A 54369-nucleotide genomic window follows, 5' to 3' on the forward strand; every position below is an offset into this window, starting at 1 on the left:
CGCTGATGATGAGCGTGTTGTTCCGGCGCGTGATGTCGACGTCTTCGACGTTCTCCGGGAGATCCGGGTCGTCGAAGAAGTCGTACACGTCCTCCAGGGGCAGTTCCAGTGTCGAGTGGAGTCTGTATACGCGGCTCATGTTTATGGGATCGCCGGCCGTCCGCTGACGACGGTGCTACACACCTGTAGAACGCCCACCCATATAGGGCCTACCCTTCCGACCCGGACCGTTCCGCCCTCGTCTCGTCCGTCGAGAAGCGCTCCGCCGCGGGGGTATCGCGTGGGTTTTTGACCGTAGAGGTCGGAGACGGATCCGTGAAAGAGTACGAGCGCAAACAGCTCCTGGAGCGCATCGGCCGGGAGGGGGCGACCGTGGGCGCCGACATCCCCGACCGCATCGAGGTCCAGGGGGAGCCGGTCGAGTTGCGCGAGTTCGTCTTCGAGATCAAGCGGCGGGACACGATCCCGGCCGGCGAGCGCGAACGCGTCGACCAGGCGAAGACGAACCTCCGGCGCGAGCGGATCCGACGCAAGGACCTGATAGAGGACAGCGACATCTCCCGCGAAGAGGGCGAGCGCCAGGCACAGGCGATCATCGGCATCGACCGCGCGCTCAACGCGCTCGAGAACCTCGGCCCGACGAACCTCGAAGCGGAGATCGAAGCCCAGGAGACCGCCGACAAGAAGCGCTGGATGAGCTTTCTCAAGCAGGCGCTGGGCCACGACCAGGACAGTCAGGGCTCGCACCGCTCGTCGAGGTCGCGATGAGCGTCAACGACGACATCGCGGCCCGGCTGGAGGAGTTCGCCGACCTGCTGGAGGCCCAGGACGTCGAGTACAAGCCGCGGGCCTACCGGCGGGCCGCCGAGAACGTCCGCGGCCACCCCGACGACGTCGCCCGGCTGGCCCACGCCGGGGAAGACGCGCTCGACGAGATCGAGGGGGTCGGCGACGCCATCGCCTCGAAGATCATCGAGTACGTCGAGACCGGCGAGATCGCCGAGCTGGAGGAACTGCGCGGGCAGCTGCCGGTCGAGATGGCGGAACTCACTCGCGTCGAGGGCGTCGGCCCGAAGACCGTCGGGACGCTCTACGAGGCGCTGGGGATCACGACGCTCGACGACCTGGAAGCCGCCGCGGAGGCCGGCGAGATTCAGGACGTGAGTGGGTTCGGCGCCAAGACCGAGCAGAACATCCTGGAAAACATCGAGTTCGCTCGCGAGGCGACAGAACGCGAGCTGCTCGGGGAGGCCCGCCCGCGCGGGGAGCGGGTCGTCGACTACCTAGCGGGGCGCCCGGCGATCGACCGGATCGACCTGGCGGGGTCGCTCCGCCGCTGGAAGGCGACGATCGGCGACGTGGACGTGCTGGTGGGCAGCGAGGAGGGCGAGGCCGTCGTCGACGCGTTCACCGACTGGCCGGGCGCCGACGCGGTCATCGAGGCGGGCGAGCAGAAGGCGAGCGTCCGCTCGGGCGAGGTGCGCGTCGACCTGCGGGTCGTCGATCCGTCCGAGTTCGGGAGCGCGCTCCAGTACTTCACCGGCAGCAAGGACCACAACGTCACGCTCCGGAACGTCGCCATCGACCGCGATCTGAAGATGAACGAGTACGGCGTCTTCGACGTCTCCGAGGTCGACGACCCCGACGCCGACCAGCGAGCGGGCGAGCGCGTCGCCGGCGAGACCGAGGAGGGGATGTACGAGGCGCTGGACATGCCGTGGATGGCGCCCGAGATCCGGGAGAACCGGGGCGAAATCGAGGCCGCGCAGGACGGCGACCTCCCGGATCTGGTCGACGAAGGCGACGTGCGGGGCGACCTGCACGTCCACACCGACTGGTCGGACGGCGGCCACACGGTCGCGGAGATGGTCGAGGGCGCCGCGTCGTTCGGCCACGAGTACGTCGCGATCACCGACCACGCGACCGGGCCGGGGATGGTCGGCGGCGTCGGCGTCCCCGACGACGAACTCCGCGAACAGATCGACGAGGTCCGCGCGGTCGCCGAGGAAACCGACTTCCCCGTGTTCACTGGCGTCGAGGCCAACATCTCGACGGAGGGGGAGATCTCCGTCGCCGACGACGTGCTGGCGGAACTGGACGTCGTCGTCGCCTCGCCACACGCCGGTCTCGACGGCGACGGGACCGACCGGCTCGTCGCCGCCGTCGAACATCCCGAGGTCGACATCATCGGTCACCCGACGGGCCGGTACATCAATCAGCGGTCGGGACTGGACGTCGACGTCGAGCGCCTCGCCGCGGCTGCGGCCGAGCACGACACCGCGCTGGAGGTCAACGCCAACCCGGCTCGACTGGATCTGGGCGGCGGGGCGGTCAAGACTGCGGTCGAAGCGGGCGCGACAGTCGCGATCAATACGGACGCTCACCGGCCGGCTCGCTACGCTCACGTCCGCTACGGCGTGCACACGGCGCGTCGGGGCTGGGCCGAAGAGACCGACGTACTCAATACGCGAGGCGTCGAAGGCCTGCGCGAGTTCCTCGAATGACCGGCGACGAGCCAGACATCGACGAGCGCGCGCGACCGGCGACAGCGAGCACCGCGACGACCGAGGACGACATCCCGCAGCGACCGTCGGCGGAGTCGGCACTGCTGCTCGACACGATGCTCGGGAAGCTCGCCACGTATCTCCGAATGTGCGGGTACGACGCCGCCTACGCGGTCGAGCGCGGGGCCGAGGACGACGACGACGTGCTCGCACTGGCGCACACCGAAGGTCGCGTCCTCGTCACGCGCGACCGCGAACTGGCCGCGCGCGGCGAGCGGACGCAACTGCTCTCGACCCGCGACGTGACCGAGCAGCTACAGGAGCTGCGCCGGTCGGGGTTCGACCTCGACCTGGCCGAAGAGCCGTCGCGCTGTAGCGCCTGCAACGGTCCGCTCGAACGAGTGGATCGGACCGAGCCGACGCCCGACTACGCGCCGGAGACCCACGAGGAGACCGTCTGGCGCTGTCGCAACTGCGGCCAGCACTTCTGGAAGGGCAGCCACTGGAACGACGTCGCCGCGACGCTCGACGGCCTCTGACCGGACGGCTCCAGACACCGGCGACCGGCCGGTCGTCGTCGGCCGGCCGCCACCGGCAAGCAACACGGCTTAATAGCACATGTCCCTACCGGCGGACGAATGACGTTATCGGACGAGGCCCGCGAGCGACTCGCGGACGTGGTGGCGCTCCAGCCGACGAAGAACGCCGAGCTCCAGGCCCAGTGGGAGATGGACAGCGGGAGCGACGTCCACCAGTACCTCGAATCCGAGTTGAAAGACTACTACTACCGCAACGAGGACAGCCTCATCTGCGCCACGCCGGAGGCCAACGAACTCGTCGGCGACGAGGTCGAGGGCGAGGTGAACGAACAGGTCGTCAAAGCCCCGCCGCTCCAGGCGGCGGTCATCGACGCCCTCCCCGACCACGACGAGGAGCCCCAGAGCGTCGTCGCCACGCTTCACGACGTCCAGGACGCCGGGATGGACGCCGAGGTAGACGACGTGCGCTCGGCGCTCCGCTCGCTCACCGAGAAGGGCGTCGTCGAGCGGGTCCAGAAGACGGTCCCGACGTACCGGCTGGCCGTCGAACGCGACGCGCTGGACGTCGAACGAGTCGACGGCGACGACGGGTAATCGGTCTCGGCGCACGCGACTACCTGTCAGCCGTCCCTGTCGAGTCCCGGCCGCTGCCGCCGCCGTCGCCGGTCGAGCAGGCGCTTGATCCCCTTCCCCGGCCCGCCCGTTATCGGCCAGTCGCCCGAGCGCCAGACCGGCGGTTCCGGTTCGAAATCGGGGCACGAGCCCGAGCACTGCCCGGCGGTCTGGTGGCACTCCTTGGCTGCGCAGTACGGCAGGAAGCCGGGGCGTTCGTCGGTGAGCCGGAAGTGCCGGCAGTCGGGACGCATGGTGTCGGCGTAGGAGCGCCAGCCGCGACCGTAGGCCCGTTCAGCGAGTTCGAGGCGCTTGTCGCGCTTCCACTCGGGGTCGGCGTACTCGAAGCGCGCGGCCGAGGCGTCCCGGGCGCCGCCCGAGGGGCGTTCGAGAATCCGCGTCCCGGGGTCGGCGGCGGCCAGCGTCCGCGGGTGCCAGGAGACGCTGGCGTCGCCGTCGACGTCAACGGTGAGGACGCCCGCTTCGACCGGCACGTCCTCGATCAGCGCCGGTTCGACCGTCTCGCCGGTCTCGGTGGTCGCGACCCACACCTCGTCGGCCAGCGACAGGGCCACGTCGCGTTCGAGTTGCGGGGCGAGCGCGCGAGCGGCGCTGGCGTCGAGGTCGGGCTTGTTCTCGATGGCGACGATCCGCCGGACCCAGTCGGGATACGCCCACTTGCGCCGGAGTTCGATCCGGCCGTTCGAGCCCGTCCGGGTCTCGACGACGCCGCGGTCGCCGGCGCGGTGGACCGCCTCGCGGACGTACCGCCAGGGGTAGCCCGGGTCCGGGAGCGCGTCGCGGTACCACGCCCACTCGGCGGGCGCGTTCCGGACGACGTGCAGGAGGTCCGAGTCGAGTTCTTCCAGGCCGAAGTTCGCCCGCTGGCGCAGGCCCTCGGGGTCGCACTCGACGACGACCGTGTCCCAGCGGCGGTCCCTCGTCCCGATCTGCCGGGCGACGATGGCGGCCGAATCGCCGGTCGAGACGCCGTCGGGCGGCCACTCGCGTTCGGCCCACTGGCAGACGCAGAGCTCGAAGACGAACTCCGACCCGCCGAGGGCGCCGTCGTCCCCGGGTGACACGACCCGAGATAGGCGGTGGCGACCGCTTATATGTTTCGCGAACGGGAATCAGGCCGACCCACACGGGCGCCGGACCCGCAACGACCCGCCCGCAGCGGCGGGGTGTATCCGCACGCTGACGTGCGACCCGGATCGGACCGGTCGAGAGCCGGCGACGCTGTCGGCCGTTTCCCGACGTTCACAGGAGCCCGACGGGCACCGCGGCCGAACGATATTGGGAACTGACCTGTTTCTGCGAAGATAGGATTTATATACTATGCGGGGAGAGTGTGGCACATGGCTGGGAACCTGTTCGGAAGTGGAATCGCGGCGACAGTGCTGCAGACGAGCAACGGAGCAGGCGGCGCGCTGGCGGGGGCGTTCCTCGTCATCTTCGCCGTGTCGATGGTGATATCGCTCATCACTCTCGCCGGGTGGTGGAAAGTGTTCACGAAGGCGGGCCAGCCCGGCTGGGCAGCCATCATCCCGATATACAACACCTACATCCTCGTCTGCGAGATCGCCGACCGGGACGTCGTGTGGCTGCTGTTGAGCCTCTTCATCCCCTTCGCGGTCATCATCCCGTTCATGGACGTCGCGAAGGCGTTCGGGAAAGGCGCGGGATACGGCCTCGGCCTGTTCTTCCTCGGGTTCATCTTCTTCCCGCTGCTGGGCTTCGGCGACGCCCAGTACCGCGGCGCGACCGGCATCTGAACGGCGATCGCGCGGCGAAACGGCGGTTTTACTCGGCGTTGAGGACGCTCCCCAGCGCTCCGCCCAGGATGTAGCCGACCGGCGACATGAAGAGGAGACCGAAGACGTTCATCAGGGCGCCGAAACCGCGGGCGAACATCATCAGGCCCACGTCAGCGCCGGTCGCCGCGCCCATGACCCCGCCGAGGACGAACGACGCGGGGATGTAGACGACGTTGAACGCCACGGCGGCTAGCATGCCGGTGACGAGAGCGAACTTGATCGCGGATTCCGCGTCGGTGATCGACGTGAAGGCGACTACGACGAGTGCGCCCAGCAAAACCTCTTTGAACAGCGGGACGTACCGGACGAGGTTGACGACCGGGACGAACCCCGTGACCAACAACGCGACGAAGATCGTCGCGACCGATTTCTTGAACGCTTCGTCGTCGAATCCGAGTACCATAACGGATCGCCCGTATCGGGCCGACCGTGATTAACCTACTGAATTGACACGTGTGCCGTCGAGTTGCGGACCGGGGGCTCGACGCCGGACGAGTCGCCAGTGGTACACTCGTCGGGAGACATCTGCGGGCCTGGCAGACGGCCGCACGGCGAGCGGACTAAGAAGCGACTCGCTCGGCGCGGATCCGGTGGTCGGAGTGGCGGGTCGCAGCCCGTCCCTACTCCTCGTCGTCTTCGTCCTCGTCTTCCTCCGCGAGTTTCTCGTCGAGGAACTCGTGGGCCTCTTCGAGTATCTCGCGGGGACCGTCCTGGGTGACGGTGTTGATGGCCTGTTCGTAGTCGCGCCACTGCAGGTCGCGGTGCTCGTGGGAGAGCTCCGCCGACGCCTCGAACGAGCGGGCGATGAACAGGTGGACTGTCTTATGGATCGTGTTGCCGTTGGCTTCGAACACGTAGTCGTAGTCTTCTCGGAAGCCGTCTAAGAGCCGGAAATCGCCGATTCCGGCCTCCTCTTTCACTTCGCGGATGGCGGTCTGCTGGAGCTCCTCGTCGCCCTCGACGCCCCCTTTGGGGAACTCCCAGTCGCCGGGGCGACTCTTGAGGAGCAGGTACTCCCGCCGGCCACGCGTGTCGCGAAAGAGGATGGCTCCCGCGCTCGTGGCCTCTATCATTGCCGATACGTACTCTATCACACCTTAAGTGAATATCGGAGCGTCGCCAGGCCGATACCACATCCGTCCGACCCCCTCCGCTGGCGGACAAACGCATCGCTTATCCGCGCGCCCGGCGACCGGACGCATATGCCGTTCGTCACGAAGCTCACGTTCACGAGCGGGGATCGGCGCCTCCTCGACGACATCGTCGACGGCGTCAAGTCCGCCGCCGAGCGCAAGGGCGTGGAGCTGAAAGGCCCTCACCCCCGGCCCCCGACCGACCACCGGGTGCCCCAGACCAAGCGGCTCTCGGCCGAGGGCGGTCGGTTCGAGCCCTGGCAGTACACCGCCTACACCCGGACCGTCGAGATCCACGGCCACGACGAGTTCGCTCGCGACGTCGCCGGCGACGACTACCCCAATCGCATCCACGTCGAAGCCGCGATCGAACAGGTCTGAGCGCGCGAATCCGTCGCATTTGACCGTCCGCGAGACCTCACTCAACAACACGTCTAAGCACCCGCGCGTCCCGCCCGTGTTCCACCCGAAACCGTCTACACCCTCGCCGTCGTCTCCCCCGCCATGAGTCAGCCGAGTCGCGACCGCCTGGTCGAGTTGCGCCGCGCCTTTCACCGCCGACCCGAGCCCGCCTGGCGGGAGTTCTGGACGACCGCCCGCGTCGTCGAGGAACTCCGGGCGCTCGACGTCGACGAGATACGCGTCGGCCCCGAGGTGGTCGACGCCGACGAGCGCATCGCCGTCCCCGACGACGCGGAACTGGACCGATGGTTCCAGCGGGCGCTCGACGCCGGCGCCGACCCCGAAATCCTGGAGCGACTCCGGGGTGGGTACACGGGCGCGATGGCGACCGTCGAGGGCGGCGACGGCCCGACGGTCGGACTCCGGGTCGACATCGACGGGCTCCCTCGCGAGGAGTCGACAGCCGAGGACCACGTCCCCGCTCGCGAAGGATTTCGATCCGAGAACGACGACGCGATGCACGCCTGTGGGCACGACGCCCACGCGGCGATCGGACTGGGCGTCCTCGAAGCGGTCGCGGACGGCGACTTCGCCGGCACCCTCAAGGTGTTCTTCCAGCCCGCCGAGGAGGCTATCGGCGGCGGCAAGCCGATGGCGGAGAGCGGTCTGCTCGACGACGTCGACTACCTCCTCGCCGTCCACGTCGGTCTCGATCACCCGACGGGCGAGGTGGTCGCGGGGATCGAGGGGTTCCTCGCGGTCCATCAGTTCCGCGCCGACTTCTCGGGCGAGTCCGCCCACGCCGGCGCGCGGCCGTCGGAGGGACGCAACGCCGTCCAGGCGATGGCCGCGGCCGTGCAGAACCTCTCCGCCATCCCTCGCCACGAGGACGGCAAGACGCGGGTCAACGCCGGCGAGGTCGGCGGCGGCAGCGCGACGAACGTCGTCCCCGAGGAAGCATACATCGAGGGTGAAGTCCGCGGCGAGACGACGGAACTGATGCGGTACATGCGCGACCGCGCCCGGTCGGTCGTCGAGGGCGCGGCGGCGATGCACGAGTGCGACGTCGAACTGGTCTCCCAGGGGGAAGCGCCGGGGGCCGAGAGCGACGACGCGGTGGTCGACGTGGTCGAGGCGGTCGCCGGGTTGACCGACGGCGTCGACTCGGTCGTCCGCAACGCCGACCTTGGCGGGAGCGAGGACGCCACCTTCCTCATGCGCCGCGTGCAGGAGAACGGCGGGAAAGCCGCCTACGTGGGCATCGGGACCGACCACCCCGGCGGCCATCACACGGCCACCTTCGACGTCGACGAGGACTCGCTCGTCGTCGGCGTCGACGTCCTGACCGAGACGGTCCGGGCGCTAGCGAGAGACCGACCGTGAACTGACGGTCGGCTATCGGCTTCGGTGGTGTATTCGCGGGGCCCGCCCCTACGCAGCCGGCCCCTTCCATCGATAGAGGACGTTCCCGTCGGCTCCGTCGGAACTGACCCACGAGACCGTCACCTCCGTCCGCGAGAGCTTCAGGCGGCTCGCCGCGGCCGGACACACGGTGCCGACCGTGACGTCGGCGCGTGTCCCCGCCATCACCTCCGACGTCGAGACGCCCAGTCGCCCGAGATCGAACCGCTTCGAGACCGTCCCGTGGCCGAGGCAGTTCGCGTCCGAGACCTGCACCTTCACGTTCTCCCGGGCCACGACGTCGCCGCCGGTGAACTCCAGGGCAAGTTCGTGGCCGCTGCTGTCGACGTCGAACTCGCCCGTGATCGCTACCGTCGGCGCCCCCATCCCCGACAGCGAGTCTTCGTATCCCATGAAAAACGTCGCCACTGTCGCCGCCAGGAGCACCGTGATCGCGACCATCAGGATGACCCCGATGACCGGTGATACCGCTCTTGCCGTGTCGCTTCCGTTCATGGTCTTCCCCACACGCGCCCCTGCGACCACGGGAACCCGCCGCTCTGTGACCGGACGACCACCCCCACGGGCTGTCCCGGGCCGCACCCACACGGCGCGTCGTACGTTCAATTAATTGACTTTTGCATATAAATGTTTGTCAGGTGTGTGCGATTTCGATCCTGGAAACATTTCTCGCCGGCAGACTCGGCGGCGTGGCGCATACCGAACGGTGCGACGCGCCCGATCGGCGGGCGGACGGACGAGACAGCTGTCTGTCGAAACGCCGATAGGTCTAGACGACAGGAGCGACGCCGCAGCAGAATCCGGTGACGCGGCGCCGACCGAGCGCTGAACGGGCCGGGAGACGGACGGAGGAAAACGGTGAGTCAGGGCGGAGGTGTCAGTACTTGGGGTCGGCGCCGGTCGTCGCGTAGACGTCGTCCATGATCTCGTCGCGGCGGGCCTGCCAGTCGGCGAACTCGTCGCGGCTCTCGGGGTAATCCTCGTAGTGAGCGAGCACGCGCTCGGCGAGCTGTTTCGTCTCGTAGAGATCGTAGATGGTGCCCCAGTGGCCGACGGACTTCACGGCGGTCTTGAGTTTGAGCCAGAGGCCGATGTCGGTCTCGCCCTCGTAGAGCCCCTCGGCGATATTCTGTGCGGGAAGGGCCGCCAGCATCCCCATCAGGTCGTCGATGTCGTAGGCCGTCACGAAGATGTTGTACACGTCGAGGGTCGCGAAGCGAGCCCCGAAGTGGTCCATCACGTTCTTGTTGTACTCCCAGAGTCGGTCCTCGCTCACGTCGTCGGCCTCGATGGCCTCGATGGCCTGTTCGCCCGCGTACTGGCCGGAGTGGGCGGCCCCGCCGATGCCGCCTCCGGTTGTCGGATTGACCAGCCCGGCGGCGTCGCCGGCGGCGATGAACCCCGGCGCGACCGCCGAGTCGTAGGGACGCCGCGTCGGTAGCGCCGCGCCGAGTTTGTCCTCGACGGTGGCGCCCTCGAACTCCTCGCGGTCCCGCAGGTCGCGCTTGAGGTCGTCGACGAGTTTCATCGGCTCCTCGGTCATCTGGAAGCCGAGGCCGGCGTTGATCTCGGTGTCGGTCCGCGGGAAGTACCACAGGTAGCCCGCGGCGCGCTCGGTCGGCTTGAACACGAGCGCGTCGTCCCACTCGACGGGTTCGTCGACGGTGACGACCTCTCGGTACGCCGAACAGAACTGCTGGTAGCTGACGTTCGTGTCGAAGGAGCTCCCGTCGAAGTCGATGTTGTCCTGCAGGATCGACAGCGCACCGGCGCCGTCGATGACGACCTCGGCCTCGTAGTCGACGGGGTCGCCCTTCCGCATCGCGCGGACGCCCGTGACGGTCCCGTCGTCGGCCTGCGTGACGTCCTGAACCAGCGTGTCGTAGTGGAGTTCGGCGCCGGCCTCCTCGGCCCCTTCGATGATCCGACGACCGTACTCCCAGCGGTCGATGACGGCCAGTTCCCCGGGGACGGGGATCTCGAGAACCGTGTCCTCCTGCGGGATCTCGAAGCGGCCGTGGTCGACATCGGTGTTGGTCATCGCGGGTTCGATCTTCGACTCGGGGATCGCGTCGGGGAAGGAACCGGCCCCCTTGAGCGCGTCGCCGCAGGCGATGTGGCCCCCTTCGTCCTCGGGTTTGCGTTCGAGGATCGCGACGTCGTAGCCCTCGTGGGCGACGGTCGCTGCGGCGTATGAGCCCGCAGTCCCCGCCCCGACGACGACGACGTCGTACTCGCGTGTAGTCATGGTCCACTTTTCGCGGGGGAGGGAAGAAAACTCTTTACCAACGCTCCGACCCCCAGCAACGGGTTTCGGTCGGTCTCGCGGCGACGCGGTCCGCAGACGGGCATAAAGAGTTTAGGCGGATACCACCGAACCGATGGCCATGACCGATTACACCGTCGAGTTCGTGGGGACCGGCGAGGAGATCACGGTCTCTGACAAGGAGACCGTCCTCAGCCGGTGTATCGAAGAGGGCATCGCGCAGGAGTACTCCTGCCGCGTCGGGATGTGTCTCGCCTGCTCGGCGAAGATCGAGGAGGGCGAGGTGACCCAGCCCGCCGCCCGCGGCCTCACCGACGAGGAGGCCGAGAACTACGCGCTGACCTGCATGGCCCGCCCACAGTCGGACCTGAAACTCGACCGCGGCAAATACCCGCCCAGCATCGAGGACGACGTCGCCGCGGCCGCCGGCGCGAACCCCGACCACGCATCCGCGGACGACTGAGGGCCGGGGATGAAGGTCGTCCGTGCGATCGGCATCGCGTTACTGAGTCTCGTGGACGCGCTGGTCCCGTCCGTCGTCGCTGCGCTGACCGTCCTCTTTTTCGCCGTCGATCCGACCGTCGACGCCGCGCGACCCTACGTACTGGCAGCCGGGTCCGGCGCCGCCGTCTTCGTCGGGACGCTGGCGGTCGGGTTCGCGCTCACGACGCTCGGCCACGGTCCGTTCCCCGTCACTCGCGCGACGAAGCGAGTCTGGCAGTGGTGGCACCGGCCGTGGTTCACCGGTCGACGAGGGCGGTAGTACGCCAACCGCTCGCACGGCAGCGCAAACGCTTTTCGCTCGGCACCGGACAGACCGAACATGAGCGACGCCGTCGAGGAGTTCGTCACGCCGCCACCGGCCGAACCGGGCGACAAAGTAGCCGTGATCGCGCCGTCCAGCGGCGCGGCGACGGTGTTTCCGGACGTTCTCGACCTCGCGCTCGAACGGCTGCGCGACCGCTTCGACCTCGATCCCGTCGTCTACGACACCGCGGAGGCCGATCCGGAGCGGCTCCGCGAGAACCCGGTGCTGCGAGCCGAAGACGTCCACGAGGCATTTCGCGACCCCGACATCAGCGCCGTCTTCGCGACCATTGGCGGCGACGACCAGATCCGGATGCTTCGCCATCTCGACGGCGAGATCCTGCGGAACAATCCGACCCGGTTCTTCGGGATGAGCGACAACACCTGCCTCGCCAGCTACCTCTGGACCCACGGGATCGTCTCGTTCTACGGCGGGCAGTTGCTCAACAACGTCGCCATCGCCGGTGAGTTCCCCGAGTACTCTGAGCGATATCTCCGCCGCGCCCTGTTCGAGGAGTCGCTGGGCGAACTGGATTCGGCGGACGAATGGACCGACGACGTGATCGAGTGGGCTCGGGACGACTTTCGGGAGGCGACGCCCGAGTACGAGCCCGCCGACGGCTGGCAGTGGGACGTGCCGGACGAACGAGCCGGCGAGCAGATTTCTGGTCGGCTGTGGGGCGGCTGTCTCACCGTCCTCCAGTGGGTGCTGGCCGCAGACCGGGGTGCGCCAGACCTCGACGCGCTCGACGGTGCAGTCCTCGCGCTGGAGACCTCCGAAGAACTCCCGAGCGCCGACGACGTGAGGCGGATCCTGACCTGCGTCGGCGAGCGCGGCCTGCTTCAGCGGTTCGACGCGGTGGTCGTCGGGCGCCCGCAGACCCGAAACCGGGAGCGCGAGTACAGCGAGGAGGAGCGCGACCAGTACCGGGTCGATCAGCGCGCGACGATTCGAGAGTGGGTGCGGGAGTACAACCCCGACGCCCCGATCGTCTTCGACCTCGACTTCGGCCACACGAACCCGAACGCACCCATTCCGATCGGCGGTCGGATCGAGATCGATGCGGGAGAGCGCGCGATCCGGTTCCCCTGACCGGCGAGAGAATAGAAATCGTCAGTTCCCGGTGACGATGTCGGCGACGCGGTCGCGGTCGAACAACTGTTCCTCGGCGGGGATCTCGGGGTAGTGGTCGCCGTTCTCGTACCCGGGCCACTCGCCGAAGACGTCGGGATAGAGCTGTTTCGCGGTCATCTCGATCTGGAAGAGGTTCATGATCGGCCCCTGGTAGCGCATGCCCTGCGCGTAGACGCGGTCGTTCTCGACCGCCGAGAGGCTCTGGCCGACGGAGTGGGAGCGGAGCTGCTCGCGGACCGAGGCCATGTCGTACCGCGGCGTCATGCCCCAGAGGTGGAGGATCACGTCCGGGTCGGCTTCGGCCATCGTCTCGTAGCCGACCGACCCCCAGAGACCGTCCCACTGCTCGCTCCCGAAGGCGTCGACCGCGGCGAGCGGCCGGGTGTCGGCGAGCCAGAATCCCGGGCGGTTCAGGTGGTACGTCCAGAACTGGCCGTCGCCGAGCGTGACGCGCACGGCGGTCGGGCGCTCGTCCTCCGGCGGGAGATCCGTCTCGATGGTGCTGAGGAGGTCGCTGTGGACGGCGTTGAGTCGCTCGTAGCGCTCGCGCTCCCTGAAGACGTCGGCGACGTGCCCGAACAGCTCCCAGAGCGTGTAGTACTGGTAGTCACCGGCGTAGGCCTCCGGCGGGTCGGCGCGCGTGCCGCTGTAGAAGTTCCCGAAGAACGGCCCGACGTTCTCGGTGATCTCCTCGACGTCGCTGCGGCTCCAGTTCTGCTGGGTGACCGCCCAGGCGGGGTCGAGGAAGTGGACGTCGCTCTCGAGGCCGTAGAAGAACTCCTTGGAGAAGTCGTCGTACGGGTTCACCAGCCCCTCCCAGTCGAAGGAGACGCCGTCCAGTCGCTCGTAGTAGTGGTTCATCGTCGGCCCGGCCATGTCCGGCACGAACATCGAGTTGACGGCGTCGCCGTGGCCCAGCGCGACGAGCATGTCCGCGTACTGGTTGTACATCGTGAAGACGTTCTCCGGCACCGAGTCGAACGCTACCTCCCCGACCGGGGAGAGCGTCGCCGTGTGCGGACCGCTGTCGGTCGCGGTCGCCGTCGACTGATCGGTCGCCGCCGGCGTGGGCGTCTCGTCGGCGGCCGGATCGGTGGCTGTCGGTTCGCCGTCAGTGGTCGCGCCGTCCGGCGTTTCGTCGCCGCTGTTGGCGCACCCCGCGAGCAGCACGCTCCCGAGGAGCGCGCCCCCGCCCGCGATGTACTGTCGGCGCGTCGACCGTCGCCTGTCGTCCCTGTCTCCCATAGATTAGGCAAGCCTAAATCAACGGATAGTAGTTTCGGATCACGGCCGAGAACGGGACGCAGGCGGGCCGAACCCGGTCGTCGCTCCTCGCCGGCGAGGTCGAACCGGCCCGTCAGTCTTCGTCGACCGGGTCGAAGGCGTTGTCGCGCGTCGGGAAGTCGCCGGACTCGACCTCGTCGACGTACCGCTCGACGGCTCGTCGGATCTCCGAGTCGAGGTCCGCGTACTGCTTCGAGAGGCTATAGGGCTCCGCGCCGAGGCCGAGCACGTCGGAGACGACCAGGACCTGTCCGTCGACGTAGCGGCCCGAGCCGATGCCGATGGTCGGCACGTCGACGGCCTCGGTCACCTCGCGGGCGACGCCCTCGCTGACCGTCTCCAGGACGATGGAGAACGCGCCCGCCCCTTCCAGGCGCTGGGCGGTCTCGACGAGCGCTTCGCCGGGCGAGGACGTGTCGGTGTCGCGGCCCTGGACGTACGCCCCCCCGATCTCGTTTTTCCGCTGTGGCGTGAGACCGACGTGGCCCTGGACGGGGATGCCGAGTTCGGTCAGGCGGTCGACGATCTCGATGGTCGTCTCGCCGTAGGGCGCGGTCTCCAGTTTCACCGCGTCGGCGTTCGATTCCTTCAGGAAGCGGCCCGCGTTCTGTACGGACTCCTCCATGGACGTCCCGTAGGTGAGGAATGGCAGGTCGGCGACGACGAACGCCTCGTCGGTCCCGCGGACGACCGCTGCGGTGTTCGAGAGCGCTTCCTCCAGCGTGACGGGCAGCGTGTCGTCGTAGCCGAGGTGGTTGTCCCCGGCGCTGTCGCCGACGAGGATCATGTCGACGCCGCCGCGGTCGACCTGCCGGGCGATCGGCGCGTCGTAGGCCGTCAGCATCGTCAGCGGCTCGCCCGCCTCGTACTTCTCGTAGAGGTCCGGAATGCTGTTGCGAGACATCGCGATTGGTCGCTCTTCGACCGCCACCCGTTTATCAGTTGCCGCAGCGTGACAGGGCGTCCGCGCTGAGACAGGCTGACAAGCCGACTGGCGCGCGCCGTCGCGGCACGGCGGCCGCGACGTAGCCGTGCGAGGGATGAGTCGCGAGGGACCGCAGGTCCCTCGAACCGTGCGAACGGCGCCGAAGGCGCCGTGAGCAGATAACGCAGGGCGAGCGCGAGCGAGTCCCGAGCAACGAGTCGGTTGGGGAGGTGTGAGGCGCGGTGCTGTGCGGTTGCTGCCTTCCTGGAGGACTGAAAGGGCGAGGGCCGCCCCGGGAACCCCGGACCCGCAAGCACGTGAGCAGTGCGAGGCGCGACCATCGGGAGCGCCTCGATAGCGAACGGGCGAAGCCCGCGAGCAGCGAGCGCGGGCAGCGCGGTCCGCGGGACCGGAGCGGGCCGAGGGCTTTCGTCGCTCTTCGGACGCGGTCGAAGCAACTGCTAGCGAGCGACGCGGTACAACTGACCGCACAACAGCGCTAACTCACACTCTCACGCGACGACAGACGACTCCCGCCCGTCCAACTCGGCGAGTACGTCCCGGATCAGGTCGGCGTCGGTTCGGTGGGTGCCGAACACGACGCCGTCCGCGTGTTCGTCGAGTCGCCGCGCCAGTTCAGCCAGCCGCTCTGCCTGGGTCCCGGACGTCGAGAGCTGGAACGTCAGCGACGTGTCCAGATCGCCGACCTCGCTCGCGAACCCCCGAGCCAACGACTCGACCCAGTAAGTGGTTTCGTAGCCGGTACCACACAGCGGGACGAGGAAGCCGTCGACGTGTTCGGCGAGCGCCGCGGGATCCAACCCGGCCCGCTCCTGCAGGTGGCCCGGGTACGGGTCGGGATACAGCGTCGCGATCACGTCGCCATCCACACGCTCGGCCGCCTCGGCGGTGAAATCAGTGATCACCGAGGAGCGCCACTCGACCCGGTCCTCACAGTCGCTCTCGGCGAACAGCCGCTCGCAGCGGTCACACCGGCAAAAGTCCTCGCCGGGGAACCCGAGCGTCGTGAGGCGCACGTCTCCCACACTTCCCACGTCGGCGATCCGGTCGAGTACCCCGGCGCGGTAGTCTGGATCGGTCGGGCAGACGGTGCCCCAGTGATGGCTCTCCACGTCGGGCGCGGCGCGGGTCCCGCCGCCGGTCACCGCGGCGCGGTCGGGCGATTCCCGGACCGTCTCCGTGTCGCCCCAGCAAGCGACGGAGTTGACGACGCCCTCGACGGGGTCGCGGCGAGCGCCCGAGACGCGCTCGGTGAAGTAGTAGCTGCGGTCGCCGACGCCCTCGCGAGCGAGGTCGGCGTCCGCGGTGAGGATGCCGTGCATGGCCGACCGTCCGCCGCGGACGGGCTTAAAACCGGGCCACCGACGGTCAGTCGAGGCGGGACCAGTACAGCGCAAGATTCAGCGTCGCCCCCTCGAACTCGACGGTCGTCTCGCCGACGCAGGCGTAGCCGAGCGACTCGTAGAAGCCGCGAGCCCGGTCGTTGCCGGCACCGGTGTTGAGGACGAACGCCCGGTAGCCCGCGCGGCGGGCGCGCCGTTCGAGTTCCTCGACGATCCGGGTGGCGAAGCCCCGCCCCTGCATCTCCGGTTCGACGCGGATCCGCGAGAGTTCGGCGGTCCCGGCGGTGGCCTCGAACTGCTCGGCCATCCACCCGTCGAGCGGTTCGTAGGCGCCCGTGGCGACGACCCGGGCGTCGGACTCCGGGTCCGCGGTCTCGCCCTGCTCGCGGCCGGTGACGCTCGCCTGTATCGAGGTCTTCCGTCGGTCGACCTCGCCTACCAGAAACTCCCCTCCGGCGTCGAGGTAGTGGCCGCACACGTCCAGCAGGTCCTCATCGGGCGCTTCGGGCACCCACTCTGGCGTCTCGGCCATGGCCTCGCGGTTCAGTTCTCTGACCCGGTCGCCGTCGCCGGGACGGTACCGCCGGATTCGCAGCGTCGCCGCGTTCATGCGGAGGCCACCGTCGACTCGTCGTAGACCGGGAACGTCCGACAGAGGTCGTCGACGGTCTCCCGCGCGTCCGCGGCGACCGCCTCGTCGTCGGGCGTGTCCAGCACGTCGGCGATAGCGTCTGCGAGCCGCTCTGTCGCCGCCGCGTCGAACCCGCGAGTCGTGATCGCCGGCGTGCCGATCCGCAAGCCGCTCGCCACCGTCGCCGAGCGGTCATCCCCGGGCACGGTCTGCTTGTTGGCGACGAGACCGACCGATTCGAGCGCGGCCTCGGCCGCGGCGCCGGGCAGGTCGGGATGGGTCTTTCGCAGGTCGACGAGCGCGAAGTGGACGTCGGTCCCGCCGGAGACCAGTTCGAATCCCCGTTCTCCCAGGCGGTCGGCCAGCGCCTCGGCGTTCTCGACGATCTGGCGAGCGTATCCGTCGAACGCAGGCGTCGACGCTTCGGCGAAGCCGGCGGCCTTGCCGGCGACGTTGTGCATCAGCGGGCCGCCCTGACAGCCCGGCATGACCGCGGTGTCGACGCTATCGGCCAGTTCGTCGGCGCACAGTATCATCCCGCCGCGGCCCGCGCGGATCGTCTTGTGGGTCGACCCGGTCACCAGATCGGCGACGCCGACGGGCGAGGGATGGACGCCAGCCGCGACGAGGCCGGTGAGGTGCGCGATGTCGGCGACGTGGTACGCGTCTACGGCGTCGGCGACCGCCTGCATCCGCTCCCAGTCTGTCACTCGGGGGTACGCCGAGAACCCCGAGACGATCAGGTCGGGGTCCGTCTCCGCGGCGCGGGCTTCGACGGCGTCGTAGTCGAGCCGGCCCGTCTCCGGGTCGACGCCGTAGTGAACCACCTCGAAGTGCTCGTCGACCATCGTGTACGGCTGTCCGTGGCTGAGGTGGCCGCCGTGGCGCAGCTCCAGCGAGAGGATCCGGTCGCCGGAGTCGAGGAGCGCCTGGTAGGCCGCGAGGTTGGCCTGCGTGCCCGAGTGCGGCTGGACGTTGGCGTGCTCGGCTCCGAAGAGGTCCCGCGCCCGCTCGCTGGCGAGGCGCTCGACCGCGTCGGCGTGTTCGCAGCCGGCGTAGTACCTGTCGCCGGGGTCGCCCTCCGCGTACTTGTTCGTCAGGACCGAGCCCTGGGCGGCCAGCACCGCCTCGCTCGCGTAGTTCTCGCTGGCGATGAGCGAGAGCGTCCCGCGCTGGCGGGCCCGCTCGGATTCGAGGGCGTCGGCCAGCGCGTCGTCCACGGGTGACAGGTCCGTCGGCATGTCCGGGAGGTCCCGTGACGGTCTCAAAGCTACTGTGCTGACACCGACGGCTCCGTTCTGACGGTCGACACAGTCGTCACAGTCGGTCGAGCCGGTCGGCGAGCCGTCGACAGTCACGGGTCGGCGAGACGCCGACAGCAGTCGGACGGAGAACGGTCTCGATCGCCGACCGCGCTCACTCCAGGAAGTACTCGATGTCGTCGACGACGTCGCCGTGGGCGTGGTAGGCGTCCTCGGGTACTTCGTCGAACCACCCCAGTTCCAGGTCCGTCCACTCGCCGAAGGTCGGGTCGTCGGCGAGCGGTTCGCCGTCGACGGGTGCAGTGCCGACGACCGCGTCGAAGCTCGTGGCCGTCCGCTCGGCGTCAGTCCGGAGTTCGTGAGTGATCTCGCTGACCCGGAGGACTTCGGTAGCCCGAACCGGGACGCCGGTCAGCGTCTCGCCGATCTCCGCCGTCCGCGCCAGCCAGTCCGCGCCGGCGTCGACGTGGCCGTACGGCAGCCGCCAGCCGTGCGGACTGTCCATCAGCAGGACCGCACCGGCGTCGTTCGTGATCCCGAGCGCGACGAGCCCCGCGACGCCGTCGAAGTAGTCGAACGCCTCCTGTCCGTCCGTGGTCCGTGTCTCGCTGTACTCGACGTCCGGGTCGTCCCGGAGCGTCGCCGGATCGCGTAGCGCGTCCATCTCCTGAGCGTTGTCGACCCCGGTATTTGGTCGTTGGTGGCTCGACCCCGCGACCGAGTCGAACGTCGGCGATCTATTTGGTAACAAGCATCATATATCGTCGCGGTCGTACCTCGTGAGACGGTGGGCGAAGTGACAAACGAATCAGACGAAACGCGCGAGTACCAACACCCTGAATCGGGAGCGGACCGATGGCGGAGGTAACCGAGATCGGACGGGACCGCGGGAAGACGTACGTCTGCCGGACGTGCGAGGTGGAGTTCGTTATCCCCCGGACAGAGACCGCCGTCTGCTGCCCCATCTGCCGGATGAATCGTATCCGAGTGATCGACTGAACCGGGCCCGCCACGGCGGCACGGCCTGCGGGCCGTCACCGTCTGGTTCTGCCTCTCACCACTCGAAGTCGCCCAGCGGGTCGTCGGCCTCGTAGTCGGCCCAGAAATCGTCGGCCCGGAACTCGTTCGCCGGGTGGAGACGCGCGGGGGCCTGCGCGAACCACGCCGCGCCGTTGAGTTCCCCCGGCTGGACGGCGATGTGGCCGCCGGCGTAGTCGGCGTCGAAGAACACGTAGAGAGCGTGTAACCGCTCGTCGTGATCGCCCGCGGAATCGGTCCTGAACCGCCTAAACAGGAAGCAGTCGGTGATCTCGCAGTCGACCCCCGTCTCCTCGCGGACCTCTCTGACGGCGGCCTCCTCGTAGGTCTCGCCGTGCTCGCGGCTACCGCCGCTCGCTTTCTCCGAGGTCTCCCGCCGGTCGACCTCGCCGTCCTCGCGGCCACCGCCTGCCAGCCCCCAGCGAGTGCTGCCGCGACCGAGGATCATCAGGACACGCCGGCCATCGTCGACGCTGTCGGGCATCGACTCGGTGAGATCGGCCGCCTGGTTCGGCTCGCGCACCACCCACGCGTACGCGCCGCCGATGTACCCGCGTCTGGATCCCTCGCGGAGCCGCTCGAAGCGCTCCGGGGGGACCTCCTCGTGGACTTCCTCGACGGACACCGGACCGTAGTCGTCGCGTAACCGCTCCATCCGCCGCTCGACCGTCTCCCGATTGACGTGCGCAGAGGGCATGAGTAACGGTCGTCACACGGGGGCGCCAAAAGCGTAGCGGAGAGGCGGGCCCCGCCGTCACACCGCACGGTGTGGCCCGTGACGGACCGACCGGCCCGGACTGCCCAAGATCGATCACCCGGTCACTCGATCACTCGATCACTCGATCACTCGATCACTCGATCTCGTCGAGCGAGTCGAAGCCGCTCCAGCACTCACAGTCGAGGTCGTCGATCGACGTCACTTCGTCGGGGAGGTTCGATATCGGCATTCCGTCGTCGAAGCGGTCGCACGCGTCGGTGTGCACCGAGAAGTCGTCGCTCGCCATGACCGGCATGTACCGAACTGACGACGTATCCCACCAAAAATCCCGCGTCGCGTTTTCAGTGCGGATAATCGGGGCCGGACGCGGCGACGAAAGGGTCGCAGTCGGATCCCGCTAGCGAGGGGGTACTCGCGTCTGTGTCGACTGTGTCAGGACAACCGTTTTCCCGACGGGGCGAGTGAGGGCGGGCATGGAAGTCCCGGAGCGGGTCCACCTGATCCCGGTGGGTTACGAGAACGATCGGATCGTCTTGCCGGCGGTCCGACTGCGCGCCGACCGCGTCGTCCTCCTGCACTACGAGGACGAGACCGACCACCCCTCCTACGCCGAGACGGTCCGCGAGCGTCTGGACGACGAGGGAATCGACCACGAGACGGTCCCGTGCGACATCTTCGACTTCTACGACTCTATCGGGACCGTCGCGGAACTGGCCACCCGCTTCGCCGACCACGAGGTGTACGTCAACCTCGCCTCCGGGTCGAAGGTGACGGCTATCGGTGGCATGATCGCCTGCATGGCGACCGGCGCTAAGCCCTACTACGTCCGTGCGCAGCGCTACGCGGCCCAGACCGACGGCGACGTCGCCGAGGGGATCCGCGAGATTACCGAACTCCCGACCTACCCGATGCAGAGCCCCGAGCCCCAGCACGTCGCGGTGATGGACTACCTCGACCGCGAGGACGGCGCGCGCAAGCGCGACCTCATCGACTTCGGCAAGGAGGCGGGCCTGCCCTTCATCGCCGAGCGCGACGCTGCCAACCGAAAGAGCGAGTACCGCCTGCTCGACAGCCACGTCCTCGGTCCCCTGGTGGAGAACGGCTACGTCGACCTCGAAGAGGTAGGCCGGTCGACCCGCGTCTCACTGACCGAGAGCGGCCGCAACACGCTCCGGGCGTTCCGCTACCTCATCGACGAGGACTGACAGCGGGCAAACAGCTTTCCGTCAGCCGGTCCGATTCTGCCCATGCGCGCCGCCGCCATCTCTCGCGTGGTCTCCGCCCCGCCCGACACCGTCGCCGAACGGCTCACGCCCGAAGCGGTAATCGAGGGAGAGGGCAGATACGCCGTGAAAGACGTCGAGACGGAGGACGGCCGGACCGTCGTCACCGCGTGGCCGGCCGGTCGGCTCTTCCCGCCGCGGTTCGCCTTCGAGGACCGTCCGAACGGCTTCGTCTACCGGCGGCTCGACGACGGGCGACCGCTGGTGACGACCGAGACGACGGTGACGCTCCGCCCCGAGGGCGACGGGACGCGTGTCGACGTCGAGTCGGAGGTACAGGCGTCGGTCCCCGTGCCACTGATCGAGCGGAGTACCGTCCGACAGCGGCGTAGAGACGTCGAACGCCTCTGCGAACGCCTCGACGCGATCGTCGGTGAGCAGCCGCCGGAGGACGCCGGTACGACCGTCCGAAATGATCCGAAGTCGGAAACTAATTGACGGACCTGGATGAGTGTCACCGTATGACAGCAGGCTCGCGACCGAGCGAGGAGCACCGACGGGTCCGCCGCCTGGAACAGGGCTGGCGGTTCCACCGCGGTGACGTCGAAAACGGCGAAGACCCGGCGCTCGACGATTCGAACTGGGAGTCCGTCGAGGTCCCCCACGACTGGAGCATCGAGGGGCCGTGGGACCCGGACAACCCCGGCGACCAGCAGCAGGGCTTCGCGCCCGGCGGGATCGGCTGGTACCGCCGCGAACTGCCCGACGACGTCGACGGCGAACCGACGCTCCGCCTCGACGGCGTCTACCGCAACTTCGACGTGTACGTCGACGGCGAACACGTCGGCCACCGCCCCTACGGCTACTCGACGGTCACCTACGACCTCGCCGAGTTCGGCGTCGAGGGCGGCGAGACGCTCGCGGTCCGCGTCGACAACGACGAGTACCCCCACAGCCGCTGGTACACCGGGTCGGGCATCTACCGCAACGCGCACCTGATCGAGACCGACTCCGTCGCGGTCACGCCGTTCGGCACCGACGTGCGCACGACGGCCGCGAACGGCCGCCGCGCCGAGGTGCAGGTGCTGACCGAGGTCGAGAACGCCGAGGACGGCGCCGTCGACTGCGCGCTGGAGACGGACATCGTCGACGCCGACGGCGAGATCGTGGCGACCGCCGGGAGCGAGGCGACCGTCGACGCCGGCGAGGCGCACGAGTTCGAACAGCGCCTCTCCGTCGCCGACCCGGACCGCTGGACGCTCGACGATCCCACTCGTCACTTCGCCCGTAGCGTCGTCTACCGGAATGGCGAACCCGTGGACGACTACGTCACGCCGTTCGGCATCCGCACCTTCGAGTGGACGAGCGACCAGGGCTTCTACCTCAACGGCGAGCCGGTGACGATGAAGGGGGTCAACCTCCACCACGACGCCGGCTGTCTCGGCGCCGCGGTGCCCGAGCGCGCCCTCGAACGCCGCCTGGAGACCCTCCAGGAGATCGGCTGCAACGCCATCCGGATGAGCCACAACCCGCCCCAGCCCGAACTGCTGGATCTGTGCGACCGGAAGGGCTTCCTCGTCATCGACGAGTCCTTCGACAAGTGGCGCCACGAGGGCGCCGACGAGTGGTTCGACGAGTGGTGGCGCGAGGACCTCGCGGCGATGGTCGACCGCGACCGCAACCACCCGTCGATCGTCTGCTGGAGCGTCGGCAACGAGTCCTACGACCAGGGCGACGACTCCATGCTCGACGACCTCGCCATGCTCACCGAGGCCACCTCCGAGATGGATCCGACGCGGCCGGTCACCTACGGCGCGGCCCCATGGGGTGGGGACACTGCGGGAATGGTCGCCCAACTCGAAGACATCGGCGAGCACGTCGACATCCTCTCCTGTAACTACCAGGAGCAGTGGTTCGAGGCGTTCCGCGAGGCCGGGCTCGACAAGCCGATCATCAGTTCGGAGGCCAAGCCGTTCTTCCTCGGCGGCGAGGACGAGGACATCGGCTTCATCGCGGAGAACCCGTGGTTCGGCGTCGCCGACAACGACTTCGTCGCCGGCCAGTTCATCTGGTCGGGCATCGACTACCTCGGCGAGTCCCGCGAGTGGCCGAACAAGGGTTGGGCCACCGGCCTGATCGACACGACCGGCGCGCCCAAGCCCGAGACCGGCTTCCACGAGAGCGTCTGGTCCGACGAGCCGATGGTCCAGATCGCCGCGTTCGACCCGGACCGCGACCGCCCGGCCGGCCGACCCAACTGGAGCTGGCCCGCCGTGTCCGAGCACTGGACGTTCCCCGGTCGCGAGGGGTCGCGCGACTTCGTCCACCTCGTCACCTTCACGAACGCCGAGACCGTCGAACTGTACTGCAACGGCGAGTGGATGGGCGAGCGCGACCTGGCCGACACCTCCGACCGGATGATCGAGTGGTACGTCCCCTACGAGGCCGGGACGCTGCGAGCAGTGGCGAAAGAAGACGGCGAGGTCGTCGCCGAACACGAACTGGAGACCGCCGGCGAGCCCGCCCGCGTCGAACTGGACGCCGACCGCGAGACCATCGCCGCAGACGGTCGCGACCTCGTCTACGTCGAGGCGACCGTCACCGACGACGAGGGCGTCCGCGTCCCGCGCGCCGACGACCTGATCCGGTTCTCCGCCTCGGGCGCGGGCGACATCGTCGGCGTCGACAACGGCGACCTCGACAGCGACGAACCCTACGTCGCCGAGTCGCGCTCGGCGTACCACGGCACCTGCGTCGCCGTCGTCCAGGCCGACCGCGACGGCGGACCGCTCGAAATCGCAGCGGAAGCCGACGGCCTCGACGGCGACAGCGTGCGCCTCGCCGTCGGCTCGGACGACTGACTGCCGTCGCGGTCGCGATCGCCTGCCGACCGCCGCGGCTGATAGCCCCCGAATCCACGGTCGAGCTGCGATATCGACGGCGATTTCTCGCGAACTGGCGTCGGGATATTCGGCAGATAGCGCGCCATAAGCGGTCCATTACAATGCGGGACTGCGGCGTCGCTCCCGACAGCCACCCATGCACACGGGTAACTCAGCGTCCGACGGTTCGGACGAGAGACAGTCGGCGTCCGACGGCGACTACGCGGTCTCCAGACGCACCGTTCTCAAGGGAGCGGCGGCCGCCGCGGTCGGCGCCACCGCACTGCGGTCCGCGCCGGGGAGCGCGCTGGCAGACCCCGCCCCGCCGGTCGACTGGACGGCGACGAGACTCGACGACGACGGCGCCAGCGACGCGTTCGGCAGTTCGCTCGCGCTCGACGCCGCCGGGGAGACGCTCGTCGTCGGCGATCCGGGGCGCCGGAGGGAGGGAGTCAGAACCGGCGGCGTGTCCGTCTACGCCTCCGGAGACGACGGCTGGACCCGCGAGGCGGTGCTCCCGGCCGACCCGCGTGCGCGCCTCGACCACGTCGGCGCGTCCATCGACATCGACGCGGCGGGCGAGACCATCGTCGTCGGTATCCCGGGCGAGGACGCGCTGGCGGGGCAGTGCGGTGCGGCCTCGGTCTTCAGACGCGAAGACGGCTCGTGGACGCACGAGACGCAGCTCATGGCCGGCGAGGACGCCGACACGCGGGACCGGCTCGGCAGGGCGGTCGCCGTCGACGACGCGGGCGAGCGGATCGTCGCCGGCGCCCCAGCCACCGACGCCACCCCCGCCAGACCGGGTGCGGCCTACGTCTACGACCGGACCGAAGACACCGACGGCGACGTCACCTGGTCTCGGACGTCGAAGTTACAGCTCCCCGACGGGTCGCCGGACGCCCGCGCGGGGGCGTCCGTCGCGCTGTCGGGGGACGGCGCGACGGCACTGGTCGGCGCACCGGGCGCGGCCGACGGCGCCGGCGTCGTCGCCGCGTTCACCGAAGACCCGTGGGACCACGTCAGGTCGACCGAGAATCCGACGGGCGTCGCCGCGGGCTTCGGCACCGCGACCGCGACCAACGGCACCGATAGCGTCGTCTGCGCGCCAGAGGTGCCCGATTCGGACTCCGGCGAGTCGGAGGGCGACAGCGCCGACGGAGGGGGCGGTACCACGGGGTACGCGGGCGTCTTCGGCGGCGTCTCGCTGGCGTCCGGCCAGCGACTCGCCGCTCAGGAGGGGGCGAGCGGCGAGCGCTTCGGGACGGACGCCGCGCTCGCGACCGACGGCGACTGCGCCGTCATCGGCGCCGTGTTCGACGGCGAGGACGGCGACGGCGCGTCCAGCGAGAGTGACTCCGATAGCGACGACGGAGACAGCGCCACCGCCGAATCACCGCCGACAGGCGGCGCCTACGTCTTCGACCGCGGCGACGACGGCTGGAGCCGCTCCACCCGACTCGCGCCGACCGGGTCGGCCGACGTCTCGCAGTTCGGCCGGGCGGTCGCGACGGACGGGGACGGATACGTCGTCGCCGTCGGCGGGCGAGGGACGACAGGCCAACAGGCGAGGACCGCGGGGACCGACACCGGCACCGAGTCGTCGGCCGCGACCGGGACCGTCACCGTGTTCACCCGCGATTCGCCCGAGATATCGATCGACATCGAGCCGGACGAGGAGTGGCCCGCGTCGGTTCCCTACCGGGGCGGCGGCGAGATCGAGGTCTGCATCGAACACACCGACGAGTTCGACCCGGCCACCGTCGACGTCGAGACGCTGCGATTCGGGCCGCCGCGGGTGATCGACGACGGCGACGGCGCCCGGGCGGTCGGCGGCGGCAGTATCGAGGACGCGAACGGTGACGGCGAAAGCGACCTCGTCGTCCGATTCCCCGCGGACGAGGCCGAATTCGCCCCCGACGACTTCGCCGCCAGGCTCGTCGGCGAGACGGCCTTCGGGACGCCGATCGCCGACCACGACTTCGTCGTGACCACCGACGGTGACGGCGCAGACGAAAGCTCAGACGGCGAAAGCTCGGACGGCGAGAGCACAGACGGCGAAAGCTCGGACGGCGAGAGCACAGACGGCGAAAGCTCGGACGGCGAGAGCACAGACGGCGAAAGCTCGGACGGCGAGAGCACAGACGGCGATAACTCCGACGGCGAGAGTCAGTAGTCGAGTCGGACCGGTGCGGTCGTGCCGACCGTCGCCTCGTCCGCAGTCCGTCGCTGTGTCAGGTCACTCGGTCAATGTTTTTGCCACGGGCGTCGAACGGGGAGATATGCGCCCCGCCCTCTACTGGCTGTTCAGCGTCGTCGTCGGCGTCGCCGTCGCCGCGGTGACGTGGGAGTACGCGGACTGGCACGTCGCCGGCGTCGCGCTCGGACTCGTTTACGTCGTCGGCATCGGACTGGTCTGTAGAGCCCACCTCGCCCTCAGATCGCGTATCGACTCGTGGAAGCGTCCCTCGCTGTGGGCCGGCGCGTTCGGCGGCCTCACGGCGTTCACAGCGACGACGACCGCGAATGCCGTCTCCGACTCCTCGGGGACGGTCCTCGCCGTCACGCTGGCGGTCTTCGGCGCCGGAATCGTCGGCGTCGCCGCCGGCGTCGGCATCGCGCTCGAAAACCTCGACCGCCCTGGGCAGCGCCCCGCCGACGGCGATCCGCACCCGGCGACGAGCGACGGGTAACCGCCGCCTCGCCGCCAACGGTTAAGGGCAGCCGCGCGAACGTCCACGTATGTTCGACCCCGACGACCTCGCGGCCATCCGGGAGGGTCGCGAGGAGTGGGAGGCAGACACGCGCGGGCCGACCGTCGACCGCTTCGGGGAGCGCGAGGAGACCTTCGAGACCGATACCGGCGGCCAGGAGGTCGCCCCCCTCTACACCCCCGCCGACGTGGCCGACCTCGACTACGCGGAGGACCTCGGCTTCCCCGGCGAGGAGCCGTACACCCGCGGCGTCTATTCCACGATGTACCGCGGCCGACTGTGGACGATGCGCCAGTACGCCGGTATGGGCACCGCGACGGAGACCAACGAGCGGTTCAACTACCTCATGGACGAGGGCCAGACCGGCCTCTCGATGGCGTTCGACCTCCCCACGCAGATGGGCTACGACTCCGACGCCGGTATGGCCGCCGGCGAAGTGGGGAAAGCCGGCGTCGCCATCGACTCGCTGCGGGACATGGAGACGGTCTTCGACGGCATCCCGCTGGACGAGGTGTCCACGTCGATGACGATCAACGCTCCGGCGAGTGTGCTGCTCGCCATGTACATCGCCATCGGCGACAAGCAGGGCGTCCCCCGCGAGGAACTCAGGGGGACCATCCAGAACGACGTGCTCAAGGAGTACATCGCGCGGAACACGTACATCTACCCGCCGGAGCCGTCGATGCGCATCATCACGGACATCTTCGAGTACTGCGCCGCGGAGGTGCCGAACTTCAACACCATCTCCATCTCCGGCTATCACATCCGCGAGGCCGGCTCGACCGCCGCTCAGGAGATCGCGTTCACCCTCGCCGACGGCATCGAGTACGTCGAGGCCGCACAGGAAGCGGGCCTCGACGTCGACGAGTTCGCCCCTCAGCTCTCCTTTTTCTTCGCCTCGTACAACAACATCCTCGAAGAGGTGGCAAAATTCAGGGCCGCTCGCCGGATGTGGCACGCCATCATGGAGGAGCGCTTCGACGCCGAGAAGCCCGCCTCCAAACAGCTGAAGTTCCACACCCAGACCGCGGGGTCGACGCTGACCGCCCAGCAGATCGAGAACAACGTCGTCCGGGTGGCCTACCAGGCGCTCGCGGCGGTGCTCGGCGGCACGCAGAGCCTTCACACCAACGGGAAAGACGAGGCGCTCTCCCTGCCGACCGAGAAGTCCGTCCGGACCGCGCTGCGGACTCAGCAAATTTTGGCCCACGAGTCGGGCGCCGCGGACACCATCGACCCCCTCGGCGGGAGCTACTACGTCGAGTCGCTCACCGACGAGGTCGAAGCTGAAGCCCGCGAGATCCTCGACGAGGTCGATTCCAGGGGCGGGATGCGGAAGGCCATCGAGAGCGGGTGGGTCCAGCGGCAGATCCAGGACGTGGCCTACGAGCGCCAGGAGGCGATCGAGTCCGGCGAGCGGGTCATCGTCGGCGTCAACGAGTACACCGTCGAGGAGGACGCCCAGGACGCCGACGTCGAGGAGGTCTCCGAGAAGCAGGAACGGAACCAGATCGAGCGGCTGCAGTCGGTCCGCGAGGAGCGCGACGACGAGGCGGTCGATGCAGCGCTGGCCGCGCTCGGCGAGGCCGCCCGCGGCGACGAGAACCTCCTCCCCTACATCGTCGACGCCGTGAAGGCCTACGCCACGACGGGCGAGATCTGCGACGAACTCCGGGACGTCTTCGGCGAGTACCAGCCCGGCGCGGCGCTGTAGACCGGTCACGGCGCCGGAGACCGGTCGCGGCGCCGTCGAGACCGAACACCCGGGCGCGATTCCGCGGTCGCTCGCCGTCTGTTCCCGCCGCACGCAGTCGATCCCCGTGATTTTTGCGCCGGGCGGGCGCAGGCCGCGACATGGCACAGTCCCAGTACGACCCCGCCCTCGCGCGGGTCCCGCCCTCCCTCGGACTCGCCGCCGTCGCCGTCTCGTTCGGCGGCGTCGTCTACGCGATGTTCGCCGCGCCCTGGTTCTCGCCGTTCCGGTACGCCCTCTCGGATCTCGGCGCCCGCGGCGCGGTGACGGCACCCATCTTCAACGGCGCCCTCCTCGTCGGCGGCGCCCTCGGCGTCGGTTTCGTCGTCTCGGTCCTCGCCGACGTCGACCACCCCATCCGCGCAGCCGGCGCTCTGTTCGGCCTGCTCGCGATGGCCTTCATGGCTCTGGTCGGCGTGTTCCCGCTCCCCCATCCCCTGCACGGCGTCGTCGCGATCCCCTTCTTCCTCTGCCTCACGCTCGCCGTCATGCTCTGGGGCGCCGGCGACTACGCCGCCGGCCGGGAGGTCCGCGGCCTCGTTCTCGTCCTCGCTGGCGTCTTGCACGTGGTCTCGTGGGCCTGGTGGATCCTCTACCCCTGGTTCCCGCCCGGCATCGCCATCCCGGAACTGTTCGGATCCGTCGCGTTCGCGCTCTGGGGCGGCTGGATCGCGGTCGACGAACTCCGGCGGCTGCGCGTGGATCGCGACCGGCTGTGAGAAGGAGTGTAATCGGCCGCCTCAGTCGCCGTCCCGGACGGCTTCGGCCCGTTCGACGTACGATTCGGTGAACGCCGGGACGTCTTCGTGCTCTCCGAGTTCCTCCCGAGTGAGCCAGTGGACCGCCGCGACCTCGTCGCGGTCCTGCGGCGTCGGCTCGCCGCCGGTGTACTCGCACAGCGTGACGACGTTGAGACACTGCTCGCCGGTGTCGGCCTCGAACGTGCCGCTGCAGACGTACTCGACGACACCGACCTCGATCCCGACTTCCTCGGCGATCTCCCGGCGCGCCGTGGCTTCGATCGCGTCGTCGCCGTCCGGTGGGTCTTCGAGTTTCCCGCCCGGAAGGCCGAGGATTCCCGGGGCGTGTTCTTCTTCGGCACCCCGCTCGATGAGCAGGTACTCGTCATCCCGTGTGACGACGCCGTCCACGTTGACGACGTAGGCGTGTTCTTCCATGGTTGTCGACGCTGTTATTCCGCAATTAATCTCACTATCTCCGTAGCCGGCAGTTGGTTCGGACAGCGCTTCGTACTCGCCGTCGACAACACACAAGGAAAGCCCTCGGCCCGCTCGCTAGCAGTGTCTGCGACAGCGGACAACAACAGGCGATGAACGCCCTCGGCCCGTTCCGGTCCGCCGGAAGACTCACTCCGCTCACGGGTCGCTTCGCTCCCCGTTCGCATCGAGGTCTCCCTTCGGTCGACCTCGTCCCGTTCGTCTTCCGAGCCCTGCCTCACTTCGCTCGGCAGGACGCCAGGGACAGCAGAACGACACCGCACAGCACCGTGCCTCACACCTCCCCAACCGACTGCGATGCTCCCTCGCTTCGCTCGGTGCGCTTCTCGCCCCTCGCACGATACCGTCGCGGGATGAAACCCGCGACAGCGCGCGCCACCCTGAAAATTCAGAGCGCGTCGATCAGGGCGTCGATGTCGTCGGCGCTGTTGAAGACGTGGACGGACACGCGGACGGTCCCGGTCGGCGGGATGTCTCGGACGCGGATGCCCTCGTCGTCAAGTCGGGCCGCCGTTTCGATCGGATCGTCGGCCTCGAAGGAGACGAGCCCGGACTCGTATTCCTCGGCGGAGACCAGTCGGTCGCCGAGACCGTCCTTCAGCCGGTCGGTCAGCCGCTCGACGCGGTCGGCGACGGTGTCGTAGCCGACGTCCTCGATAGTCGCGATGCCCTCGCGGAGGCCCGCGTAGGGGACCGGCGAGACGCTCCCGGTCTCGAACCGGCGGGCGTCGGGCTTCAGTTCGCTGGGATGGGCCTCGGGGTCTTCGACGCCCATGTAGCCGACCTGTGCGGGTTCGAGCGAGCGGGCGAACTCGTCGGCGACGTAGAGGAAGCCGGTGCCCGTCGGCGCGAGCAGCCACTTGTGACCGGCGGCGGCGACCGCGTCGGCGCCCCACGCGGCGAAGTCGACGGGGGCCTGGCCGACCGACTGGACGGCGTCGACGAGAACGCGAGCACCGGCGTCCTGCGCGATATCAGTGAGTTCCGCGACGGGGAGGCGACAGCCGTCGGTCCAGCACAGCGAGCTAAAGACCGCGAGTTTCGCGCCGTCGACGGCCTCGCGCCACTCGTCGCGGTCGACCTGGCCGCCGGCCGCGTCGACGACGCGAACCTCGATGCCGACGGCGTTCTGCAGTCGCTCCCACGGCAGGATGCCCGCGGAGTGCTCCTGGTCGGTGCGGACGACGACGTCGCCGGGCTGCCAGTCCATCGCCGCGGCGATGCGGCCGATGCCGTCGGTCGTGCTCTGGGTGAGCGCGATGGACTCCGGGGCCGCCCCGACGTGTCCGGCGACCACCGCGCGCGTCTCGTCGAGCGCCTCGAACAGCGCGCCGTAGGTGCCCGCGCCGGTGGGCGCCTCGTACTCGTGATACTCCAGGGCGTCCTGGGTCGCTTCGACGACCCGGCGGGGGCTCGGCCCGCCGGCGCCGGTGTTGAGGTAGATCCCCTCGTCGAGCGCCGGCATGTCCGCGCGGAGTTCCTCGGGAGTCATAGCAGAATCGACGGCGCGTGGGCGATTAAGGCCGGCGGTCCCGACGCCGGGATTAAGCCCTCGACGGGCCAAGCGCCGCCATGGAGTTCGACCACGCCGGCATCGCGACCGACGACCGCGACGCCCTCATCGACCTGTACGGAACCGTCCTCGACGCCTCCGTCGCCCACGAGGAGACCTTCGGCGACCTACGGGTCGCCTTCCTCGATATGGGAAACGGATACCTCGAACTGCTCGAACCGACCCCCGACGCGCAGGGGCCGATCCCCAACTACCTCGACAGTCGAGGCGCGGGCATCCACCACCTCGCGCTCCGAACCGACGACATCGGCGACGCGCTCGACGCGGCCCGGGCAGCGGGCGTCGAACTCATCGACGAAGCGCCGCGGCCCGGCGCGTGGGGTCACGAAGTGGCGTTTCTCCACCCGGAATCCACGGGCGGGATCCTGATCGAGTTCGTCGAGCACTGAATGAGCGGGATGGACAGCGGGGCGCGGGCTCACCCCGGCAGCAGATCCCCGAGCGCGGACCCGATCGCCATCGGGACGAGCGCGACGCTGACCTGACCGAGCGCGAACCACGGCTCGGCCCAGTCGACGCGTCCCCAGGCCGTCATCACGACGAGCGCGGTGAGCAGCGGGATGGTGAGCACGCCGAGGAACTTCCGCGGGAGGACGCCCAGGATCGGGTTGTGGACGCGCACGTCCTGGAAGTCCGCGACGTAGAGGATCCCGATCACTAGCGCGACCGTCAGCGCGTTCGTCAGCACGAAGTAGTGCGGTCGAACGGCGATGAAATCGCCGACCTCCTCGGTGCCGCCCTCGACGAACATCGGGATACCGAACAGGAGCGACCCCAGCAGCGCCTCGGCCGCGTCGCTGCGGTCGAACCCGAAGACGACGCGACCGAACACGGCCGGTTCCTGCACGTCCCGCATCATCCGCATGGTCTCGCGGACCTGCTCGCGCTCCTCGTGGTCGTCGACCGTCTCCTCCAGCTCGGCGAGCTCGTCGAACAGGTCGCTCATGTCCGGACCATCGGCTTCCCCGTCCCAGTCCCAGGTCACGTCGTCCGGGACCTCGCCCTCGCTGTACCACTCGTCGTCGGCGCCGGCGTCCCCGTCCGTCCCGCGCTCGCCCCGGCGGCTCATCCGCCGTCGGGATCGGCGTCGGGATCGACCGGGCTCTCGGTGCGCAGGTCCGGGCGCGGGTCCGGATCGGCGGATTCGACCGGCTCGCCGCCCTCCCAGACGTAGAACCCCTCGCCCGTCTTCCGACCCAGGTTCCCGGCCGCCACCTTCTCCCGGAGGACCGGCGGCGGCGTGAACCGCTCGCCCAGCGTCCCGGCGAGGTGGTCGAGCGCATCGAGCGTCGCGTCCAGTCCGCGCTCGTCCGCCGCCGCGAGCGGTCCGACGGGGTGGTCGTGACCCACCGTCATCGCGCGGTCGATCGCCTCGACGCCGGCGGCCCGCTCGTCTATCATCTGCATCGCCTCGACGGCGAGCGCGAGGCCCAGCCGCGTGGCCGCGAAACCGGGCGTGTCCCGGACGACGACTGCCTCCCGGCCCAGGCCGTCGACGAAAGAGACGGCAGCTTCCCGGGTCGGCTCGGCGGTCTGCTCGGCGACGACGACCTCGACCAGCGGCGCCTCGGGCGGGTCGACGAAGTGCAGGCCGACCGCGCGACCCGGATTCTTGAGTCCCGCCGCGACGGCCGTGACCGACACCGCGGCGCCGCTGGTCGCGATGAGCGTCTCCTCGCCGACGTGCTCCTCGACGGCGGCGAAGCGGTCCCGGCGGCCCGCGCGGTCGGCGTCGGTCGCCTCGACGACGAGGTCCGCGTCGGCGACGGCGCCGGCCAGTCCCGTCGTGGCTTCGATGCGCTCGACCGCGTCGTCGCGGGCGTCGGCGTCGAGATCGCCGGCGGCGACGGCGGCGTCGAGCCCGGCCTCGACCGCGTCGATCCCGTCCATGACGACGTTCGCGTCGTCGTCGTGGAGGGTCACGCCGTGTCCCGCGGCGGCACAGCACTGCGCAATACCCCGACCCGTCGCGCCCGCGCCCAGTACGGCAACGTCCATACACCCCATGCGAGCGCCGACCCGATTAAGCGTTGTTGCCCGGGATCGGCCCTCGACTGTTATGCTATTGGCGTGTTAACAGGTAACGCATGCCGTACAGCTACGAACCCCAGTACTTCGAGGAGTTCGAGGAGGGCCAGACGTTCGAGAGCGTCGGTCGCACAGTCACCGAGGCGGATTTCGTCATGCACTCGGCCTTTACCGGCGACTGGACGGAACTGCACACGAACGCCGAGTACGCAGAAGACGGCCCGTTCGGCGAGCGTATCGCGCAGGGACCGATGACGTTCATCCTGGCGACGGGCTTCGTCTACCGCTGTGGCTTCCTCGAACGGCGCGTCGACGCCTTCCTCGGGATGAACTACATGGACATCCCGGCGCCGGTCTACACCGGGGACACCGTCTCCGCCGAGTTCGAAGTGACCGAGATTCGGGAACTCTCCAGTCGCGACGACGCCGGACTCGTGGTGATCGACAGTTCGATGACGAACCAGGACGACGAGGAGGTGTTCGCCGGCGACATGAAGTTCCTCGTGAAGCGTCGGGCGTGACCGCGACGCGAGCGACGGACGGCCGCGGTCGCGCGACGCCGTCGTATCGAACGAGCAATACGAACCGGTGGCCCGGCAGGGGGAACGTCGTCGTCATCCGCATGTCAGACGCGTGTCCCCTGTCGGACCGTGCCCGACAGTCCGCCGTATTCGACGGCCGATAGCCCGAATATGTGCGCTTGCGGACGTTGTGTCGTCTGACATGCGACGGAAGTCGGGCGAAGGGTTTATGTGTCCCCAAAATTTGTCTATATAAGAACAATGGAACGGCCGAGCCGCCAGCGCGAGCGCGTGGAGTCCCAGGAGAAAGAGGAGGAAACAGCGGACGAACAGGCCGAAAATCAGGAGTGCCCCGAGTGCGAGTCGTCCGCGCTCGTGACGAGCGCGGACGGGGGCGAGGTAGTCTGCGAAGACTGCGGCCTCATCATCGACGAGGGCAACATCGACCGCGGACCCGAGTGGCGAGCGTTCAACCACAGCGAGCGACAGGAGAAATCGCGGGTGGGCGCGCCGACCACCCAGACGATGCACGACAAGGGGCTGACGACCCAGATCGACTGGAAGGACAAGGACGCCTACGGGCGTTCGCTGTCCTCGGAGAAGCGCAGCCAGATGCACCGCCTGCGGAAGTGGCAGGAGCGAATCCGAACGAAAGACGCCGGCGAGCGCAACCTCCAGTTCGCGCTCTCCGAGATCGACCGCATGGCTTCGGCGCTGGGCGTCCCGCGCTCGGTACGTGAGGTCGCGTCGGTCATCTATCGGCGCGCGCTCGACGAGGACCTCATCCGCGGCCGGTCCATCGAGGGCGTCGCCACCGCCTGCCTGTATGCCGCCTGCCGCCAGGAGGACATCCCGCGCAGCCTCGAAGAGGTCTCCGAGGTCTCCCGGGTCGAGCAGAAGGAGATCGGCCGCACCTATCGCTACGTCGCCCAGGAACTCAGCCTGAAGATGGAGCCGGTCGACCCCAAGCAGTACGTCCCCCGCTTCGTCTCCGAGCTCGAACTCAGCGAGGAGGTACAGGCGAAAGCCAACGAGATCATCGACGTGACCGCTGAGAAGGGGCTTCTCTCGGGCAAGTCCCCGACAGGCTACGCCGCCGCGGCCATCTACGCCGCCTCCCTGCTCTGTAACGAGAAGAAGACCCAGCGCGAGGTCGCCGACGTCGCCCAGGTGACCGAGGTCACCATCCGGAACCGGTATCAGGAGCAGATCGAAGCGATGGGCATCCACTGACGGGCGCCCAGCGGCCCCGGCATTCGGCACCGTTCGTCCGCCACTGACGGCATCGGGCCGTCGACTCCATTCTTCGCGCACTGACTGGTGAGCGACGGCTCTCGCCGTCTGCGGCGGCCGTCGCTGTCGACTCGGTTCGAACGGCGAGAAACGGGTCCGAGAGTCAGTCGGCGGTGGCGTTCGGGCCGTCGCCGATCGACGCCTCGACGTCGGCTACCTCGTCGCTCGCGGCGGCCATGCTCGCGAAGTCGTTGATGACGATGAGACCGAACCCGACCTTCGCCACCACGTCGATGTAGGTGACGACGAGCGCGGTCGTTTCGGTGTCCATGGCGCCGATTGCCGCCGGTGCCAGCAGCCAGATGACCGGGTAGACCAGCCACAGGACGACGACGAACGATCGGAGCTTCCGGAAGAGCGCGGCCACGTCGTCGGCGCTGTCGTCGGCGAGCGCCTCGCAGTCGGTGAAGAGGAGATACACGACGCCCGCGAAGCAGGCGCTCCCGACCAGGTACAGCGCCCAGTTCAGCGGCGAGCCAAGCGTCGCGCCGACGAACCCGAAGACGATCGTCAGCGCCTGGAGCGTCGCAAGACGGGCGATTAGCTTCGTCGAGGCGCCCACGACGAGCGCGATGACCGCGACGTGGATCGGGGTGGTGAGCAGCCAGTCGACGTACCGCGGGACGAAGACGGTCGCGCCGTCCGCCGTGGTGAGGCCGCCGAATCCGAGGGCCATGAGGCCGTAGGCGACGGCGGCGATCGCGGGCACGACCGTCGCGAGGCCCAGCTGTCGTCGTCGTTCCGTCGGGACGAGGGTCAGTCCGTAGGCCAGCATTGCCGTCCCGACGAGCATTCCGAGCGTGCCGATGGTGAACCAGGTTGTGAGTCCGAGCATTGTCAGTCGTCCGTCGCCGCGGTCGTCGCCGATTCCGCGCCCTCGACGCCCGTTCGCGTCTCGAAGCGCGACAGTTCAGTCTCCAGTTCCTCCGCCCGCTCGCGCAGGTCCCGCGCGGAGGTCGCCACCTCGTCGATGGACCGGGACTGGTCGTCGGCCGCCCCGGCCACCGCGTCGGCCTCCGTCGCGGTCTGCTGGCTGATCGCCGTCAGGTCGTCGATAGTTCCCATGACTTCCTGCGCGGTGCGGGCCTGCTCCTCGGTCGCGTCGTCGATCTCCTGGATACCCGTGTCGACCTCCTCGGTGTACTCGACGATTGTCTCCAGGGCGTCGACGGCCTCCTCGACCGTCGAGACGCCGTCCGTGACGCGCTCGCTCGTCGACTCCATGGTGTCGACCGTCTCGCTGGCCTGGCTCTGGATCCCGTCGATGCGGTCCTCGATGTCGCCCGCGGCCTCCTTGGTCTCCTCGGCCAGCCCCTTGATCTCGTCGGCGACGACCGCGAAGCCGGCGCCGTCGCCGTCCGCGTGGGCCGCCTCGATCGACGCGTTGAGCGCCAGCATGTTCGTCTGCTCGACGATCTCCGTGATCACGCTCACGATCTGGCCGATCTCGTCGAGCTCGTCGTCCAGATCGGTGATCGCTCTGACCGTCTCTTCGGTCTCTTCCTCGATGGCGCCCATCTCCGCGATGGCGCGCTGGGCGGCCTCACGGCCGCCTTCGCCGACCTCGGCGGCCTGCTGGGAGGTCGTCGCGACCTCCTGGGCCGAGGAGGCGACCTGCTGGGCCGTCGCGGAGAGGTTCTCCATCTCGCCGGCCGCGTTCTCCAGGCGGTTCGACTGCTCCGTGGTGCCGTCGAATATCTCCGAGATGGAACTGGTCACCTGTTCGCTCGCCTGGTCGACCCGCTGGGCGTTGTCACCGACCTGTTCGCTGGCCGCCGAGACGTCCCCGGCGAAGGACTTCATCCGCGCGATGGTCTCCTCCAGGGCGTCGAGCGCCTCGTTGATGCTCCGGCCGACCGACTGCATCGACCCGTTGTCGCTCTCGGGGTCCGCCCGCCGGGTGAGGTCGCCGTCCGCCACGGCCGCGAGGACGTCGCCGTACTCCGTGGCTTTGGCCTCCAGGTGCGTCGTCATCGACTCCATCTCGGCGGCCTCTCGCTCGGCGCGCTGGCGCGCGTCCTCGGCCTCCGAACGAGCCGATTCGGCCTCGGCCACCTTCTCGCGGATCGAGTCGCGCATGTCCTGGAACGACCGGTACAGCGTCCCGATCTCGTCTTCCCGGGTCGTCGCGAGGTCGACCTCGAGGTCGCCGTCGGCCATGGCCTGCGCCCGCGCCGACACGCGACGCAGGGAGATGATCGTGTTGCTCCCGATGGTCACGCCGACGAGGCCGAGGTTGATGATCGCCAGCAGGACGAGACCGACGAGGTCGGAGTTGATCTGCGCGCCGAGCGCGTAGGCCGTCTCCTTCGACGAGTGGATCATCACGACCCAGTCTTTGGTCTCCATGCGCGTGCTCGCCATGAGCATCTCCCCGTCGTCCATGAACGACGCTTCGCCCGGCTCCATCATCGAGGGGTCCATCCCGGGCCCATCGTGGGCGGTCAGGATCTCGCTCGCGTTCGGGTGGGCGACGTAGTCGCCGGCCGCGTTGACAACGACGGTCGACGTGTCGGCGTTGGCGTCCGCGAGCGCCTCCGACCGCGCCGCGATGTCGGTCATGAAGACGAGCGCTCGGTTCTCGGCCCCGGGAACCGGCGTCACGACCGCGACGACGGGGTGGTCGACCGCCGACACCTCGAACGGCTCCGAGACGTACGCGTCGTTCGGTCCGTCGAACGTCGGCGGGTCCGTCGCGAACGGCGCGCCCTGCTCGGCCGGGCTCACCCCTTCGAGGTCGTCGTTCGTGCTCTCGACGAACGTCATCGATTCGGTGTCGAGGTAGTGGATCGCCACCACGTCCGGTGGAACGGAGCCAGAGTCGACGATCTCGGTCAGTTCGCGGTCGATGGCGTCGCCGTCGCCCGAGCGCATCGTCTCCAGTCGGGCGGTGAGGACGGCTTCGCGCTCGACGCTCCCGAGCCACGAGTCGAGTTCGTCGGTCCGCGTCTCCGAGAGCGTCTGCAGGTCCCCTTCCACGTCGTCTTGCAGCGTCGCGGAGGCCTGGGTGCTGATGACGGCCCCGAACCCGACCATCACCACCACCGCGACTGCGAGCGCCAACCCGAGGCGAGCGGCGTACGACCGCCTGATTACCCCGGGCAAGAGAGAAGGTGCATCGGATGTCATCGTGCGGTACAGAGGAATACTCCCTGTAAAGCGTTCGTGCGCGATTCTCAGGGCTGATAGCCGCGGCGGCGGTCGCGCGTACCGCTTCCCTCGCCGCGGAGAGATCTGGTCCCCGTCTCAGGTCTCGGGTTCGGCCCAGATCGGACCGGCCCACGACATCCCGCCGTCGGCCTGCTCGACCCGCAGGTAGTAGACGTCGGCGTCGCTGCCGCGCCGGTCGTCCCACGCCATCCCGGTAACCGGCTCGTCGTCGACGACTTCGCCCGACTCCGTGAAGGCGTCCAGGCCCGCTGACTCGTCGGCGGTGCCTTCGACGACGTGCCAGTCCTCGTTGTTCTTGACGACGGTGACGCGCTCGACCGGTGCGGTGCCGGCGACCAGCCACTCGACCGTGCGGTCGCCGTCGGCGGTGACGGTGCTGTCGTTCTCGCCGACCGCGACTCCGTCGACCGCGAACTCGACGAGGGTTCGGTTGGGCTGGCTGGTCGCGTAGACGCGCCGCGAGCGCAGGCTCTCGAAGACGCTCTCGCGGGAGAGGTCTGACGCGTAGAAGCCGGTCAACCCACCGGGGTAGCTCCCCTCCTCCCAGATGCGCCAGATGTGCCCCCAGCCGACACCGTCCTCCCAGATGTCCGAGAGCGAGGGGAGATGGGGCGGCAGGTGAATGTGCGAGCGGCCGGGGCGGGGCGCGTGGAAGTCAGACGACCCCATCATGCCGACGCGGTAGCCGAGTTCGTGGGCGTCCTGGACGTAGTGGCCGGGGTCACCCATCTCGCCCTGGCCCATCTGGACGGGCTTTGGATTGCCCTCGGCCCGCGGCATCTCGCTGGACCCCCACTGGGAGTACACCTCGACGAGCGGCGCGACGTCGTCGTCGTAGTCCACGTTCGAGAAGTCGAAGGGGTACATCGCTTCCGCGGGGTGGTGCGGGATGGCGAGGGCGTCGCCGTCGCTCTCCTCGCGCCACGCCTGCAGGCGGCGGAAGAGCTTCTCGTATCGGTTCGTATCGGTGTCGAGCGAGTCGAACAGTTCGGCGTCGTCGACGCCGTCGAAGTAGACGTTGATGTGCCCGCCCATGTTCGGCTGTTTCGTCCACTCGTAGCCGAACAGCGTCACGAACTCGCCGGGGTCGTGGTAGCGCTTCGTGACGGTCTTCATGTCCTCGAAGTACCCCCCGTGCATCCGGCGACGCTGGAGCTTTGGCGGGATGAAAAACCCCATCGTGTCGTGGTCGGTGTAGGCCACCACGTCGAGATCCATCACGTCGCGGCCGAACTCGAAGCCCTTGCTCATCGACCCGGCGCCGTCGGAGAACTGCGAGTGCAGGTGGATATCGCCCCAGTACAGCCGGTACTCGGGTTCGGACTCGAACACCTGCACCGGGTTGCTGACGAAGCGACGACCGCTCTCGTCGGTCAGCACGAGGTACTGGACGCCCGGCGTCTCGAAGGCGATCCCTTCCTGCTCGGCGACGGCCTCGTCGGTGAGGCCGAAGTTGAGCCGGTCGGGGTGGATCGCGTCGGGGTCGGTGCTCTCGATCGTGAACGCGCCGTCGTACTCCGGGAGCAGGCGGAGGTACTCGTCCCAGACCGACACCGTCGCCGACAGCGGTTCGTCGGCGACGACGCGGGAGGGCAAGACGCACTCGACGTCGTCGAACCGGCGGCGTCGGCCGCGCGCGAGGTCCGCAAGCGAGGGTTTGTTGTCTGCGAACACCTTCACGGACTCGATGGCTTTCGTCAGCATCGGGACCACCGCCGGGGACCGGCGCGTGCACCCGGTCTGGCCGACCGAGCCGGCCGCACGCATTTCTGAACGGACATACCACGGACGTACGTCGGCGACGGGAAAAGCGTCCCGGCGGACGCGACGGAATCTCGGCCGCCCCCGCTCCGTTCCCCGACCCAAACAGTCATTACGGAATATCGTCACATATTCGAGAGACGCCGCGAGGACCCGCCGGCGCGGCGAATCACGACGATGACAGCGGACAGAGACGCCGGCGACGGGGGCGAGCGCGACCCGCTGCTCGCCGTCGTCGCCAACCCGGAGCGTGGGCCCGATCGGTTGCCGTACCTGCTGGGCTCGCTCGACGCCGCGGACCGAGCGCGACGGCTCCGCGCGGCGCTCGCGCTCTGCCTCGTCGTCGAGTCCTCGCCCCACCTCCTGGAGCCGGTCGTCAGACGACTGGTCGACCGTCTGGACGACGACCCACCGGTGGAAGTCCCACACGCCCTCGATTACCTCGCCGCCCGCGACCCGAAAGCGGTCGACGAGGCGGTCACCGACCTCGCCGACGAGGCGGAGTTCTGGGCGCGCCAGTACCTCTCCCAGTCGGGCGGGGGCTTCGCCCGCAGCGAATCCCTCCAGCCGACGCCGGGTAACCGCGACATCGGCAGAACCGACGTGGCCGGCGGCGACGCTGACGCGGACCCCAGGCAGGTGTACACCGACCGTTCGACCGGGGACGACGAAGGCACACCGGCCACAGTCGACCGCGAGGCCGACGAAGACCCAGCGGGAGCAGACGGAGACAGAGACGCCGATGGAGGCGACGCCGATTCCGACGGTGAAGGCGCTGCCGACGAGAGCGGAGACGGGCGAGAACTGACCCGGGGGGCGCTGTCGCTCGTGGCAAAGCGACTCGCCGCCGTGATCGATCGGAGTCGGTTCGACGACCTGAACGTGCTCACGGAGCGCCGCCGCGAGCGCTTCGGCGACCGCTACCGCGCCGTCGGGACCGTCGACGACGCGGAGACGGCGCTCGCGCTGATCGTGTTCCGCGTTCCCGACGGCGACGCCGCGGCGTTCGCCCGGTCGATCCGCAGCGCGCTGGGATCGTGGGCCGGCGTCGACGACCACGAGTCGGTCCTGACCGTTCACGACTGGGCCATCCGGCCGCGTCCGTGGGCCGCGCTCGAACACACCGAATCGGCGCTCCCCGAGTGCGACGCCTTCGCGCCCGACGAGGCGGTCGCGAACGCGATGGAGGTCGCCGATGCGGTCGCCCACGCCCACCGGCGGGGCGTCGTCCACGGCGCGCTCGATCCGGAAACGATCCGGTATCCGGGCGCGACGCTGTCGGCGTCGCAGCGGCAGCGACCTCGCGTGACGGCGTTCGGTCTCGGTCGCGCCTACGCGGCCCACCGCGGCCTCGCGAACGTCGTCGACCCGCGGTACGCCGCGCCCGAGCACTACGACGACCGTTTCGGCCGCGTCGACCACGCGACCGACGTGTACGCCCTCGGTGCGCTCCTCTACCGCCTCGCCACCGGCGAGGCGCCCTTCGTCGGCCGACCGGAAGAGATCAGGACCGGCGTCCTCGCTGACCGGACGCCGGTGCCCGGCGAGGTCGACCCCGAGTTGCCGGACGGCCTCGACCGCGTCGTCCGGAAGGCCATGGCGACCCGGAAGCTCACCCGCTACGAAACGGTCACGCACTTCCGTCGGGAACTGGAGGGGATCGACGCCGATGGCGGGTGACCTGACGTTCGGCCTGTCCCTCGTCGCCGACGACCCGAACCTGACGTTCATCGCTTTCGTCGGCCTCGTCCTGCTCACCGTCGTCGCCGCCCGCTTCGGCGCCTACGCCTACCTGAACGTCCGCGCGACGGAGATGGCCGCCCAGCGCGTCCTCTGGGAGTATCTCCTCTCCGTCGGCGTCGTCGCCGCGCTCTACGGCGTCGTCGGCGTCCTCGAGATCGTCTCCTCGATCCGCACGCCGTACAAGAACGGGGTCATGCTGGCCGTCGTCCTCCTGCTCGCGCTCTCCGTCCGCGAGATCTACTTTAACGCCGCCCTCTCGTCTAGCGCCGCGGACCGGTCGAACGGGTTCGCCGGCCGCCGCCTCGTCGAGGTCGCCTTCGTCGGCGTCGTCGCCGCAGTCGTCTTCGGCGTCGCAGTCGTGGGCGTCGTCCGCCCGCTGCTCGCGCTCCAGAGCGTCGGCGCGCTCGTCATCGCCGGGTACGGCTTCTGGTTCGGCCGTCGCCAGACCGCCGCGGCGATGGTTCAGGGGACGATGATCGACTCGCTGCTCCGCCACCTCCTGCCCGTCATGGCCTTCGCGACGCTCGTCCCCGCCGTCGACCTGGCGACCATCGCCGGCCTCGACCGCGTCGTCGTCGTGCACGTCCAGGTCGTCTTCGTCATCATGACCGCCACCGCCCTGATGACCGCCACCATCAAACTCCGGCAGAACCTCGCGAGTCTGTGACCTCCGGTTGAACAGCTGACTGCTGTGGCGCGCGCCGCCGAGCGTTTCATCGCGAGGCGGCGTCGCGCGAGGGATGACTGAGGGAGCGAAGCGACCGAGGGAATCGGTTGGGGAGGCGTGAGGCGCGGTGCTGTGCGGTGCGGTTCCTGGTGGACTGAAAGGGCGAGGCGGGCTCGCGGTGAGCGAAGCGAACGGAGTCGCTGGGCGGGCACTATCCGAGGGAGCGATAGCGATCGAGGATATCCCGCCCAGCGGCCGCGAGCGGGCCGAGGGCTTTCATCACCTGTTGTTTCCTGCGGTTGCTTCGACTTCTAGCGAGCGCGCCGAGGGTTTTCATCGCCTGTTGTCCGTTCCGGCTGGAACACCGGGTAGAGGGGAAACCGGAGCGGCCGCGTCAACTACCGCCCCGGACCGGAGAACAACCGAAACCCAGCGTACAGATCAATCCTCGGACGGACAGTACTCCGGAAAGTCCGTCATCACGCCGTCGACGCCGGCCTCGCGGAGCGCGTCGGTCTCACCGGACTCACGCACGGTCCATCCGTTCACACCGAGGCCCGCGTCGTGTGCTCGCTCAGCCAAATCCGACGTACACGCGTCGAGATTCGCGTGCAGGAACGAACAACCCAGTTCCGTCGCGCGCTCGACGGCCCCCTCGCCCTCCCAGACGGCGATCGCGGTCGGCAGCCCTTCGACCTCGGAAACGGCCTCGGGATCGAACGACGAGACGACGGTGTCACAGCCCGTGCCAGCGACCAGTCGCTCGACGCCCTCGCCGGTCCCGCGCTCTTTCAGTTCGGCGTGGAGGGTCACGCCGTCGGGGATTGCCTCGACGACCTCCTCGAAGGTCGGCACGCCGGCCCCGGAGCCCTCGACCGACAGCGCGGCGAGTTCCGCGGCGGTGTGGGCGGACACGGGACCACTTCCGTCGGTCGTCCGGTCGACGGTCTCGTCGTGGCAGACGACGAGGTCGCCGGAGCCGCAGATGCGCACGTCGACCTCGACGGCGTCCGCGCGCGACGCCGCGTCCTCGACCGCGGGGACGGTGTTCTCGGGATTGACGCCGCAGAAGCCGCGATGGGCGATGCAGTTCACGACGGGTCGTTCGCTTGGATCGCGGGTAGGCTTTGCCCCGTCGACCGCCGACGTACTTTTAACCTGGTTCCACTCGAACCCACAACCATGTCAGCCGACTTCGACTTCGGAGACAGCGTGGTGCTCGTGACCGGCGCCGGGGGGACGCTCGGCAGCGCCGTCTGTGACGCCTTCGCCGACGCGGGCGCGACGGTCTGCGGCGCCGACCTCATCGGCCCCGACAACGAAGACTTCGAACTCGACACGGACCGCGTCGACTTCTACCAGGGTGACTTCACCGACGAGGACGACGTGGCCGAGACCATAGAGTCCGTCGTCGACGACCACGGCGGTCTAGACGCCCTCGCCAACATCGCCGGCACCTGGCGCGGCGGGACGCCCATCGACGAGACCGAGGCGAAGACATTCGACTTCCTGCTGGACGTGAACCTCAAGACGATGTTCCTCGCCTCCAAACACGCGATCCCCCATCTCCGCGAGTCCGACCTCGCCGGACAGGGCGCCATCGTCAGCGTCTCCGCGCGCTCCTCGCTGGAGGGGGGCGAGGGCGACGGGATCTACCGCGCGTCGAAAGCAGGCGTTCGCATCCTCACCGAGACCATCGCGGAGGAGAACCCGGGCGAGGTGCGCGCCAACGCGGTCATGCCGAGCGTCATCGACACGCCGATGAACCGCGAGATGATGCCGGACTCCGACCACGAGAAATGGGTCGACCCGTCCGACATCGCCGAGACGATCATGTACCTCTGCTCGGACGCCGCCTCGGTCACCAGCGGCGCGGCCGTGCCGGTGTACGGCGAGGCGTAGCGGCTCGAAGAAACCGCGGGGAGTCGCCGCTCAGCAACCGCCCGCCCCACCCGCCGCGCCGGCGCCCGCACAGCTCGCACCGGCGGCGCTCGCGCCGGCCATCGCGGCCGCCGAGCCCGTCACCACCGCCGCGTTGTCGTTCCTGCTGTAGTCCACGCACTCGCCCCACGCGACCGGCGCGATCTGGTCGTCGATGTCGTCGGCCCCCAGCATCGCCGACTTGAAATCCGCTACGTCCCAGCCCGTCTCGGTGACGAGTCGGTCGGCCAGGTCCGGCGTGACGGCGATCCGTCGACACTCCTCGGCCTCGAACAGCTCGTCGCCGTCGAAGGTGAACTGCACGTCGTAGTGGCGGACGAACACCCCCTCGAAGGCGGGGGCCATCGCGCGGATCGCCTCGCCCGCGAGTTCCCAGACGAGGTCGTAGTCCGGCGACTCGACGTCCTCGCCGAGCGAGAAGCGAGCGATGGGCACGACGATGGGCTCCTCGTCGGGGCCTTCGTTGACGACCGCGACGCCGGTCACCGCGCAGTCGTCGATGCCGTACGTCTCGGGCGTGATCCGGTTCTGTAGCGCCTCGTGGGCGTCGTCTTCGCGCTCCTGCAGGTCGACGCCTTCGTCGGTATCGTCGTCGCCGAGCAGTCGTTCCAGTAGGGAGGGCATTGCGTCTCTCCTGTCGCTGGGAGACGACTTAGCGTCTGTGGCCGTAGCTATTTTGAACGACACTCACGGAGCATCGGTAGAGATGGTCGAACGAGAGACGTGGGCGACGAGAGTCGGGTTCCTCGTCGCTGCAATCGGGAGCGCAGTCGGCCTGGGGAACCTCTGGCAGTTCCCCTTCAAGACGGCCGCGAACGGCGGCGCGGCGTTCGTTATCTTCTACCTGATCGCCGTGGTGTTGATCGGGTTCCCGGCGCTGCTCGCCGAGTTCGTGATCGGTCGGGGGACCCATCGGAACGTCGTCGACGCCTTCGACGACATGGGCGGCCCGCGCTGGAAGGTCGTCGGCGCGATGGCGCTGGTCACGGGCTTTTGGATCCTCTCGTACTACAACGTCGTCGGCGGCTGGGTCCTCCGATACGTCGTCGGTAGCGCCACCGGCGCGTACTTCGACGACCCCGACGCGTACCTCTCGGCGATCGCGTCCGGTCCCGAGGCGGTCGCCGCGCAACTGCTCTTCCTCGCGATCGCCGTCGGTATCGTCGCGATGGGGATCGAGGACGGCATCGAGAAGGCGACGAAAGTCATGGTCCCGTCGATCGTCGTCCTCATGCTCGCGCTCGCCGCCTGGGCGCTGACGCTCGGCGGCGCCGCCGACGGCCTCGCGTACTTCCTCTCGCCCGACGTGAGCTCGCTCGTCGACAACGCGTGGACGGTCATCCCCGACGCCGTCGGCCAGGCCTTCTTCACCCTCTCGCTGGGGATGGGGATCATGGTCACCTACGCCTCCTACGTCGGTGAGGACGACAGCCTCCCCGTCGACGGCGGCGTCATCGTCGTCTCGAACACGCTCATCGGCGTCCTCGCCGGCGTGGTCGTGTTCCCGATCCTCTTCGCCGAGGGGATAGACCCGGCGACCAGCGGCCCGACGGCGCTGTTCGAGGCGATGGCCTCGGCGTTCGCGGCGCTCCCCGCCGGTCGACTCCTCGGGGTCGTCTTCTTCGGCGTCGTCGCGCTGGCGGCGCTGTCCTCCGCGATCAGCCTGCTCGAAGTCGCCGTCTCCTACGCCACCGACAACTCCGAGCTGTCGCGGCCGACGCTCGCCGCCGGTTCCGGGGCGATCCTCTTCGCCCTCGGGCTCCCGTCGGCGCTCGACACCGGCGATCCGGGCGGCTTCTCGGCGTGGTTCGTCTGGTTCGACGCGCTGGCGTACAACCTGCTGTTGCCGCTGTCCGTGCTGTTCGTCGTCGTGTTCGTCGGCTGGGTCCTCAGGCGTGACGCGGTCGCGGAACTCCGCGAGGGGAGCCCCGGCTCGGACGGACTGGCGACGGCGTGGCTCTGGACGACCCGGACGGTCGTCCTCGTCGGGATCCTCACGACGCTCTGGCTCGGTTTCCGGACGCTCTTCCTGGTCGAGGACGCCGCCTTCTTCGCGCCGTTCTGACCGACCGGGTCCGCTGGCGGCTTCGTCGGCCGCCTCGCTACCGCACCATGTACGGGTCGTCGTCGGGTAAAAATCGGCCCAGGTCCGCCCGGCGGACGTAGTCGCGCCGCCGGAGTTCGGCCAGCACCTCGACCAGGGCATCCTCGTCGGCGTCAGACCACTGGGCGGGGTCCTTGACCGGGACGATGAGCCACCCGCTGCCGGGAATTTCGGTCGCGTGCTGGGTCTCCATGTCGACGTCTTCGGGCGGGCGAGCGCTCATGTTCGCGAAGACGTGGCGCGCCGCGCGCTCGCCGACCGGCAGGAGGACGTGGGCGGTGATCGCGCGGATCTCCGAGTCGAAGATGTTCTCCAGGTCGGCGTAGTCGCGCTCGCTCGGGACGCCCTCCGGGACGCACGGGTAGAGGTACGAGAAGAAGGTTTTCTCGACGACGGGCGGTTCGCCCGTCTCTGCGAGCAGGCCGCCCTCGGCGAGGGCGCGCTGCAGTCGCTGGCTTGCCTCGAACTCCGTGAACGGGTAGCCCGATTCGGCCCCGCCGTGGACGCCAGGGTGGTCGCCGACGACGTGGAAGTCGGCGTTCGCGTCGCCGTAGCCGGCGACGAACGGTTCACACGGCGGCGAGAAGCCGAAGGGGTTCGACTGGCGTGCCGTGACGTTCTTCACGTCCGGCCGAAGTGGCGGCGGCGTCTAAACTCCGCCGGTTTTCGCCGTCCCCTCTGTCCCGTCCGCCACGGCCGCACAGCGAGTGACACGCCCGTCAGGCTCGAAAGACGGAGACCGACCCGCGCCTCCCGAACGCCGACGGAAGAGTTGTATACATCGCGTACAATGTAAACAACATGGGAACGATATCCGCGCGGGTGCCGGACGACCTGGAGGCCGAACTGGAGGCGTATCTCGACCAAGAGAAGCTCGATCGGAGCACGGCCGTCCGGAAACTCCTCGCCGACGGACTGGAGGAGTGGCGCCGCGACCGGGCGATCGAACAGCTCGACGCGGGGACGATTACGGTCAGCGCCGCGGCCGAACAGGCGGAGATGTCAGTCTGGGACTTCCTCCGGCTCGCCGAGGAGCGCGACGTCACGTGGGTCGACGGCGACCACCTCGAAGACGACCTCGGGGACCTCTGAATGTGGGTGTTCGACGCCACACCGCTCATCTATCTCGCGAAGGTCGATCGTCTCGGTCTCGTCGACGACGTCGACGGTCGGTGCGTCCTGCCCGATCCCGTCCACGCGGAAGTCGTCGAAACGGGGATCGAAGAGGGGTATCCGGACGCGCGCCGGATCGAGGCCGCGGTCGAAGCCGATGTCCTCGACGTCGTCTCCGTCGCCGACACGCCACTTCGGTCCCGGATTCGGGAGAATCCGAAACTGAGCGAGGCGGACGCCGCGGTGCTCGCCTGTGCCGACGCGCGCGACGGCGTCGCCGTGATGGACGAGACGTACGGCCGAGACGTCGCATCGACCGAGGGGATCGCGACTCGCGGGACCGCCTATCTGGTCCTGTCGCTCGTCGCGGACAGCGTTATCAGCGCCGGCGAAGCGCGGTCTGCGATCGACGCGATGGTCGAGGAAGGATGGTACTGCGCGCCGGACACCTACGCGAAGATCCTGTCGAAGCTCGAATCGATGGCCGACTGACGGTCGCGTCCCCGTCGAAGTCGCCCGCACCCCGTCGGGAAACGCTTTTCTCCCGGACTGCCGATGTCCCCCCAATGACCGCAGGGACCCGTGATCGGCAGCAGTTCACACCGGATCGAGGTGGGCCGGCGTGACCCACGAGGAAGACATCGAAGACCTGCGCGAGCGCAAGGACCGCGCCCGCGAGGGCGGCGGACAAGAGCGCATCGAAGCCCAGCACGACCGGGGCAAGAAGACCGCCCGCGAGCGGATCGACTACTTCCTCGACGACGACACCTTCGTCGAGATCGACGCGCTCCGCGAGCACCGCTCGACCAACTTCGACATGGAAGAGCAGTCGTTCCCGGGCGACGGCGTCGTCACCGGCTACGGCGAGGTCGACGGTCGCACCGTCTTCGTCTTCGCCCACGACTTCACCGTCATGGGCGGTTCGCTCGGCGAGGCGTTCGCCCAGAAGGTCTGCAAGGTCATGGACAAGGCCATGGAGACCGGCGCGCCCATCGTCGGGCTCAACGACTCCGCGGGGGCGCGCATCCAGGAGGGGGTCGACGCGCTCGCGGGCTACGCCGACATCTTCCACCGCAACCAACTGGCCTCGGGCGTCGTCCCGCAGATATCGGCCATCATGGGCCCCTGCGCCGGCGGCGCGGTCTACTCCCCCGCAATCACGGACTTCATCTTCATGGTCGAGGAGACCAGCCACATGTTCATCACCGGTCCCGACGTCATCGAGACGGTCACCGGCGAGGAGGTCTCCTTCGACGAACTCGGCGGCGCGGCGACCCACACCGGCGACTCGGGCGTCGCACACTTCGCGCCCGCCGCCGAGGAGGAGGCGCTGGACGACATCCGCTACCTCCTCTCGTATCTGCCCGCCAACAACGCCGAGGACCCGCCCCGCGTCGAACCGTGGGACGACCCCGACCGCGCCGACGAGGAACTTCGTGAGGTCGTGCCGCAGGCCCCGCAAAAGCCCTACGACATGCACGAGGTGATCGCAGGCGTCGTCGACGAGGACTCGTTCTTCGAGGTGGCCGAGCGCTACGCGCGGAACCTCCTCACCGGCTTCGCCCGCCTCGACGGGCGCCCCGTCGGCGTCGTCGCCAACCAGCCGCGGGTCAACGCCGGCACGCTCGACATCGACTCCTCACTGAAGGGGTCGCGATTCGTCCGCTTCTGCGACGCGTTCAACATCCCCCTGCTCACGTTCGTCGACGTTCCCGGGTTCATGCCCGGCAAAGACCAGGAGAAGGGCGGCATCATCAAACACGGCGCGAAACTGCTGTACGCATACTCGGAGGCCACCGTGCCGCTCATGACCGTCATCACCCGGAAGGCCTACGGCGGCGCCTACGACGTGATGTCCTCGAAGCACGTCGGGAGCGACGTCAACTACGCCTGGCCCACCGCCGAAATCGCGGTCATGGGTCCGGAAGGGGCCGTCAACGTCCTCTACGACGACGAACTCGACGCCGCCGAGCAGGTCGAGGAGAAACGGCAGGAACTCATCGACGAGTATCGCGACGCGTTCGCCAACCCGTACACCGCCGCCGAGCGCGGGTTCGTCGACGACGTCATCGAACCGCCGGAGACGCGCTCGCGGCTCATCGGCGACCTCGAAACGCTGGAGACCAAACGCAAGGACCACCCCGACCGGAAGCACGGGAACATTCCCCTCTGACGGCTGCGGGACCGATTTTTAGCCCTGCGTCGATCCGTTCGCCACTCGCCACCCGAGGACGCCGCAGAGCGCGAACCCGTAGGCGTTCAGCGACCCGTGGAGCGACACCATCCTCCCGATGCTCAGTCCCAGCGGGTTCGTCCCACTGAACGCCGCGACGCCGTAGCCGAGCGCCAGCACCATCGACGCCGGGAGCGCGAGCGCCGAGAGCCCCACGAGTGCGGCCGGAAGCACGTCGAGCGACGGGACGGCGCGCACGAGCACGAGCAGGCCGAACGCGGCGACGGCGAGCGTGAACACGCTCACGGCGAGGATCTCGACGAGCGGCGAGAAGGAGATACCGACCGCGATAATCGCAGGGCCGACGAGGATCACGCCCGCTATCGACCGGGCAAGCCCCTCGAAGCCGTCGAGGTGTCGGCCCGTGACGCCCGCGAGGACCGGGAGCGCGAACCCCGCGAAGTGGAAGTGAACGGCGGTGAGGAGGACGATGACGGGGTCGAACCAGAAGGTGATCCCGCGGTGGAAGAGCACGAGTGCGACAGCGGCGACGACGGTGTACGCCAGCCCGGCATCGACGAGCGTCTCGGACAGATCGATCGACGCGAACCCGCGCTCCCTGACGCGGACGAGACTCGCGAGCCCCAACAGTCCGGTCACCGGGACCCAGGCCGCCGCAGCGAGCGTCGCGATGAGTTCCGAGGACGCCACCAGCGACACCAGCACGAGCGGGGCCGTTGCCGGTTGGGTCACCGCCGCGAGTGCGAGGAGCGCTCCCGGAGTCCCGTCGAACCCCCGCTCCGCGGCCAGGCCGATCCCGAGCGGCACGACGACGAGCGGCGCGATTGCGAGCGCCTGCTCGACCGGCGAGAGGTCGCCCGCGACCACAGCCAGGGTCCACAGCGCCCCGCCGGCGACCGCGCTGACGTCCGTGACTGGGACGCCGCGAATCGACGGGACCGGGGCCGCTGTGCCCCCGGCGTCTCCGATCGCGGCGCTCGTCTCGGCCCCGTGCGCGCCGCCGGCCCCGTCGCTCATGGCGGGAGCGGATCGATTCCGGTCGTCGGCTTCAGATCGTCGGGGACGACTTCCATCTCTCGTCGCCCCTGGGTGAACGAACCGCGATAGCCGAGGATGTGCCCGGCAAGTCCGCTCTCGACGGTGGCGGTGACGGAAAAGTGCTCGTCGGCCTCGTCGTAGCGGTCCCGGACGGTCACGTCGACCGCCAGCGGGCCGGGCGTCGGCAGGTAGCACCCGCCGACCCTCGTCCACTGCTTGCCGCCCTCGACGACCAGCGCGCCGTCCTCGACGCGCGGGTGGAGTTCCGAGACGACGTGGCCGCCCGTCCCGAGGAAGTCGAACAGGCGCTCGCGCTGGTCGTCCCAGACCGTCAGCGAGTCGAACCGACGGACCCGCCCGTCGAAATCGAACTCGCGGCGGGTCGTCAGCGCCTCGTAGCCCGCCGGGTCGCGGAAGCCGACCGTGGTCACCGAGAACGGCACGTCGGTCCCCGACTCCGGGAAGAGGAGGTTCCGCAGCGGCATCGCGTAGAGCACGGGGAGCGCGAGCGTCCCGCGGGTGATGTCCATCCGCCCTCGTCCCACCGTCGCGTACGCGTCCCCAGGTCCGAGCCCGTAGCGGTCCCGGACCTTCGGATGGAGGTCGTCGGCCGCCGACCCCAGCGCGCGCTCGTAGACGCCCGTCACCCGACCACCGCCGCTACCGCCACCGGCCGCGAAGCTACCTGTGTATCCATATCGTCCGCTGGCACGCCGGCACACAAAACCGTTGGTGCCGCCGCTACGGCAGCGCGGACCGCGAAAAGAAGTCGGCTCCGGCGGTCAGGACGCCTGCTGGATCATGTCGCGGGCCTCGTCGTCGCTCAGATCCATGTCGTGTTTCTCCTCGGCGTGTTCTTTGACGTGCTCGATGACTTCCTGTTCGTCCTCGGATTTGATCATGAAGTCGTCGTTCTGGCTGCATTCGACCTGATATGCCATACGCGTTGCGTGGGACCCGCCGGGTTTAGCTATACACCCGTTTCGACAGGGTAGGCAGTCGGCGGTTCCGAGTAACCCGCCGTATCCGGTCGAGTAAGGGCTTCGGGGCCGGGTCGAAACAGGGCCCGGAACGGTCCCCGAACCGGACAGCGACGGACAGACGCGGACTACGCGCCGCTTACTCGTCGCGCAGGAGCGCGTCGTCGCCGTGGCGCTCCCGCAGGTCCCGGAGGGACGCTTGCGATTCGCGGACTCGCGGCGTCTGCTCCGCGTAGGCGTGTTCGAACCACTCGTCCACGTCGGGTTCGTACGCCTCCGCGCCCTCGATCAGGGCTGCCACGCGCTCGCGATTGCGCTCCCCGATGGCGTCGACTCGCTCGTCGTCTAGCAGCCCGCGCTCGCGGAGGAACGCTTCCATCCGGGGGATCGGGTCCCGCTCTTTCCACCGCTCGACTTCGGCGTCGTCGCGGTACTTCGTCGGGTCGTCGGCGGTCGTGTGCGCGCCGTAGCGATACATCTCCGCTTCGATCAGCGTGGGACGCAGTTCGTCCTCGCCCGGATCGCGGGCCTTCTCGACGGCCGTCTTCGTCACCTGATACACCGCGAGCGGGTCCATCCCGTCGACGCGGACGCCCTCGAAGCCGTAGGCGTCGGCCTTCTCGGCGATGGTCGCGCTGGCCGTCTGGCGCTCGCGGGGCACCGAGATGGCGTACTGGTTGTTGTTGCAGAAGAATATCGCCGGGGCGTCGAAGACGCCAGCGAAGTTGAGCGCCTCGTGGAAGTCGCCCTCGCTCGTGGCGCCGTCGCCGAAGTGACAGCAGACGACGCGGTCGTCGCCCTGCAATCGGGCGGCCCACGCCATGCCCGTGGCGTGGGGCAGGTGACTCGCGATGGAGATGTTGAGGGGGAAGATGCTGCGGGAGGCGAGCCACGCGTTGCCGACCTCGTGGCCCTTCCAGTACAGTAGGTACTCCGGTTCGATGCCGCGGGCGACGACGGCGCCGTGTTCGCGGTACTGGTCGAGGATCCAGTCGTCGTCGCGCAGGGCGTGCGTCGATCCGATCTGGGCGCCTTCTTGTCCGGCCAGCGGCGGGTACGTCCCCAGCCGACCCTGCCGCTGGAGCGAGACGGCCCGCTCGTCGAGGTGGCGGGCCAACCGCATCTGCGCGTACATGTCGACGAGCGTCTCGTCCGGCAGGTCAGGGACGGTCGCCCCGTCGCGGACACGTCCCTCGGCGTCGAGCACCTGCGCCAGCCCGTCGTCAGTGCGCGCGAGGCGTTCGCTATCGCTCACTGGTAGGTCGACGCCCAGGAACCGCATAACCGTTTTCCCGGTCGGCCGGTTCGCCGGTGGGGCGACTCGCCGCCGCGGGTCCGCCGGCTATTCGAGCTGGTGGTAGTCCAGTTCGTAGCCGGCGTCGAGCGCGTCCTGTACCGCCTCGCTCGGCGTGCCGACGGGCGCCGTGTCGACTCGCATCGCGCCGACGCTGTCGCGGCCGATCACGACCGAGCGGCGCCACGCGGGGTCGGTTTCGGGGTAGTCGGTGCGGAAGTGCGCCCCCCGGGACTCCTCGCGTTCGAGCGCGCCGCGCAGGACCGCCTCCGCGACGGTCAGCGCGAACCCCAGGTCGAGCGCGAACTCGAACGAGCGGTCCGTCCGGTCGCCGACCGCCAGATTCGACGCGCGGTCGCGGACCCCCACCAGTTCGTCGAGCGCCTCGCGCAGCCCCTCGCCGTCGCGGAGGATCCCGGCGTGGGTCCAGAGCAGGTCGCGCACGTCGTCCAGCAGCGCCTCTGGGTCGTGGGTCCCGTCGCGTCCCGACAGCGCAGCCAGATCCCCGAAGTGCGCGCCGGCGCGGGCGTGCAACGCGTCCGTCCGCTCGTCCCTCCCGGCGCCGTCCCCGTCGGCCGCGAGCCGGTCGGCGACCGCCTGGCCCGTCACCTCCCCGAAGGCGAGCGTCTCGGCGAGGGAGTTGCCGCCGAGGCGGTTAGCGCCGTGGACGCCCGCCATCGTCTCCCCGATGGCGTAGAGGCCGTCGACCACCGTCTCGCCCGCATCGTCGACGACGACGCCGCCCATCCCGTAGTGGGCCGTCGGCGCAACCTCGACCGGTTCCTCGGCCATGTCGACGCCCAGGTCGGCGAAGCGCTCGTGCATCCGCGGGAGCCGCTCCTCGATGAAGTCGCGATCTCGGTGGGAGATGTCGAGGTAGACGCCGCCGCTGTCAGTGCCGCGACCCTCCGCGATCTCCTTCGCGATGGCGCGAGCGACCACGTCGCGGGCGTCGAGTTCCATCTGGTCGGGCGAATAGCGCTCCATGAACCGTTCACCACCGGGAGATCTCCGCTCTCCCGAGCCTCCGCTCGCGTCGCTCGCGGAGACCCCGCTGTTGTACAGCCGTCCGCCCTCGCCGCGGACCGCCTCGGTGACGAGGCGGCCGTCCCACTCGTCGCCGTACCGGTTCCCGACCATCCCGGTCGGGTGGAACTGGACGAACTCCACGTCGAGCAGGTCCGCGCCGGCGCGATAGGCCAGCGCCGGGCCGTCGCCGGTGTTCTCGTCGTCGCGCGAGGAGTGGCGGCTGTAGAGGGCGGTGTACCCGCCCGCC

56 protein-coding genes (2 of these 56 running past the window's edge) are annotated in these 54369 nt (G+C 69.1%); 27 read left to right on the plus strand and 29 right to left on the minus strand.

What is annotated here, in order from left to right:
* Positions 1–139, minus strand: the 5' portion of a protein-coding gene (locus ACMGFH_RS09560; RefSeq protein ID WP_415382837.1) for a hypothetical protein. Its footprint begins 467 nt before the window's first position; only the first 139 of its 606 coding nucleotides appear in the window; the start codon lies at positions 137–139; its stop codon lies off the left edge, out of view.
* Positions 140–315: 176 nt separating this feature from the next.
* On the opposite strand from ACMGFH_RS09560, the gene ACMGFH_RS09565 reads away from it, so the two are divergent.
* The 4 genes from ACMGFH_RS09565 (at position 316) to ACMGFH_RS09580 (ending at position 3637) form a co-directional block, all read left to right on the plus strand.
* On the plus strand, positions 316–768 hold the full coding sequence (locus ACMGFH_RS09565) for a DUF5788 family protein (protein ID WP_415382838.1): 453 nt from the start codon (positions 316–318) through the stop codon (positions 766–768).
* Entirely contained in the window at positions 765–2504 is a 1740-nt protein-coding gene (polX, locus tag ACMGFH_RS09570; protein ID WP_415382840.1) for a DNA polymerase/3'-5' exonuclease PolX, read from the plus strand. Before ACMGFH_RS09565 ends, polX begins: the two co-directional genes overlap by 4 nt.
* A complete protein-coding gene (locus ACMGFH_RS09575; RefSeq protein WP_415382841.1) occupies positions 2501–3043 on the plus strand; it encodes a DUF5615 family PIN-like protein in 543 nt (180 codons plus the stop codon). Before polX ends, ACMGFH_RS09575 begins: the two co-directional genes overlap by 4 nt.
* Before the next feature lie 99 nt (positions 3044–3142).
* The gene (locus ACMGFH_RS09580; RefSeq protein WP_415382843.1) at positions 3143–3637 is read left to right on the plus strand and encodes a DUF5797 family protein; all 495 of its coding nucleotides are present in this window, start codon (positions 3143–3145) and stop codon (positions 3635–3637) included.
* Between the two features lie 26 nt (positions 3638–3663).
* Here ACMGFH_RS09580 and ACMGFH_RS09585 read toward each other — a convergent pair whose 3' ends face one another.
* A complete protein-coding gene (locus ACMGFH_RS09585; protein WP_415382845.1) occupies positions 3664–4740 on the minus strand; it encodes a DUF5787 family protein in 1077 nt (358 codons plus the stop codon).
* 276 nt (positions 4741–5016) lie between these two features.
* On the opposite strand from ACMGFH_RS09585, the gene ACMGFH_RS09590 reads away from it, so the two are divergent.
* Positions 5017–5433, plus strand: a complete 417-nt coding sequence (locus tag ACMGFH_RS09590) for a DUF5684 domain-containing protein (RefSeq protein WP_415382847.1) — start codon at positions 5017–5019, stop codon at positions 5431–5433.
* Between the two features lie 28 nt (positions 5434–5461).
* Here the strand turns inward: ACMGFH_RS09590 and ACMGFH_RS09595 are convergent, their stop codons facing one another.
* The gene (locus ACMGFH_RS09595; protein ID WP_415382849.1) at positions 5462–5878 is read right to left on the minus strand and encodes a hypothetical protein; all 417 of its coding nucleotides are present in this window, start codon (positions 5876–5878) and stop codon (positions 5462–5464) included.
* A gap of 217 nt (positions 5879–6095) precedes the next feature.
* Complete coding sequence (locus ACMGFH_RS09600) at positions 6096–6548, minus strand: bis(5'-nucleosyl)-tetraphosphatase (RefSeq protein ID WP_415382850.1); 453 nt, start codon at positions 6546–6548, stop codon at positions 6096–6098.
* 129 nt (positions 6549–6677) lie between these two features.
* Here ACMGFH_RS09600 and ACMGFH_RS09605 point away from each other — a divergent pair, with 129 nt between their 5' ends.
* Both ACMGFH_RS09605 and ACMGFH_RS09610 read left to right on the plus strand, forming a co-directional pair.
* The gene (locus ACMGFH_RS09605; RefSeq protein WP_415382851.1) at positions 6678–6989 is read left to right on the plus strand and encodes a 30S ribosomal protein S10; all 312 of its coding nucleotides are present in this window, start codon (positions 6678–6680) and stop codon (positions 6987–6989) included.
* A 123-nt stretch (positions 6990–7112) separates the two neighbouring features.
* Complete coding sequence (locus ACMGFH_RS09610) at positions 7113–8393, plus strand: amidohydrolase (protein ID WP_415382853.1); 1281 nt, start codon at positions 7113–7115, stop codon at positions 8391–8393.
* Between the two features lie 48 nt (positions 8394–8441).
* Here ACMGFH_RS09610 and ACMGFH_RS09615 read toward each other — a convergent pair whose 3' ends face one another.
* Positions 8442–8927 carry a type IV pilin gene (locus tag ACMGFH_RS09615; RefSeq protein WP_415382854.1) on the minus strand — a complete coding sequence of 162 codons (486 nt, stop codon included), beginning with the start codon at positions 8925–8927 and terminating at the stop codon, positions 8442–8444.
* A 382-nt stretch (positions 8928–9309) separates the two neighbouring features.
* On the minus strand, positions 9310–10680 hold the full coding sequence (locus tag ACMGFH_RS09620) for a geranylgeranyl reductase family protein (RefSeq protein WP_415382856.1): 1371 nt from the start codon (positions 10678–10680) through the stop codon (positions 9310–9312).
* A gap of 139 nt (positions 10681–10819) precedes the next feature.
* Between ACMGFH_RS09620 and ACMGFH_RS09625 the strand changes: the two genes are divergently transcribed.
* The 3 genes from ACMGFH_RS09625 to ACMGFH_RS09635 are packed head-to-tail and all read left to right on the plus strand — an operon-like array spanning position 10820 to position 12598.
* Positions 10820–11161: a 2Fe-2S iron-sulfur cluster-binding protein gene (locus tag ACMGFH_RS09625; RefSeq protein ID WP_415382858.1), complete on the plus strand. Its 342-nt coding sequence runs from the start codon at positions 10820–10822 to the stop codon at positions 11159–11161.
* A 9-nt stretch (positions 11162–11170) separates the two neighbouring features.
* Positions 11171–11461 (plus strand): hypothetical protein, encoded by a 291-nt coding sequence (locus ACMGFH_RS09630; RefSeq protein ID WP_415382860.1) that lies wholly within the window; start codon positions 11171–11173, stop codon positions 11459–11461.
* 60 nt (positions 11462–11521) lie between these two features.
* Complete coding sequence (locus ACMGFH_RS09635; protein WP_415382861.1) at positions 11522–12598, plus strand: S66 family peptidase; 1077 nt, start codon at positions 11522–11524, stop codon at positions 12596–12598.
* A gap of 21 nt (positions 12599–12619) precedes the next feature.
* Here ACMGFH_RS09635 and ACMGFH_RS09640 read toward each other — a convergent pair whose 3' ends face one another.
* The 8 genes from ACMGFH_RS09640 to ACMGFH_RS09675 form a co-directional block, all read right to left on the minus strand.
* The gene (locus ACMGFH_RS09640; RefSeq protein ID WP_415382862.1) at positions 12620–13885 is read right to left on the minus strand and encodes an ABC transporter substrate-binding protein; all 1266 of its coding nucleotides are present in this window, start codon (positions 13883–13885) and stop codon (positions 12620–12622) included.
* Between the two features lie 112 nt (positions 13886–13997).
* On the minus strand, positions 13998–14828 hold the full coding sequence (panB, locus tag ACMGFH_RS09645) for a 3-methyl-2-oxobutanoate hydroxymethyltransferase (RefSeq protein ID WP_415382864.1): 831 nt from the start codon (positions 14826–14828) through the stop codon (positions 13998–14000).
* A gap of 533 nt (positions 14829–15361) precedes the next feature.
* Positions 15362–16192: a hypothetical protein gene (locus ACMGFH_RS09650; protein WP_415382866.1), complete on the minus strand. Its 831-nt coding sequence runs from the start codon at positions 16190–16192 to the stop codon at positions 15362–15364.
* Between the two features lie 46 nt (positions 16193–16238).
* The gene (locus ACMGFH_RS09655; protein ID WP_415382868.1) at positions 16239–16823 is read right to left on the minus strand and encodes a GNAT family N-acetyltransferase; all 585 of its coding nucleotides are present in this window, start codon (positions 16821–16823) and stop codon (positions 16239–16241) included.
* Positions 16820–18085, minus strand: a complete 1266-nt coding sequence (gene glyA, locus ACMGFH_RS09660; RefSeq protein WP_415382869.1) for a serine hydroxymethyltransferase — start codon at positions 18083–18085, stop codon at positions 16820–16822. Before glyA ends, ACMGFH_RS09655 begins: the two co-directional genes overlap by 4 nt.
* 175 nt (positions 18086–18260) lie before the next feature.
* Positions 18261–18770 (minus strand): hypothetical protein, encoded by a 510-nt coding sequence (locus tag ACMGFH_RS09665; RefSeq protein WP_415382870.1) that lies wholly within the window; start codon positions 18768–18770, stop codon positions 18261–18263.
* A 390-nt stretch (positions 18771–19160) separates the two neighbouring features.
* Positions 19161–19841, minus strand: coding sequence for an NUDIX hydrolase (locus ACMGFH_RS09670; protein WP_415382872.1), 681 nt, complete (start codon positions 19839–19841; stop codon positions 19161–19163).
* Positions 19842–19995: 154 nt separating this feature from the next.
* Positions 19996–20157, minus strand: coding sequence for a hypothetical protein (locus tag ACMGFH_RS09675; RefSeq protein ID WP_415382874.1), 162 nt, complete (start codon positions 20155–20157; stop codon positions 19996–19998).
* Between the two features lie 178 nt (positions 20158–20335).
* Here ACMGFH_RS09675 and ACMGFH_RS09680 point away from each other — a divergent pair, with 178 nt between their 5' ends.
* The 7 genes from ACMGFH_RS09680 (at position 20336) to ACMGFH_RS09710 (ending at position 29153) form a co-directional block, all read left to right on the plus strand.
* Complete coding sequence (locus ACMGFH_RS09680; protein WP_415382875.1) at positions 20336–21067, plus strand: DUF6293 family protein; 732 nt, start codon at positions 20336–20338, stop codon at positions 21065–21067.
* Between the two features lie 42 nt (positions 21068–21109).
* Positions 21110–21583: a hypothetical protein gene (locus ACMGFH_RS09685; RefSeq protein ID WP_415382877.1), complete on the plus strand. Its 474-nt coding sequence runs from the start codon at positions 21110–21112 to the stop codon at positions 21581–21583.
* Between the two features lie 23 nt (positions 21584–21606).
* Complete coding sequence (locus ACMGFH_RS09690; protein WP_415382878.1) at positions 21607–23946, plus strand: glycoside hydrolase family 2 TIM barrel-domain containing protein; 2340 nt, start codon at positions 21607–21609, stop codon at positions 23944–23946.
* A gap of 178 nt (positions 23947–24124) precedes the next feature.
* Entirely contained in the window at positions 24125–26143 is a 2019-nt protein-coding gene (locus ACMGFH_RS09695; protein ID WP_415382879.1) for a hypothetical protein, read from the plus strand.
* Between the two features lie 106 nt (positions 26144–26249).
* Positions 26250–26660: a hypothetical protein gene (locus ACMGFH_RS09700; RefSeq protein WP_415382880.1), complete on the plus strand. Its 411-nt coding sequence runs from the start codon at positions 26250–26252 to the stop codon at positions 26658–26660.
* A gap of 49 nt (positions 26661–26709) precedes the next feature.
* The gene (locus tag ACMGFH_RS09705; protein ID WP_415382881.1) at positions 26710–28395 is read left to right on the plus strand and encodes an acyl-CoA mutase large subunit family protein; all 1686 of its coding nucleotides are present in this window, start codon (positions 26710–26712) and stop codon (positions 28393–28395) included.
* Between the two features lie 140 nt (positions 28396–28535).
* On the plus strand, positions 28536–29153 hold the full coding sequence (locus tag ACMGFH_RS09710) for a DUF998 domain-containing protein (RefSeq protein ID WP_415382882.1): 618 nt from the start codon (positions 28536–28538) through the stop codon (positions 29151–29153).
* Between the two features lie 21 nt (positions 29154–29174).
* Here ACMGFH_RS09710 and ACMGFH_RS09715 read toward each other — a convergent pair whose 3' ends face one another.
* Both ACMGFH_RS09715 and ACMGFH_RS09720 read right to left on the minus strand, forming a co-directional pair.
* Positions 29175–29612, minus strand: a complete 438-nt coding sequence (locus ACMGFH_RS09715) for an NUDIX hydrolase (protein ID WP_415382883.1) — start codon at positions 29610–29612, stop codon at positions 29175–29177.
* Between the two features lie 448 nt (positions 29613–30060).
* Positions 30061–31164, minus strand: a complete 1104-nt coding sequence (locus ACMGFH_RS09720) for an aminotransferase class V-fold PLP-dependent enzyme (RefSeq protein ID WP_415382884.1) — start codon at positions 31162–31164, stop codon at positions 30061–30063.
* Positions 31165–31244: 80 nt separating this feature from the next.
* Here ACMGFH_RS09720 and mce point away from each other — a divergent pair, with 80 nt between their 5' ends.
* Positions 31245–31634: a methylmalonyl-CoA epimerase gene (mce, locus tag ACMGFH_RS09725; protein ID WP_415382885.1), complete on the plus strand. Its 390-nt coding sequence runs from the start codon at positions 31245–31247 to the stop codon at positions 31632–31634.
* Between the two features lie 29 nt (positions 31635–31663).
* On the opposite strand, the gene ACMGFH_RS09730 is transcribed toward mce, so the two are convergent.
* Positions 31664–32314, minus strand: a complete 651-nt coding sequence (locus ACMGFH_RS09730; protein ID WP_415382886.1) for a DUF2391 family protein — start codon at positions 32312–32314, stop codon at positions 31664–31666.
* A complete protein-coding gene (locus ACMGFH_RS09735; RefSeq protein WP_415382887.1) occupies positions 32311–33243 on the minus strand; it encodes a 3-hydroxyacyl-CoA dehydrogenase family protein in 933 nt (310 codons plus the stop codon). The genes ACMGFH_RS09730 and ACMGFH_RS09735 overlap by 4 nt, the downstream gene beginning before the upstream one ends.
* Positions 33244–33332: 89 nt before the next feature.
* Here ACMGFH_RS09735 and ACMGFH_RS09740 point away from each other — a divergent pair, with 89 nt between their 5' ends.
* The gene (locus tag ACMGFH_RS09740) at positions 33333–33794 is read left to right on the plus strand and encodes a MaoC/PaaZ C-terminal domain-containing protein (RefSeq protein WP_415382888.1); all 462 of its coding nucleotides are present in this window, start codon (positions 33333–33335) and stop codon (positions 33792–33794) included.
* Positions 33795–34055: 261 nt separating this feature from the next.
* Entirely contained in the window at positions 34056–35027 is a 972-nt protein-coding gene (locus ACMGFH_RS09745; protein WP_415382889.1) for a transcription initiation factor IIB, read from the plus strand.
* A 163-nt stretch (positions 35028–35190) separates the two neighbouring features.
* On the opposite strand, the gene ACMGFH_RS09750 is transcribed toward ACMGFH_RS09745, so the two are convergent.
* The 3 genes from ACMGFH_RS09750 to ACMGFH_RS09760 form a co-directional block, all read right to left on the minus strand.
* Positions 35191–35922 (minus strand): bacteriorhodopsin, encoded by a 732-nt coding sequence (locus ACMGFH_RS09750; RefSeq protein WP_415382890.1) that lies wholly within the window; start codon positions 35920–35922, stop codon positions 35191–35193.
* 2 nt (positions 35923–35924) lie between these two features.
* Positions 35925–38216 carry a methyl-accepting chemotaxis protein gene (locus tag ACMGFH_RS09755; RefSeq protein WP_415382892.1) on the minus strand — a complete coding sequence of 764 codons (2292 nt, stop codon included), beginning with the start codon at positions 38214–38216 and terminating at the stop codon, positions 35925–35927.
* Positions 38217–38333: 117 nt separating this feature from the next.
* Positions 38334–39962: a DUF3604 domain-containing protein gene (locus tag ACMGFH_RS09760; protein ID WP_415382894.1), complete on the minus strand. Its 1629-nt coding sequence runs from the start codon at positions 39960–39962 to the stop codon at positions 38334–38336.
* Between the two features lie 234 nt (positions 39963–40196).
* Between ACMGFH_RS09760 and ACMGFH_RS09765 the strand changes: the two genes are divergently transcribed.
* A complete protein-coding gene (locus ACMGFH_RS09765) occupies positions 40197–41699 on the plus strand; it encodes a protein kinase domain-containing protein (RefSeq protein WP_415382896.1) in 1503 nt (500 codons plus the stop codon).
* Entirely contained in the window at positions 41689–42429 is a 741-nt protein-coding gene (locus ACMGFH_RS09770; RefSeq protein WP_415382898.1) for a hypothetical protein, read from the plus strand. Before ACMGFH_RS09765 ends, ACMGFH_RS09770 begins: the two co-directional genes overlap by 11 nt.
* A gap of 441 nt (positions 42430–42870) precedes the next feature.
* On the opposite strand, the gene ACMGFH_RS09775 is transcribed toward ACMGFH_RS09770, so the two are convergent.
* Positions 42871–43524 carry a glycerophosphodiester phosphodiesterase gene (locus ACMGFH_RS09775; RefSeq protein WP_415382900.1) on the minus strand — a complete coding sequence of 218 codons (654 nt, stop codon included), beginning with the start codon at positions 43522–43524 and terminating at the stop codon, positions 42871–42873.
* Positions 43525–43611: 87 nt separating this feature from the next.
* On the opposite strand from ACMGFH_RS09775, the gene ACMGFH_RS09780 reads away from it, so the two are divergent.
* A complete protein-coding gene (locus ACMGFH_RS09780; RefSeq protein ID WP_415382901.1) occupies positions 43612–44331 on the plus strand; it encodes an SDR family oxidoreductase in 720 nt (239 codons plus the stop codon).
* Positions 44332–44361: 30 nt separating this feature from the next.
* Here ACMGFH_RS09780 and ACMGFH_RS09785 read toward each other — a convergent pair whose 3' ends face one another.
* A complete protein-coding gene (locus tag ACMGFH_RS09785; RefSeq protein WP_415382902.1) occupies positions 44362–44994 on the minus strand; it encodes a hypothetical protein in 633 nt (210 codons plus the stop codon).
* Positions 44995–45076: 82 nt separating this feature from the next.
* Between ACMGFH_RS09785 and ACMGFH_RS09790 the strand changes: the two genes are divergently transcribed.
* Complete coding sequence (locus tag ACMGFH_RS09790) at positions 45077–46435, plus strand: sodium-dependent transporter (protein WP_415382903.1); 1359 nt, start codon at positions 45077–45079, stop codon at positions 46433–46435.
* A 37-nt stretch (positions 46436–46472) separates the two neighbouring features.
* Here ACMGFH_RS09790 and ACMGFH_RS09795 read toward each other — a convergent pair whose 3' ends face one another.
* Entirely contained in the window at positions 46473–47099 is a 627-nt protein-coding gene (locus tag ACMGFH_RS09795; RefSeq protein ID WP_415382905.1) for a uracil-DNA glycosylase family protein, read from the minus strand.
* Positions 47100–47275: 176 nt separating this feature from the next.
* On the opposite strand from ACMGFH_RS09795, the gene ACMGFH_RS09800 reads away from it, so the two are divergent.
* The 3 genes from ACMGFH_RS09800 (at position 47276) to ACMGFH_RS09810 (ending at position 49760) form a co-directional block, all read left to right on the plus strand.
* Entirely contained in the window at positions 47276–47566 is a 291-nt protein-coding gene (locus ACMGFH_RS09800) for a hypothetical protein (RefSeq protein WP_415382906.1), read from the plus strand.
* Entirely contained in the window at positions 47567–48079 is a 513-nt protein-coding gene (locus tag ACMGFH_RS09805) for a DUF3368 domain-containing protein (RefSeq protein ID WP_415382907.1), read from the plus strand.
* 130 nt (positions 48080–48209) lie between these two features.
* The gene (locus tag ACMGFH_RS09810) at positions 48210–49760 is read left to right on the plus strand and encodes an acyl-CoA carboxylase subunit beta (protein ID WP_415382908.1); all 1551 of its coding nucleotides are present in this window, start codon (positions 48210–48212) and stop codon (positions 49758–49760) included.
* An 18-nt stretch (positions 49761–49778) separates the two neighbouring features.
* Here ACMGFH_RS09810 and ACMGFH_RS09815 read toward each other — a convergent pair whose 3' ends face one another.
* The 5 genes from ACMGFH_RS09815 to ACMGFH_RS09835 all read right to left on the minus strand — a co-directional run.
* Positions 49779–50798, minus strand: coding sequence for a YndJ family protein (locus ACMGFH_RS09815; RefSeq protein ID WP_415382909.1), 1020 nt, complete (start codon positions 50796–50798; stop codon positions 49779–49781).
* Entirely contained in the window at positions 50795–51466 is a 672-nt protein-coding gene (locus ACMGFH_RS09820) for a DUF4166 domain-containing protein (RefSeq protein ID WP_415382910.1), read from the minus strand. Before ACMGFH_RS09820 ends, ACMGFH_RS09815 begins: the two co-directional genes overlap by 4 nt.
* 135 nt (positions 51467–51601) lie before the next feature.
* Positions 51602–51760, minus strand: a complete 159-nt coding sequence (locus ACMGFH_RS09825; protein WP_415382911.1) for a DUF1059 domain-containing protein — start codon at positions 51758–51760, stop codon at positions 51602–51604.
* A 178-nt stretch (positions 51761–51938) separates the two neighbouring features.
* On the minus strand, positions 51939–53081 hold the full coding sequence (gene pdhA / locus ACMGFH_RS09830; RefSeq protein ID WP_415382912.1) for a pyruvate dehydrogenase (acetyl-transferring) E1 component subunit alpha: 1143 nt from the start codon (positions 53079–53081) through the stop codon (positions 51939–51941).
* A gap of 60 nt (positions 53082–53141) precedes the next feature.
* On the minus strand, positions 53142–54369 hold the 3' portion of the coding sequence (locus tag ACMGFH_RS09835) for an L-aspartate oxidase (RefSeq protein WP_415382913.1). The gene runs 659 nt beyond the window's last position; the window shows 1228 of its 1887 coding nt (coding positions 660–1887); the start codon falls outside the window, past its right edge; it ends in the stop codon at positions 53142–53144.

The organism is Halosimplex rarum (assembly GCF_047715405.1).
Taxonomy (GTDB): domain Archaea; phylum Halobacteriota; class Halobacteria; order Halobacteriales; family Haloarculaceae; genus Halosimplex; species Halosimplex rarum.

What these genes read in the sequence shown, in the direction of transcription:
- polX (WP_415382840.1), top strand. Translation starts at nt 765, where the DNA reads ATGAGCGTCAACGACGACATCGCGGCCCGGCTGGAGGAGTTCGCCGAC.
- ACMGFH_RS09575 (WP_415382841.1), top strand. Translation starts at nt 2,501, where the DNA reads ATGACCGGCGACGAGCCAGACATCGACGAGCGCGCGCGACCGGCGACA.
- ACMGFH_RS09580 (WP_415382843.1), top strand. Translation starts at nt 3,143, where the DNA reads ATGACGTTATCGGACGAGGCCCGCGAGCGACTCGCGGACGTGGTGGCG.
- ACMGFH_RS09590 (WP_415382847.1), top strand. Translation starts at nt 5,017, where the DNA reads ATGGCTGGGAACCTGTTCGGAAGTGGAATCGCGGCGACAGTGCTGCAG.
- ACMGFH_RS09595 (WP_415382849.1), bottom strand. Translation starts at nt 5,878, where the DNA reads ATGGTACTCGGATTCGACGACGAAGCGTTCAAGAAATCGGTCGCGACG.
- ACMGFH_RS09600 (WP_415382850.1), bottom strand. Translation starts at nt 6,548, where the DNA reads ATGATAGAGGCCACGAGCGCGGGAGCCATCCTCTTTCGCGACACGCGT.
- ACMGFH_RS09605 (WP_415382851.1), top strand. Translation starts at nt 6,678, where the DNA reads ATGCCGTTCGTCACGAAGCTCACGTTCACGAGCGGGGATCGGCGCCTC.
- ACMGFH_RS09610 (WP_415382853.1), top strand. Translation starts at nt 7,113, where the DNA reads ATGAGTCAGCCGAGTCGCGACCGCCTGGTCGAGTTGCGCCGCGCCTTT.
- ACMGFH_RS09615 (WP_415382854.1), bottom strand. Translation starts at nt 8,927, where the DNA reads ATGAACGGAAGCGACACGGCAAGAGCGGTATCACCGGTCATCGGGGTC.
- ACMGFH_RS09620 (WP_415382856.1), bottom strand. Translation starts at nt 10,680, where the DNA reads ATGACTACACGCGAGTACGACGTCGTCGTCGTCGGGGCGGGGACTGCG.
- ACMGFH_RS09625 (WP_415382858.1), top strand. Translation starts at nt 10,820, where the DNA reads ATGACCGATTACACCGTCGAGTTCGTGGGGACCGGCGAGGAGATCACG.
- ACMGFH_RS09630 (WP_415382860.1), top strand. Translation starts at nt 11,171, where the DNA reads ATGAAGGTCGTCCGTGCGATCGGCATCGCGTTACTGAGTCTCGTGGAC.
- ACMGFH_RS09635 (WP_415382861.1), top strand. Translation starts at nt 11,522, where the DNA reads ATGAGCGACGCCGTCGAGGAGTTCGTCACGCCGCCACCGGCCGAACCG.
- ACMGFH_RS09640 (WP_415382862.1), bottom strand. Translation starts at nt 13,885, where the DNA reads ATGGGAGACAGGGACGACAGGCGACGGTCGACGCGCCGACAGTACATC.
- panB (WP_415382864.1), bottom strand. Translation starts at nt 14,828, where the DNA reads ATGTCTCGCAACAGCATTCCGGACCTCTACGAGAAGTACGAGGCGGGC.
- ACMGFH_RS09650 (WP_415382866.1), bottom strand. Translation starts at nt 16,192, where the DNA reads ATGCACGGCATCCTCACCGCGGACGCCGACCTCGCTCGCGAGGGCGTC.
- ACMGFH_RS09655 (WP_415382868.1), bottom strand. Translation starts at nt 16,823, where the DNA reads ATGAACGCGGCGACGCTGCGAATCCGGCGGTACCGTCCCGGCGACGGC.
- glyA (WP_415382869.1), bottom strand. Translation starts at nt 18,085, where the DNA reads ATGCCGACGGACCTGTCACCCGTGGACGACGCGCTGGCCGACGCCCTC.
- ACMGFH_RS09665 (WP_415382870.1), bottom strand. Translation starts at nt 18,770, where the DNA reads ATGGACGCGCTACGCGATCCGGCGACGCTCCGGGACGACCCGGACGTC.
- ACMGFH_RS09670 (WP_415382872.1), bottom strand. Translation starts at nt 19,841, where the DNA reads ATGCCCTCTGCGCACGTCAATCGGGAGACGGTCGAGCGGCGGATGGAG.
- ACMGFH_RS09675 (WP_415382874.1), bottom strand. Translation starts at nt 20,157, where the DNA reads ATGCCGGTCATGGCGAGCGACGACTTCTCGGTGCACACCGACGCGTGC.
- ACMGFH_RS09680 (WP_415382875.1), top strand. Translation starts at nt 20,336, where the DNA reads ATGGAAGTCCCGGAGCGGGTCCACCTGATCCCGGTGGGTTACGAGAAC.
- ACMGFH_RS09685 (WP_415382877.1), top strand. Translation starts at nt 21,110, where the DNA reads ATGCGCGCCGCCGCCATCTCTCGCGTGGTCTCCGCCCCGCCCGACACC.
- ACMGFH_RS09690 (WP_415382878.1), top strand. Translation starts at nt 21,607, where the DNA reads ATGACAGCAGGCTCGCGACCGAGCGAGGAGCACCGACGGGTCCGCCGC.
- ACMGFH_RS09695 (WP_415382879.1), top strand. Translation starts at nt 24,125, where the DNA reads ATGCACACGGGTAACTCAGCGTCCGACGGTTCGGACGAGAGACAGTCG.
- ACMGFH_RS09700 (WP_415382880.1), top strand. Translation starts at nt 26,250, where the DNA reads ATGCGCCCCGCCCTCTACTGGCTGTTCAGCGTCGTCGTCGGCGTCGCC.
- ACMGFH_RS09705 (WP_415382881.1), top strand. Translation starts at nt 26,710, where the DNA reads ATGTTCGACCCCGACGACCTCGCGGCCATCCGGGAGGGTCGCGAGGAG.
- ACMGFH_RS09710 (WP_415382882.1), top strand. Translation starts at nt 28,536, where the DNA reads ATGGCACAGTCCCAGTACGACCCCGCCCTCGCGCGGGTCCCGCCCTCC.
- ACMGFH_RS09715 (WP_415382883.1), bottom strand. Translation starts at nt 29,612, where the DNA reads ATGGAAGAACACGCCTACGTCGTCAACGTGGACGGCGTCGTCACACGG.
- ACMGFH_RS09720 (WP_415382884.1), bottom strand. Translation starts at nt 31,164, where the DNA reads ATGACTCCCGAGGAACTCCGCGCGGACATGCCGGCGCTCGACGAGGGG.
- mce (WP_415382885.1), top strand. Translation starts at nt 31,245, where the DNA reads ATGGAGTTCGACCACGCCGGCATCGCGACCGACGACCGCGACGCCCTC.
- ACMGFH_RS09730 (WP_415382886.1), bottom strand. Translation starts at nt 32,314, where the DNA reads ATGAGCCGCCGGGGCGAGCGCGGGACGGACGGGGACGCCGGCGCCGAC.
- ACMGFH_RS09735 (WP_415382887.1), bottom strand. Translation starts at nt 33,243, where the DNA reads ATGGACGTTGCCGTACTGGGCGCGGGCGCGACGGGTCGGGGTATTGCG.
- ACMGFH_RS09740 (WP_415382888.1), top strand. Translation starts at nt 33,333, where the DNA reads ATGCCGTACAGCTACGAACCCCAGTACTTCGAGGAGTTCGAGGAGGGC.
- ACMGFH_RS09745 (WP_415382889.1), top strand. Translation starts at nt 34,056, where the DNA reads ATGGAACGGCCGAGCCGCCAGCGCGAGCGCGTGGAGTCCCAGGAGAAA.
- ACMGFH_RS09750 (WP_415382890.1), bottom strand. Translation starts at nt 35,922, where the DNA reads ATGCTCGGACTCACAACCTGGTTCACCATCGGCACGCTCGGAATGCTC.
- ACMGFH_RS09755 (WP_415382892.1), bottom strand. Translation starts at nt 38,216, where the DNA reads ATGACATCCGATGCACCTTCTCTCTTGCCCGGGGTAATCAGGCGGTCG.
- ACMGFH_RS09760 (WP_415382894.1), bottom strand. Translation starts at nt 39,962, where the DNA reads ATGCTGACGAAAGCCATCGAGTCCGTGAAGGTGTTCGCAGACAACAAA.
- ACMGFH_RS09765 (WP_415382896.1), top strand. Translation starts at nt 40,197, where the DNA reads ATGACAGCGGACAGAGACGCCGGCGACGGGGGCGAGCGCGACCCGCTG.
- ACMGFH_RS09770 (WP_415382898.1), top strand. Translation starts at nt 41,689, where the DNA reads ATGGCGGGTGACCTGACGTTCGGCCTGTCCCTCGTCGCCGACGACCCG.
- ACMGFH_RS09780 (WP_415382901.1), top strand. Translation starts at nt 43,612, where the DNA reads ATGTCAGCCGACTTCGACTTCGGAGACAGCGTGGTGCTCGTGACCGGC.
- ACMGFH_RS09785 (WP_415382902.1), bottom strand. Translation starts at nt 44,994, where the DNA reads ATGCCCTCCCTACTGGAACGACTGCTCGGCGACGACGATACCGACGAA.
- ACMGFH_RS09790 (WP_415382903.1), top strand. Translation starts at nt 45,077, where the DNA reads ATGGTCGAACGAGAGACGTGGGCGACGAGAGTCGGGTTCCTCGTCGCT.
- ACMGFH_RS09800 (WP_415382906.1), top strand. Translation starts at nt 47,276, where the DNA reads ATGGGAACGATATCCGCGCGGGTGCCGGACGACCTGGAGGCCGAACTG.
- ACMGFH_RS09805 (WP_415382907.1), top strand. Translation starts at nt 47,567, where the DNA reads ATGTGGGTGTTCGACGCCACACCGCTCATCTATCTCGCGAAGGTCGAT.
- ACMGFH_RS09815 (WP_415382909.1), bottom strand. Translation starts at nt 50,798, where the DNA reads ATGAGCGACGGGGCCGGCGGCGCGCACGGGGCCGAGACGAGCGCCGCG.
- ACMGFH_RS09825 (WP_415382911.1), bottom strand. Translation starts at nt 51,760, where the DNA reads ATGGCATATCAGGTCGAATGCAGCCAGAACGACGACTTCATGATCAAA.
- pdhA (WP_415382912.1), bottom strand. Translation starts at nt 53,081, where the DNA reads ATGCGGTTCCTGGGCGTCGACCTACCAGTGAGCGATAGCGAACGCCTC.